This is a genomic window from Brevibacillus sp. RS1.1, assembly GCF_013284365.1.
GTDB classification, from domain to species: Bacteria; Bacillota; Bacilli; order Brevibacillales; family Brevibacillaceae; genus Brevibacillus; species Brevibacillus brevis_D.
The window spans coordinates 286,372-343,889 of sequence record NZ_JABSVA010000005.1 but is presented as its reverse complement, the minus strand read 5'-3'; the positions used below and the strand labels follow the sequence as shown (position 1 = coordinate 343,889).

Sequence of the window (57,518 nt, the reverse complement as noted above, 5' to 3'; positions counted from 1 at the left end):
TCTCTTTGAGAAGGAAACCACTCATCTTCGTATGGGGAAGGACAAGGAGCGCATGGATCTGGAAGCCAGGAGACCTACCTAGTAGCCACACCCACAGAACCTTCGCGGAAAGGAGCGGTGAATACGAGGCAATGAGGCTGTCTAGTCAGTCTGTTGTTTTGTGTGCACATCTCGTCCACTGATGGATGGGATTTTTTTGTTTGGAGGAAAGAATGAAAGTCAGTGAAGGAGGATAAACATGAATCGATCTCGTCTCGTATCTACTTGTTTGATGATCGCGGGCTTTGTCTTGTATTTTTTGCTCAATGAACCTGAGACAGGACATGCAATGCACATCATGGAAGGGTATTTGCCATTATCCTGGGCCTTATTTTGGTGGGCTGTGTTCTTGCCATTCTTTATTCTTGGGATTCGCTCGATTAACAAGATTGTAAAAGAACATCCCGAGATGAAGCTCCTTATTGGCGTTGCAGGAGCATTTGCATTTGTTTTATCTGCATTGAAAATCCCTTCGGTTACAGGCAGCAGCTCTCACCCGACTGGAACGGGCCTTGGCGCCATTATGTTTGGGCCTTTTGCGATGTCTGTGTTAGGGAGTATGGTGCTCTTGTTTCAAGCCTTGCTTTTGGCGCATGGAGGTTTGACTACGCTAGGGGCAAATGCTGTATCTATGGCAGTAGTAGGACCCATGGTGGCATACGGAATCTATCGGTTGATCATGAAAGTGGCCGGAAGTCAGCGTCTGGCGGTTTTTGCGGCGGCGGCTTTGGCTGATCTCGCTACCTATGTGGTGACTTCGCTTCAACTGGCACTCGCATTTCCAGCTGAATCTGGCGGAGTGTTGGCTTCGTTTGCCAAATTCGCAGGAATTTTTGCGTTCACGCAAGTACCGCTCGCTATCAGTGAAGGTCTGTTGACCGTTCTTGTTTGGAACTGGTTGTTATCTTATAACGCAAAAGAGCTTACACAGCTTCGTTTGCTCAAACGGGAGGAATCGCTGTGAAAAAAGGATGGAACTGGCTTTTACTCTTGGGGGTAATCGTACTGGCTACTGTCCCGCTGTTACTGGTGCAGGACTCGGAATTTGGCGGCGCAGACGGCGTGGCGGAGGAAGCGATCAAGGAAATCGCTCCGAACTACGAACCATGGTTTCAACCGCTAATAGAACCGCCAGGGGGAGAGACGGAGAGTCTATTGTTTGCGGTGCAGGCGGCGTTGGGAGCGGGAGTGGTTGGCTACGCCGTGGGCTTGTACAAAGGTCGGTTGGATAAACGCAAAAAATGAACGGGTTGCAGCTTGATTCTCTCTCTTATCAAAACAGGCTAAAACATCTGCCGCCAGCTCATAAGCTATTGCTGGCGAGTGCAATGCTACTGCTCGTCCTGGTGGGACATGTATGGATGCAGATGGCGGTCGTGGTTTGGATGACGGTATGGGTAGTGGTGTATGCCCGTATTCCTGTCCGAATCTACTGTGCCTTTATGATCGTGTCACTCTCGTTTTTCGCGGCGGGGCTCCCTGCTCTATTGATTGAAGGAGTGAGAGCAGGAGGAGTACAGGTACAGGTCGCGGCAGCATGGGAATTCGGTACGTATGTGCTCTATGTGCCGATGTCCTCCTTCAGTAAAGTTTGGATTTTATTTTGGCGGACCATGGCGAGCTTATCTTGCTTTGCTTTCCTTTTGTTTACCGTGCCGTTTGCCGAAATCTTGCAGGTGCTTCGCCGGCTTCATATGCCTGTTCTTGTGACTGATTTATTAATGATCATGTATCGGTTTATTTTTGTGTTGGTAACGATTTCTCACCAGCTCTGGATTGCCCAACGTTCGCGCGGAGGTCATCGCGGCTTCCGGGCGACACTTCGGGATGCAGGGGTTCTCGTTGCGCAATTGTTTGTCAGAGCGATGCGCAAATACGAAGCCCTGCACAAAGGAATGGCGGCAAGAGGTTTCGGGGAGAGCATGCAGGTGCTCTCGTTTCATTCCCATGCCCGCTCGCGCCGCTATGAGTGGGAATCAATCGCAGGCTGTATGCTGCTGGTGCTGCTTGAGTGGTGGACAGGAGGTTGGCGGTTATGACATCACGGTTGTTGGAGTTCATCGATTTGCAGTACACGTATCCAGGAGGGCGGGGACCAGTCCTGTCAGGGCTGTCCTTATGGATTCCAGAGGGGAAAAAATGTGTTCTTTTGGGGCGGAATGGCTGTGGGAAGTCGACCCTGTTCTTGCATGGAAACGGGATCATCGAGCCTCAGAAGGGACAGGTGCTGTGGAAGGGGAAACCCATTGTCTACAAACGAGCCGCATTGCAAGAGATGACGCAAAAGGTAGGCTTGGTCTTTCAAGATCCCGAGCATCAGTTGATCGCAAGCACAGTCGCGGAAGATATATCCTACGGTTTATGCAATCAGAAGCTGCCTGTGGACGTAATCCGGGCAAAGGTAGAAAAGGTGCTGGATGCATTCGGGTTAAGAGAGCTGGCAGAAGCTCCAATTCATCATTTGAGCCTGGGACAAAAACGGAGACTGGCACTCGCGGGGGTCATGGTCATGGAGCCCGAGCTTTTGCTGTTGGACGAGCCAACTGCGTATCTGGATCGCTACCAGACCAAAAATTTGCTGCGGGAGCTCGATGCTATTCACCGGCAAGGAACGACTGTTTTGATGGCAACACACGATATGGATATTGCGTTTGAATGGGCCGAGTGGATTTGCATCATGGATGAAGGCAGGCTTGTGTTCGCGGGAGATCCGCAGGAGGCATTGGAAAACAGAGACATGCTGGAAAGCCTTCATCTGGGTATGCCGTTGCTCGTGGATGTGTGGGAGGCACTGCCTGAGCAGTGGAAGCGAGAGTTGGGCGGAAGTATTCCACGTTCGGTCGACGAGCTGCGAAAAATGCTAAGTGTTCAGCGGGTATGGTGAATGGAGTGGGCGCTTTCGGGTAAGCTAACCCCAAAAAGCCATGGAGGTACGCAGTATGGAACATGACTCTGTCTCGAGTTCATCTGTCCCGAATCATCAGGAAAAAGGAATCCCTCGCCAAGTGAAGGATGAACTGATGTATCAAGTGTTGGAGAAAGACATGACTACCGCTGAACAGGAAAAGAAGATAAAGGATGATTACCTAAAAGGAAAGGCGTAAATTTGCGCCAAGAAGCCCTTCTCGCCACATAAAGGCGTGAAGGGCTTTTTTACATGGAATGATCCCCGTACCCACCCTCGTCTGTCAGACAAAATCAACACACGGTAGTTACAATACCAAGTACGCATTACTCATGTCACATTACTGGGCTTCTTATGTGAGAGAGGGATTTGAACCCTCAGGGTTGCCCCTCGACCCGACCAATGAGTTTTCAACATTAACCCTGTTGAATGGGGACGTGTTCGCCTTTTGCAGACAGACTACCGACTTCCATGTCTCTTACGTCAGGTTTCTTGCAACTCCGTTAACCAGTTGAATTGTTGAATGCTTGCATCCAGTTCCCGGTACTGCTTGGACAGCTCGTCGACTTGCTTTTGCAACTGGGCAATATTAACAGTCGAGCAAACCTTGACCTCCGAACGGCTGTAGCGATCATGCTTGACAGTAGCTGCTTTGATCAGGTCGGCCAGCTCATTGCGTTTTGAACCGAGAACATCACGTTTGGTTAACGCATCGGAGAGCGTCATTGTTTCGTTAAAGCGGCAAGACGCATTGGTTCGATTGATTTGCTGAACAATACGCTCGAGCTGGTCAAACAACTGATACAGCTCAGATAAGAGATCGTCAGGATTTTCTGGAGGCTGTTCACCTTCCTGGACCTTTGCGCTGCGGTGCAAGCGGTCCCCCAACTGTTCGATTCGCTTTTGATAATCGGCACGAATGATTAACGCTTCCGCGAGTTTCACAACCGTAACCCCCTAAACCAATCTGATAGTTTATACGCTTGTTTGCTTGATTGGTTGTGGTAAAAAAAATAAAATATGGGAAAACTTATATTCCGCTGAAAAGGTAAGAAGATTTGTACGAATTTTGTAGGGATATGTCCATTCATCACGAATAACGTAAAGAAGGCACTTACTTACAATGGGAGAAGTGATGAGGTTGTGATTTCAACTTTGAATAAGACGCTATGCGTTCAGCAACTCGTAGAAAAATTAAGAGACAAGCAGCTTCTTCATGTACCAATCGCTGATCTTCGAGAATCCAATAAAGTGTTGTATGAATACGTCAATCAGCTCAATGACTCGATTGCGATCATTCCGACTACGATTAATTCGGTCATTACAGGCGTGATCCGCTTCCAGGAAGGGTACTTTATTACCTTAGGCATGCTCATTTGGAAAGACGCCAACAAAAAAGGAGCGTTCAAAGAAGGGACGTTTCTTTTTTACAAGCATGACGCTCAGGATTTGATTGAGGAGTGCGTTCATATTACCAATTCCATCGAAAATCACAATCTGATGGAAAGCCTGTTCTTTGCTTGCTGCGAGAGCAAGGATGGCGATTCCGTGCTTTCCTATTCGCATATCGAGCATGCGATTACATACGGGGAGCTGTATCGTGACATAAAGTCCAAAATCAAAAAAGGATTTGCATAGTTAGAGAAACTTTACACGCCAAGTTTTGGGTGATATACTACTGAAAATTTATAAAATATTCCAATTGAAGAGGAGTTTTCCTACTTGATGATTAAGAAGTAACGTCTTGCCATTCACCAGTTGGCCCGACCCCCTCCACGTAAATGGTTTTGTTTACCCATAAATAAAAACCACTTACAACCAAATGGAGGAATATCACAATGAGTAAACCTGAAATGAATGTTGCCCTAGTAGTCGGTCCGGATACGGACCAGGATAGCCAAGCAATCCGAAATACACTTGAGTATTTTGGAGCTCGAGTCTTTACGTACTGGATTGGTCGACCAAGCGATTTGATCGATGTATTGAATGGCAGCGACCTCTACCCAAATACCGACATGATTATTCTGAATTTCCATGGCGATGAGGGAAGTCTCATCATGCCAGAGCTGGGCGAGGACGTTTACGAGGAAGGAGAACCAAAGGATAATTTTGGTCCTGACGAGGTTAGACGGTTTGCCAAGCTGGATGGAAAAATCGTGTTAGGTAACGGATGCTCGCTTGGTGATCCCGAATTAGCGAAGGCCTTTCTGGACAGTGGTTGCCATATGTATATCGGGCCAGATGATTACCCGGACGGAAGTTCTGCGCTGATGTTCGCCCTGCGCTTTTTCTACGAGGTAATTCAAAACAAGAAAAGCGTGGAAGAAGCTTTTCGAATCGCAAAAGCAACTGATGAAGAAACCGAGATGTACCAGCTTTATGTAAAAGAGTAATAACAACGCAAAGGGAGCCTTGTACGAGGCTCTTTTTGTGTCGAGAATTGTCAGCTATTATTCTTGTTGGTACTCATATTTTGGATTAGGGCGGAATTCTGCAAGTAAAGTCGCAAATCGGACTGCAATAGGATGAAAAAGGGCGCAGGCAAATGCTTGCGTCCTTTTGCTATTAGGTGAGGGTACAGGCAAATCATGAGAAAAGCGCATAGAGTAGTGTGTCTAAGGAAAGGGGGAGACAGAATGGGTTTCTTTGATGGCTTCGATGACTTTGCTCTGATCCTGGTCCTTTTCATTTTGTTGGTAATTGTCGGTTGTGATTGTTAGGGTAACAAAGTAATGCAAAGGGACATACAATCCCTTTGCATTATTCATTTACGAATGGAGGTGAGGAGGAAAATTGGCTAGAAAAATCAATGGTTTTACCCCTGAGTTCTCTGACTGGCTCAAGTCAAATAAGGTTTCGGTCAGAAAGCTGCAAAAAAATCCTGAATCCCTTGGTCAGTATTATCAAGAGTGGGCAAAAACAAGCCGTAGGACGAGAAAAGAGTCTCGACCGCCAAGGGTTTCCAATCTAAACCTTGATATGGGTACTATTTTAAATGGTGTACGTATAGCGAACGAGGTATTCAGAACGTTCCAAGGTGCAAATGGGCTTGGAAGTATGTTTAGAAGGTTTATGTAGTGATCATGAATCTTGTTGGGAGCTATTCCAGCAACCCCAGCTCTTGGTAAACCTTGATGGACACGACACCGTTTGGTTTTAATTTTCGATCCCGTTGAAATTTCTTTAGAGCCGCAGTTGTCGAGGATCGAAACTTGCCATCGCATATTCCGTGATAATAACCAGCGCTCTTCAACCGAGATTGAATGAGCTGTACATCTCCACCAACGTCACCCTCGGCTAAATCTCTAGGATCGTGGCTCGGGTCCCCTAATACATGACCATAAATCGTTACTTTTGTTCCGAGTGGAATCATCTTGAACAGTTCGATGACGTCGTTGTTTCGCATGCGGATACAACCATGGCTCAAATGCTGTCCGATGGAGTATGGTTTGTTTGTGCCGTGGATGCCATAAATTCCCCAAGGGACGTTTAAGCCTAACCATCGTGGACCGAATGAGGGTCCCCAATCTTTTCCTTTGTATATGACTTTGTATTCTCCAACTGGTGTAGGTGTAGAAGGATTACCAACGGCAACGGGATACGTTTTTACTGTTTTCCCATGCTTTTTGACAATTAACTTGTGTTTCCTGGGATAAACTTCAATCGTAAAAATCCCTTGGTCGCTAATGATTGGTAACGAATGCTCGGCGTAAACAATTTTTTGACCGATTTCAATTCCTACTGGAAAGCTAACAGTTAAGAGAAGAATGGCAGCAAAACAAATGAGCAAGAGGGTTATCGTTCGATTCACCATTGTCTATGTTCATCCGATCATCTGTTTTTTTCACAGTACAACTTTAATTTGTGAATGGAAACAGCATTTTATTCGGGACAAAGTGAAAGCCCTCCTCATCAGAGAAGGGCTGTTTCTTTGTTTATAGGTCGTAATACAGCTCATACTCTTTTGGATTCACTGTCCGCTCGACTTGTTCAATCTCACCACGTTTTTGTGCAATCCAGCCTTCTATTACTTCTTTTGTGAAAACATTCCCTTCGAGCAAGAAATCATGGTCTTGTTCCAATGCGACAAGTGCTTCTGCGAGAGAGGCGGGAGCGCTCTTGATCTCGTGCTTTTCCGCATCGGACAAGTCGTAGATGTTTTTATCCATTGGCCCAAAGCCCAGTTCACGCGGGTTGAGCTTGCGCTTGATGCCATCGAGGCCAGCCATCAGCATAGCGGCAAAAGCCAAGTACGGGTTAGCAGTAGAGTCCGGAGTGCGGAACTCAATGCGGGACGCTTTTGGCGTAACGGCAGCAATCGGAATCCGAACGGCAGCAGAGCGATTTCCTTTGGAGAAGACCAGATTCACTGGTGCTTCGTAGCCGGGAACCAGCCGCTTAAACGAGTTGGTGCTCGGGTTAGTCAGGGCGATTAACGCAGGGGCGTGGTGCAAAATACCACCAATGTAGTGCAGCGCAGTCTCACTTAGGTTTGCGTAGCCGCCTTGCTCATAAAACAATGGGGTATCGCCGTTAAACAAGCTTTGGTGAACGTGCATGCCAGATCCGTTGTCACCAACGATTGGTTTTGGCATGAAGGTAGCAGTTTTGCCGTGTTTGGCAGCTACGTTTCGCACGATGTATTTGAATAGCAATAGATTATCTGCTGTATGAGTCAGTGTATCGAAGCGGAAATTAATCTCACCTTGACCGGCTGTTGCCACCTCATGGTGATGGCGCTCGACATGCAAGCCGCATTTTGTCATCAGCGTGCACATTTCATTTCGGATATCCATTTGGGAATCGGTCGGTTGAACAGGGAAGTATCCGCCCTTGTTGCGTACCTTGTAGCCGAGGTTTTGTCCTTCTTTACCTGTGTTCCAGAAAGCTTCTTCTGAATCGATGTGGAAGAAGGAACCAGACGGACCAGAGGCATAGCGTACGTTGTCAAAGAGGAAGAATTCGGATTCAGGGCCAAAGTAAGCAGCGGTAGCGAGGCCGGATTGTTGCAGATAGGTTTCAGCCTTGAGGGCAATGCCGCGAGGATCGCGTGTGTAGACGGTGTTGTCTGGGTTGACGATGTTGCAGATGATATTCATGGTTTTGGCTTCTACGAAAGGATCGATGAAGGCGGTTGCTGGATCGGGCATTGCCACCATGTCGCTTTCTTCAATGGACTTGTAGCCGATTAGACTGGAGCCGTCAAATGCGACGCCGTTGCGGAATGTTCCTTCATCTACCGCGTAGGCAGGAACGGTGACATGGTGCTGGCGGCCGAGCAGGTCAACGATTCGAAAATCTACATATTCCACTTTTTCCGCGTCAATTGTGGACAGGACTGTTTTCATATCCAACAAGATTCACTCCATTCACGAATTAAAGTTATGAATTTACTATCAACGTTCGGTTTTTGCTTGGTTTTTATATTTTGAATTATATCGACAATTATTATTGTTCGTCAAGAGGTTTTCTTACTTTGTTTGTTAGGTTTTCTAACATTATATTGTGGGGTTTAGAAAATGGTTACTTTCTAATAAAATGTAGACAAACCAAGACTTATAAACGCGGAGGCGGTATAGATGAAGGTTCTCGTACTGGGAGCAGGGGGCATTGGCGGTTATTTTGGTGGCAGGCTGGTTGAATCGGGAGTAGATGTAACGTTTCTTGTGCGTGAGCGTAGATACAAACAGTTGCAGGAGCGAGGCTTGCGCATTCAGAGCGTTCATGGAGATTTGCTTTTGGAGCAGCCACAACTGATTCAAGCAGGGGAGGAAGCAGGACCATTTGATGTTGTGCTGTTATCCAACAAAGCCTACACGCTGGAAGATAGCGTGGATGCCATCGCTCCGTACGTAGGCGAGGACACAGTCGTCATTCCGCTGCTGAACGGAATTGCGCATATGGAAGTGTTGTGGGATCGTTTTGGGCGGGAGCGCGTGCTCGGTGGTCTTTGTTTCATTGAGACGACTCTGAATGCTGGTGGCGATGTCGTGCAGACAAGTCCGATTCATGATGCAGTTTTCGGTGAGTGGGAAGGCGGCAAAAGTGAGCGTGTAGAGCGAATGGAGCAAGCCTTTTCCAAGATCAATGGAACGATGCGTGCCAGTACAAATATTCAACGAGAAGCCTGGCACAAATACTTGTTTATTGCGACGTTTTCCGGTATTACCACACTGATGAACTCCGCTGTTGGACCGATTCGGGAATCGGCTTGGGGTGTAGAGCTGACACGTCAGCTCGCAGACGAAATCGCTTCTGTCATGAACGCTTTGGAGGCACCAATCAAGCCGGATATCGTCGACAAACAAATGGAGACTTTCCAAAATCAGCGTCCTCAAACGAAATCGTCCATGCTGCGCGATATGGAAAAAGGTCTTCCGGTGGAAGCAGATCATCTTCAAGGCTACCTCTTGGAGCGAGCAGAACAAAAAGGCGTGTCCACACCGCTTTTAAAAGTTGTCTACAATAATCTGAAGGTTTACGAACAGAAGCGTGCAGGAGACAAATAAGGTATAATATTGGGTGAAATGTCTTTCGCTTACGCATTATAAAAAGTAGGAGGGGTAAAGATGGAAGTCATCAAGATTTCCCCCCGTGGATATTGCTACGGTGTGGTAGATGCCATGGTATTGGCACTGCGAACAGCGCAAAACTTTGACTTGCCCCGCCCGATTCATATTTTGGGCATGATCGTACACAATGCTCACGTCGTCGAGGCGTTTGAAAAACAAGGGATAAAAACATTGGATGGAGAGGATCGGCTCGCTCTCTTGGATCAGGTTCAGGAGGGAACGATCATCTTCACGGCCCATGGTGTGTCTCCTGAGGTGCGCAAGAAAGCCCGCGATAAAGGCTTGACCGTTGTCGACGCGACTTGCCCAGATGTAACGAAGACACATGATTTGATCCGTGAAAAAGTAGCGGAAGGCTATCATGTGCTCTACATTGGAAAAAAAGGACATCCTGAGCCAGAGGGCGCTATGGGGATCGCGCCGGATCACGTACATCTGGTTCAAAAGCTGGAAGAGCTGGACGCACTCGATCTGCCAACAGACAAGCTGATCGTTACGAACCAGACGACGATGAGTCAGTGGGATGTCAAACATCTGATGGACGCCATTCTTAAGCGTTTTCCTGGCGTGGAAGTGCATAATGAGATTTGTCTCGCTACGCAGGTTCGTCAGGAAGCTGTAGCGGAGCAAGTAGGAGAGGCAGATTTGTGTATCGTCGTAGGCGATCCGCGCAGCAACAACTCCAATCGTTTGGCACAGGTCTCAGAAGAAATCGCGGATGTTCCGTCGTATCGAATCGCTGATTTGTCTGAGCTAGACATTGAATGGTTACGTGGAAAGAAAAATGTGGCGGTTACTTCTGGCGCTTCGACGCCGACTCCATTGACGAAGGAAGTCATCTCCTTCCTGGAGCAGTTCGATGAGTTCAACCCGGCTACATGGGAGAAAAAACGGACCGTTAACATGGCGAAAATATTGCCAACGGTAAAATAAATCATGTAGGCATGCTCTGTGTTATGTTTCCTTACACGGTTAATTAACCTCAAAATAGGAGAGTTATATGCCAGAATCACTTTCCGGTTTCGGGCTGGGGGGCGCAAAAGGCAGATACGTAAGTCTTTGCGCCCTTTATCTTTTTATTTACTACGGGTTTGGCGCTTTTGCTCCGCTTATTACGCAATACTACGAATCCATTCATCTAACTGGGACCCAAATCGGTCTCATCAGTGCAGTCGCGCCGATCGTTTCCATCGTGGCACAGCCGATGTGGGGTATGATCTGTGATCGCTATCAAATTCGCAAAACTGTGCTGATTCTGACATTGACCATCACCGGATTGGTGGGACTTCTCTTTACGGGTGTCTCCACCTTTGTCTACGTCTTCTTGCTCTACATATTGTTGTCGTTTTTTCAAAGTGCCGTCGTTCCTATCTCAGATAGCTTGGCTCTCGGTTATGCCAAGGGACATGGCATGCAGTTCGGCGACATTCGCTTGTGGGGAGCAATCGGCTTTGCACTGGCGGCATTCATCACAGGTCTTCTCGTTGAGCGGTGGGGGCCACATTTTCTTTTTTACTCGTTTTGCTTGGCGTTTCTAATTGCTATTCTGTTTCTTCGGAAGGTTCCGGAAGAAGTGACAGAGGCATCGCGGTTTCGCGTCAGTATGCTGGCGGGGATAAGGGATTTGGCACGAATTCCGCGATTTGCGTTGTTTTTGATTTCATCGTTCTGCATGATGGGTTCTGTAAACGCCAATAATATTTGGTTTTCCCTGTTTTATCAGGATATCGGAGGGACCATTGCCGGGATCGGTCTTGCCTTCTTATTGTTTGCAGGCAGTGAGGCTCCTTTTATGAAGCTGGCCGGTTATATTGTTCGCAGGTGGGGACTAGAGTTGACGCTCTTGCTATCAGCGATTTTTTGCACGATGCGCTGGTTTTGGTATAGCTCCGCTCCAAGTACGACTGCCGTGATTACGATGTTCTTTGTGCAGGGGATTTCAGTAGGCTTTTATTTGGCAACGGCAGCCCAATTTGTGCGCGAAAATACACCCGCATCCCTTCAGGTGACGGCGCTGGCCATCTTCTTTTCAGTGGGAGGCGGGCTTGGATCGATGTTTTGTAATTTGGTAGCAGGGTGGATCAAAGATTCATTTTCGGTGCTCGCCATTTATTTGTTTTTTGGAATCATCACCGCGATCGGGATCATTCCTCTGCTCATGATAAAATTCGGACGGTGGAAGCAAATCTCACCAGACGAAGAAGTGCAAGCTAGTCAATGACGAGCATGCCTTGGAAGCCTGTTTCCGGATAGCCAGGTGCGTCTGATACGAAATGATACCGACCACGTTTGGCGGCTGAAAACTGCAAGAGAGTCGATTGAGTCGGCTTCAATTCTGTGGATGTAAGGTTCAGATCACGAATGGATAGATTGTGAGGGCGCGTATCGGTGTTGACGATCATCAACGAGACTCGCTCTCCTTCGTGTGCAGTCAATTGATTGGGCAAAAAGCCAGCGCTAGAAATCGTAACGGTATGTGTCCGCGTCGCGATAGCGTACGAAGCGGGTAGGCGATGGGAATGATGCGTCCAAAGTAGCGTTAATGTCACAGCCAGAGCGATGATTGGATAACGAAGCTGCCGATACCAGTGACGAGACATTTTGCTTTCAACTCCTTTGAGGACAATAGCATGGGAAGTTACTATTATCCTGTCCCCGGAGTGAGGGGGATAAACACTTTTTCCCTATTCGATTGAAGAAGGGGTGGAAAAACGTATCTTTCCCTGTCATGCAAAATAAAAAGACTGTTGATAATTGATTTGATTCAACAGCCTTTTTATTTTGTATTTTTTGTAACCTTTTGCCACTTATTGCGATTAATTAACATTGAAAAAATACGGGAGGATGTAAATGATGAAAAAGCTGAATAAAGTGATTTTTTCGGTAACAACTGCAACTCTACTTGCTACTACGCCAATCTATCTGACGAATAATGGTCAAGTGCTGGCGGAGGAGAGCAAGGCAAAGGAGCTCGCACCTGAATGGAAAGTGAAGGTAGAGCTTGCAATCCAAAAGGTAAAGGAAAGGTTGCCATATTTATCCGATTTTTCTTACAGTACGCTTGAGATTTTAGAAAAAGATGATGGAACGAATGATATAACCATCATCTTGCAAACGTCCAAGGAGAAGAAGAAACCGTCTTTTGCATTTGGTTTGGATAAACAAGGGAATCCCGATAGGTTTAGCTACGACGAGGAATTTCCCGAAGAAGGAAGGCCGAAGATTGAGCATGAGAAGGTAGTCAGCAAAGCAACAGATTTTATGAAGCAATGGTATGGTCCAGATATGGGCGGCTTTGCCTATAACCCTAACTATTCAAAGGACAACGAGGCCCATTTTACAAAACTGGTAAACGGACTTCCGTATCTGAATATCAATGTTCGTCTAACCGTAAACAGCAAAGGAGAAATTATTTCGAAAGGATCAGGTTTACATAAATATAATCTTGGAGACGATGCACCCGCCTTGGAAAATATGAAGTTTGCTGATCCAAAGGAAGCCATATCCAAGGAGCAGGCTGAAAAAGCCTTCGCCAAACACCTGAAGCTCTTTTATTTGAAACAGCCAGTAGAGAGATGGGACGAGAAAACGAAGAAATACTTGTATGGCTCTCCTACATTACGCTACAAATCGGAATTCTCGGAATTTATCGATGCCAAAACAGGCAAGGAAGTTCCTGCTTATGACGGTTCGGGGAGTGCATATAATCCCATTGTCAAAGTGAATCCTGTCGGTAAGGAAGTAACCGTAAAGACGACAGAGGAAGCAGCAGCTATGTTCGCTGCTTTTGGGATCGAGAGCAAAGCTGAAAAAATAAATGAAGGCATTTCTGAAGATACGAAAGGTAAGAAATATACACATGAAATCAATAAAGACTTTGATGCTGAAATTGAAACGGAGGAAGAAACAGGACGATTCATGAGCTACCGTGTGGTTGATAAGAGAAAGAAAGAAATAAAATTCCCTAAAGAAGATCCGAATGGAAAGAAATGGCTAACACCAGAAGAATCGATGAAACTAGCTATTGCTGCGTTGGAAAAGTACGGACCAAAGCATTTAAAAGAAGTGATGCCGATTGGGACAGCAGAGTTTCAACAGAGAGGCGCTGCGCTGGGCTTCAAGTTTGTAAATGTGCACGAAGGGATTCCCGTTCTGGATGATGAGATTTTTATCAGAATAGACCGTATCACGGGAGAGGTGGTAGGTCTGCATATGGGGGATGTATCTTGGGAACCACTCATTCTGCCTGACCCCAAAAAGGCTGTATCACATGAGCAGGCGCTAAAGGAATACTTGAAAGTGCGTCCACTGGAGCTGCAATATTTCACATCAAATGTCGATATTGAGTCGGATAACCGAAACTATCAACCCATTCTAGTGTACAGAACAGCCATATCTCTAGACCACCGAGAAATTGATGCCCTAACCGGTAAATTTACTACTACAGGTGAAATTCATTACAGTCCGTACTAAGACAGGAGGCTAACCCGTGCAGGAGGATATCGAGCAGCGGATCAGCGCGATCTATCATGCTCACTATCAGGACGTTTACTACTTTCTGCTCCATTTTACGGGCAACCAGAATGATGCCGAGGATTTGACGCGATTGACCAGCATCGCAAGCAGAAGGTCAAGTTCTTTTTCTCAGAAAACTGGCTGATGAAGCTGGCGACCAAGGAAGGGAGTCCGGAAAACGTCCTGACCAAGAGGGAACACGTTCGTGAGCTGAAGCCCTGTCATGCAAAATAAAAAAGACTGTTGATGATTGATTCAACAGCCTTTTTTTATTTTGTATTTTTTTGTAACCTTTTGCTATTTCTTACGATTAATTAATGTTGAAAAAAATACGGGAGGATGTAAATGATGAAAAAGCTGAATAAAGTGATTTTTTCGTTAACAATTGCAACTCTACTTGCTACTACGCCAATCTATCTGACGAATAATGGTCAAGTGCTGGCCGAGGAGAGCAAGGCAAAGGAGCTTGCACCTGAATGGAAAGGGAAGGTAGAGCTTGCAATCCAAAAGGTAAAGGAAAGGCTGCCGTATTTAGCCAACTTTTCTTACAGTACGCTTGAGATTTTAGAAAAAAATGATGGAACGAATCGTATAACCATCATCTTGCAAACGTCCAAGGAGAAGAAGAAGCCGTCTTTTGAATTCAGTTTGGATAAACAAGGGAATCCCAATACTTTTCGCTACAACGAGGAATTTCCCGAAGAAGGCAGACCGAAGATTGAGCATGACAAGGTAGTCAGCAAAGCAACAGATTTTATGAAGCAATGGTACGGAGCAGATATGGGTGGCTTCAAATATAACCCTAATTATTCGGATCAAAATGAAGCTTTGTTTACGAAACAGGTAAACGGTCTTCCATATTTGAATGTGAATGTTAATCTAACCGTAAACAGCAAGGGGGAAGTTATATCAAAAGGGGAAGGCTTATACGGGCTCGGGGGCGATGATGCACCAGCCCTCGAAGATTTGAAGTTTGCTGATCCTAAGGAAGCCATATCCAAGGATCAGGCTGAAAAAGCTTTCGCCAAACACCTGAAGCTCTTTTATTTGAAACAGCCAGTAGAGAGATGGGACGAGAAAACGAAGGAATACTTGTATGGCTCTCCTACCTTACGCTACAAATCGGAATTCTCGCAATTTATCGATGCCAAAACAGGCGAGGAAGTTCCTGATTATGATGGTTCGGGGAGTGCATATAACCCCATTGTCAGAGTGAATCCTGTCGGTAAGGAAGTAACCGTAAAGACGACAGAGGAAGCAGCAGCTTTGTTCGCTGCTTTTGGGATCGAGAGCAAAGCTGAAAAAATAAAAGAAGGCATTTCTGAAGATACGAAAGGTAAGGAATATACACATGAAATCAATAAAGACTTGGAGGCTATAATTGTAACGGAGGAAGAAACAGGACGATTCATGAGCTACGGTGTGGTTGACAAGAAAAAGAAAGAAAGAGAATACCCTGAAGAAGATCCAAACGGAAAGAAATGGCTAACGCCAGAAGAATCGATGAAACTAGCTATTACTGCGCTGGAAAAGTACGGACCAAAGCATGTAAAAGAAGTGATGCCGATTGGGACAGCAGAGTTTCGACAGAGAGGCGCTGAGCAGGGTTTCAAGTTTGTAAATGTGCACGAAGGGATTCCCGTTCTGGATGATGAGATTTCTATCAGAATAGACCGTATCACGGGAGAGGTGAAAGGTCTGCATATGTATGATGTATCTTGGGAACCACTCATTCTGCCTGACCCCAAAAAGGCTGTATCACATGAGCAGGCGCTAAAGGAATACTTGAAAGTGCGTCCACTGGAGCTGCAATATTTCACATCGGATGCCGATATTTTGTCGGATAACCCAAGTTATCAACCCATTCTGGTGTACAGAACAGCCATATCTCTAGACCACCAAGAAATGGATGCCCTAACCGGCAAATTTACTACTGCAGCTGAATTTCATAAAAGTCCGTACTAAGACAGGAGGCTAACCCGTGCAGGAGGATATCGAGCAGAGGATCAGCGCGATCTATCATGCTCACTATCAGGACGTTTACTACTTTCTGCTCCATTTTACGGGCAACCAGAATGATGCCGAGGATTTGACGCAGGAGGTTTTTACGAGAGTGTTAAAGGGGCTCGCCGGATTTGATGGCAGAGTCACTCTGAAAACATGGCTCTTCTCCATTGCCAAGCATGCGGCGATTGACCAGCATCGCAAGCAGAAGGTCAAGTCCTTTTTCTCAGAAAACTGGCTGATGAAGCTGGCGACCAAGGAAGGGAGTCCGGAAAATGTCCTGACCAAGCGGGAAAACGTTCGTGAGCTGAAGCAAGCGATCCAAAAGCTAGCGCCCCATTATCGTCTGGTTCTGATTTTGCGTTGCATCGAGGAATACAGCGTCAAGGAGACGGCAGAAATCCTGGGTGTATCGGAATCCAAGGTGAAAGTAAACACCCATCGGGCATTAAAGCTGGTCAAAGAAATGATGGATGATACGGAGGAAGGGGGCTTTCTAAATGAGTGGGCTAGAGGATGAGAAGCTGACGGTCCAGCTGCGAGAGTTAAGAAGGCAGGACCCACCCCCACGTCAGGAATTTGTCACCTATTTGGATCAGACGCTGGTTAAACAGGCAAGGCAGATGAAGCAGAGGAAAAAAGTGGGCCGTATCTTGTCGATGACAGGAGGTGCAGCTGCAACTGTCGTACTGGCTCTCTTGGTAGCTGTGCCTGACGGAAAAGAAGCACCAAATGGGACTAGCAGTGTACGTACGGAGCAGCCTGCAGAGAATGCGCCTTCACTGGCAAAAGAGAAGGACATACCGGAGCAAAGGAGTATTCCTCCTGTTGCCGAGCAGCGGAAAATAAGCCAGGTGAAAGAACAGCCCAAACAGAAAGAACAGAGTGTCATTACGCAATCACAATCGCTCCCCAAAAGCCAAGCACTGCCAAAAACGGCAGCCACGGCAAGCAATACGCCAACGCTGTCTGTCGAGCAATATATGAAGCAGAAATTAGGCGATAAAAGTAAGCAATATCAACTCGCTTCTAACCATCTGGAAAAAGATACGGCTGTTTTTCTACGCGTCATTAACGGTATACCGTTCGCCGACAGTGTCGTGAAGGTTCACTTGAAGTCAGATGGAACACCAGCGGGTATGGTCATGGAAGAGAATCTCGATGGAGAAGCAGACCTCTCGCTATTTCCCAATCCAGAAAAAGCAATTTCCAAAGAGGAAGCAGTACAAAGGCTGACAGCCAGTTTGAAGCAAGAAGAAGTAGCGGCTTTTGCAGGCTATATCAACGCATTGAACGGGGAAGTCCTCGATCATCGCTTTCAGAGCGTGGCAGCAACTGGAAGCTATAGCCTCATCCCGATTCAGGCACAAGGTAAGCTGCTCATGGCCAACTCAGATGAGGAGATAGCCACTCTGATCCAGAAAGAGTTCGGTGTACGTATCGAAGGGGATAACCGTCCATTATCAAGAGAAGAACACGAATCGTACATGGAATATACGTGGAAAATGACAGATGCTACTTATCTCACTGCGAGGTTTGCCAAGAAATCTGGTCAACTGCTGGCGTATCAGATGAAAACAAATACGGAGTCACATACTTCCCCGAAGCTGTCTCAAGCAGAAGCAGCCCAAATCGGTGTCAAAAAACTGGCGTACTATTTGCCAAGACAAATCACGCAGCTTGCAATGGAGGGCGCGGTGGTGGAAGACTCAGCAATCAGGATAGACTTCATTGCCATTACACAAGGAGCAAGAGCGGAGAGTCACAAGTATAAGGTTTGGGTGGATAGCACCAGTAGACAGGTAGTAGGCCTGGAAGGGAATTTTTCAGAAATAGGGAAAGCGTCTACAGAGCCTAACAAGGGGAATAGTCCCTCACTGGAACTGCTTTATGTTTGGCCAGAATTAAACGGAAAACGGACGCCAGCACCCTATCTGGTGTACCAGATGAAACAATAAAACGACCGGGCTGCCTATTTGCGCTACTTCGAATCTGGTCATGTTCAATCATCTACCGTTAAGTGATCGTAAGCACACCTTTCAGCTCCACCCGAAGAAGTTTACGATTGAGATTCATTACGAGGACGAGACGACCGACATCTTTTCGGTGAGGATTTTGCATCGTTGTTGACGAAGACAGTACCAACGGGACCGGCGCGGAAAGACGTAAGTATTTGGACGATGTGCGATTATCTATACAAAATGAAAAGTCTTACTTGGGCTTTTCATTCGGATAACAGAAAAAAGGGGCGAGCCTGTTACTCGTCCCTTTTGCTTTTAGATAAATACATGTAACAACAAATAAATGGCCGCTGCGAGCAAGGCAGAAATCGGCAGCGTAATAAACCAGGTGATCACGATGCGTTTGGCAACGCCCCAATTGACGCTTTTTAGCCGTTTGGCTGCACCGACCCCCATGATCCCGGAAGAGATGACATGGGTAGAGCTCACAGGCAAGCCTAACTGCGTAAAGGTAAAAATGATCGAAGACGAAGTGAGATCGGCAGTGGCTCCATTAATCGGTTCAATCTTGGTGATTTTGCCTCCGACCGTCTTGATGATTTTCCAGCCTCCGATAGAGGTTCCCAAGCCCATCGCGAGGGCACAAATGAACTGCACCCAGAAAGGAATCGTGCTGGTATCTGCATGCAGGTCAGCGGCAACGAGAGCGAACACGATAATGCCCATCGCTTTTTGTGCGTCATTCGTTCCATGTGTAAAGGATTGCAGGGCCGCCGTGAAAATCTGAAAGAAGCGAAATCCCCGGTTGACCTTGGAAGGAGGAACCATGATCCGACTAAAAATGAAATAAACCAAATTCATCATGAGGTAAGCGGCAACGAGCGCAATAACCGGTGACACAATAAGTGCCTCGAATATTTTTGAAAAACCAATCCAGTTGATTTGCGCACTCCCGGCGGAAGCGAGGACTGCCCCTACGAGTGAGCCGATGAGAGCGTGAGACGAACTGCTGGGGATACCGTACCACCACGTAATCAAATTCCAAAGAATCGCAGCCAAGAGAGCAGCCATGACCACAAGCACACCGAATTCCAGCTTGGTTGGATCGGCGATATCTCCACCAATAGTTTTGGCGACCCCGGTAAATGTCAGGGCACCGATAAAGTTCATGATAGCCGCTAGGCAAATGGCAATCTTAGGCGGGAGAGCCTTGGTGGATACGGTGGTTGCGATGGCATTGGCAGTGTCGTGAAACCCGTTGATGAAATCAAAGAAAACAGCCAAAATGATAACGGCAATCACAAGAGGAAGGCTCGTATACATGAAAGTAGGTCTCCTTGTTTAAGAGTTGCCCATGATCACGGATTCCATCGCATCCGCGACATCCTCGCAATGATCCATGACATCTTCGAGCACTTCGTAAACCTCTTTGAGCTGCATAATGTGAATGGGATCGCTTGAGTTTTTGAACAATTGCCGAATGCTGCTCCGCACCAATTCATCCCCTTCGCTTTCCAAATCGTTAATGCGGATGATGTACTCCTTCATAGCAGACAACTTTTGCTTTTGAAGCAGTTCGATGGCGAGAAGAATTTGCTTGGTAGCTTCTTCGATGAGTTGTCCGAATTGCACCATCGTTTGATCTGGTTCCATGATATCGTACATATAGAGTCGCGAAGCGCAAAACTCCAATCCGTCCAGCACATCATCCAGCTTGACGGCAAGGTCCAGAACGTCCTCACGCTCGATTGCGGTAATAAATGTCTTGTTGATTTGCACGATGATTTCATGGATGAGTTTGTCGCCCTTTGTTTCGTACTCCTTCATCTCTGTAGCAAAGGTTTTGACTGTCTCTAATGAAGTGATTTTGTATTCATTAAAATAGATCGCCGTCTGATGCACATTTTTCGCAATCTCATACAAGTCATCCAAGAGTGCATCCGATTTGGTAAAAAGCATTAAACAAACCTCCACTTCGAAAACCCGAATAGGAGTATTTTGAGTGGAGGGGATGGGGATTATTCACTTTTTCATGAACTCTTTACGAGATGAGTAATTGGGCCGCCATATAGAAGGCCACTCCCCACATAATCACAGCCGAAACCATATTCAGGCCACGCTGCAATTTTCCGGACCGGTCCAATCGTCCTGCTGTACGTCCAGCTACAGAAAGGCTGAAAAACCAGAAGCAGGATACGAGGATGCAGGCAACAGTAAAGCCCCACTTTTCTGTTCCCGAATAGCTGAGTGAGCTGGTGCCGATGACCCCGATCGTGTCGAGAATCGCATGCGGGTTCAACAAAGAGACAGAGGCAGCAAACATGATTTGCTTTTTGGCCGAAAAGCGCTCTTTCTCTCCAGCCTCAGTATCTGGACGGCTACGCCACGTTAAATATCCCATGTACACCAAAAAGAAGAAGCCGACGACATACAGCACCGTTTTCAGCCATGTGACTGTCAATACAACCAAAGAGACTCCCAATACTGCCAATAAAATGAGCAGGGTATCGCAGAGTGCCGCAGTCAGTACGACGGGCATGGCGCGAAGTAATGTAGGTTGTAGAGCCCCCTGATTAAAAACGAAAACATTTTGTGCGCCGAGCGGTAAAATAAGTCCAAAAGCAAGCACAAAACCGTGCAAAATCGCTTCCAGCATGATCGTTTCCTCCCCGTTTCTCTCTCGATGCAAAGGCCATTTGCATTACTGTCATTATTCACGGTTGTGAATCTGTTGTCTCCAGCCAATTGGTTTACATCCAAACCAACCAATTTGTACAATGATCAGACGAGGAGGAATGTGCCTGTGCTAACGATAGACTGGAAGCCTGACAAATCATCTGACATACCGATCTACGCGCAGATCGTAGCTTATATGAAGGGGAAAATTGCAGGTGGAGAATGGCCGATCAATAGTAAATTGCCAACACAACGAGCGTTGGCGCAAGCCTTTGAGGTAAACCGCAGTACGGTGGTGACGGCGTTGGAAGAGCTAAAAGCGGATGGTTTCATTGAAGCAACCGTAGGCAGTGGCTCCGTCGTTAGTAACAACACGTGGTCCTTATTGACGACCGCGCCACCACCCAATTGGCTGGGCTACGTGCAAGCAGGTGCGCATCTCCCCAATTCGCCGACGATTCAGGATATCAATCGTTATGAGCCAGACCCGAGGTACATTCGTTTAGGGACTGGTGAGCTGTCGCCGAGCTTGATTCCTGTTGCGGAGATGGAAGCGGTCATGGCTAGCTTGCAGGGCAAAATGACTCATCTCGGATATTCGGAGCCAAAAGGGCTGTTATCTTTGCGCCAAGCGATCAGCGATCATTTGCGGAGCAGGGGGATCGAGGCTTCACCAGCGTCTATTTTGGTCGTTTCGGGAGCCCTTCAAGCCCTGCAGTTGATATCGATTGGCATCCTTCACCGTGGATCTGCCATCTTGCTCGAGCAGCCTTCGTATTTATTCTCTCTACCTTTGTTTCCATCATCGGGAATGCGTCTGGTTGGTGTACCGATGGATGCGGAAGGAATCTCTCCCCAAGTGTTAACAAGACAAAAGCAGGCGCATAACGCGGCACTACTCTATACGATTTCGGCTTACCACAATCCGACTGGAATTAGTATGTCAGAGAACCGAAGGGATCAAGTGCTGGCTGCATGTGAGCGGGAGAGGCTGCCTGTATTGGAAGACGATGTTTATGGAGAATTGTGGTTAGACGAACCGGGGCCATTGCCGTTAAAGGCGAGGGATCAGAGCGGGTTAGTCTTATATTTGGGCAGCTTGTCCAAAACGCTCAGTCCAGGGCTGCGGATCGGCTGGATTGTAGGTCCTGAGCCTGTCATAGAACGCCTCGCGGATGTAAAAATGCAGACGGACTACGGAGCGAGTGCGATTTCCCAATGGGTGGCGAGAGAATGGCTCACAAGCGATAGATATTCCCGGCATCTGGATCAGCTTAGAGCAGCTCTGCGACATAGAAGGGACAGGATGTGCGAATGCCTTGCTCGCTGGTTTGACGATTTGGCAGATTGGCATATTCCGCATGGCGGTTTTTACATTTGGCTGCGTCTGCATCAGGCGGTCTCGATGCGCAAGCTTTTTACGGAAGCACTGGCAAAAGGGGTTCTGTTAAATCCGGGCTTTGTTTATGATCAGACGGATAGTCATCATCTTCGTTTGTCCTACGTGTACGCAGAAGAAGCCGACATGGAAAAGGCGTTATATGTAATAGCGCAGCTCCTGCGTGGTAGGGGGTAACGAAAAGAAGACACCTGCTAGGGTCAGGTGTCTTCTGCTATATCAATGATAAGGGAACTGTGTGGAGTACCCGCTAAACTGCTGATAAGCTTGCTGGAGTTTTTGTTGCTCGGCAGCCTCCAGCTTGTACCATCCCTTTTGGAACATGAGATTGAAAGCATCGCGGGCTGATTGATGGGTTTCATTCAAAATTTGCAGCATGTCATCATAAAGCTGCTGGTGGCTGGCTTCACGAACAGCGATGTTAAAGTTATCTGTCAAGTATTTGCAGGTAGCTAAACAATCGTTGAGATAATCACGATCGTTCATTTGCGGACCTTTTACTTGTGGCAGCTGACCGGATTGTGGATTGGCGATCTGGTTTTGGTTTGGCATCCCGATTCCTCCCTTACTGCATTTGTTGTTGCTGTTGTGATTGCTGTTGCTGGGACTGCATCTGCGGAATGGTCGCCATCACTGCGGTGTTGTTGTTTTGCAGGTGACTCAGCAGTTTTTGGTAGTGTCGCTGGTGCATTTGTCCTTGTTGTTCCAGACATTGCTTAACCTGGGGATCAGTAGCTTGCTGTGCAAAAGCATGCAGCTTTTTGAAAGCGATCAGTTCCCATGACAAAGCATCCTTGAGATAGCTCAAGTCCTTTGTCGAAATGACCTTAGGCGGTTCGGGAATCGGAGCTTGAGCAAAGGGATTGGAAGACAGGATGGAGGGCATAAGGTTGCTCCTTTCAGATGGAATCATGTATAGGATGAGCAACAAGTTAGGATGTAACCCCTGAGGATTGCAGCCAAAAAAAATCCGGTCGCAAAGGACCGGATTAGGTTAGCTCCAGCGATGAAACGACGATGTCGATGCTGGCAGGAGCGATATTGAGACAATAGTGAGCTTCTTTGTACAACGTAGATTGAAGGGCATAGATAAGTGCTGGAATATTTGTCATGTAAGGCAGTTGAAGAGCAATCGAAACCTGAAACCGGGGTAAATCCTCAAAGCTGGAGACGATCTTGACAACATGCTGGACCTCGTCAAACTGGTTGCAGGCCGCTTCCACGATTTTTCGCAATACATGAGGATGAATCATGATGCGTCCACCGGAAAATGGAGGATGAACCACGGTTGTTTCCCCAATGACTTCTTTTTTCGAGCTAAAAATCTGTTGGGCTGAAGAAATGAGACGCTGGAGAAAATCTTTTTCTACCTCCACACGCGGAATCGGTATCGTGTGCTTGCCCATTGTTTCCCGCACGTAGCGGGCAGCCTCGATTTCCTGCGGAGGCTTGATGGATTCAATCGGGATGAAGTCCACCTGAAAAGGCAAATGGAGCGCTTCAACGATACGACCAATCATCCGTTGCGAAGTACCTAACACGAGTAGTCGGCTTGGTTGAATCTCGCCAAGACTTCGCCGTACTTCTTCAGCGTGCTCCTTATAATGAAAAATAGCTCGTTTTACCGCCTGAATTTTTGTCTTCTCATATTTGGCAGAGGTTCCAGCCACCTTGCGTCCCTGGTAAATCAGGATGCCATCATCAATAATGGCGTCGATGTTCATTCGGTGAGCAAGTTCTAATGCACTGGTGCTTTTTCCTGTTCCACTGGTGCCGTACAAGGCGTAAATTTCCATGGGACCTCCTTCGTCATTTTTCTCGACTATGCTTGATCATTTTTATTATACATGACAAGAAGGAGGGACAAAACGACTTTACTGGTATTGTGCCCCCATCTCCCTCGATCTTTCGGCAGCACGCAGAATGGCTACCGTGACAGCCTCCTGAAACTGATAGGCTTCCAATACTTCCAGCCCTGCCTGGGTCGTTCCGCCCGGACTCGTTACTTTTTGGCGGAGAATCGAAGGCTCTTCGCGTGTATCGAGCAGCATATGTGCCGCGCCAATCACGGTTTGCAGCGTTAATTGGCGCGCCATTTCCCGATCCAGTCCCGCTTTGGCACCTGCCCCCATCATAGCCTCCACCAAATAGTAAATATAAGCAGGGCCGCTTCCAGACAATCCAGTAATGATGTCCAGCTCTTCCTCGGCGACTTCATATACAGTGCCAATTGCTTCGAAAAGCTTGGTAGCCAACTCGCGGTGCTCTTTCTGGACAAACGGATTTGCGCATAGTCCGGTAGCAGACAAACCAACCGCAGACGATGTATTGGGCATCGTGCGGATAATCGGGCACTCTGCGCCGAGCCACTCGCCGATTAAGCTGGTGGAGACGCCAGCGATTACCGAAATAATCAATTGGTCGGAACGAACGACCCCACGCAAATCCAGCAAAGCCTCTGCGGCATCCTTCGGCTTGATAGCCAAAATCAAAATATCGGAAGAACGGACTACGTCAAATTTGTCCTGAGTAACAGTTACTCCGTAGTCATTTGCCAACTGCTCCAAACGCTCCATATTGTTACGGTTCGTGACGGAAATACGCTCAGAAGGGAGTAACCCTTTCTTTCCGATACCGGAAAGCATGGCCTCCACGATCGAGCCTGCACCGAGAAAACCGATCCGCCCTTCTGTAATCGCTGTTGCTTGGTTGCTCATGATGATTCCCTCCCCTTGGACTATCGGATTTGGCCGTTTCCGCGTACGACATACTTGTAAGAAGTGAGCGCTGGCAAGCCCATTGGCCCACGAGCATGTAATTTTTGCGTGCTGATGCCGATCTCAGCACCGAAGCCGAATTCTCCACCATCGGTAAAGCGGGTAGAGGCGTTGTGATAAACCGCTGTGGCATCGATCGCAGTCAAAAACTGACGGGCTGCGATTTCATCTTCCGTTACGATTGCCTCGGAATGGCCGGAAGTATGCGCTGTAATATGTTCAATGGCCTCGCTCAGGCTATCGACAGTGCGAACCGCCATAATCAGCGCAGAGTATTCTGTATCCCAATCTTCTGATGCTGCTTGGTGCAGTTGTGCGGCGAGGTCAGTATGAAGCTCTATAGTACGCTCACAAGCGCGGAGCTCAACGCCCATCGCCAAGAGCTTTTGAAGCAAGGTACGTTGATTTTCCTGTGGCCAACTGCGGTGCACGAGTAGTGTTTCGGCAGCATTGCATACGGCAGGACGACTTGTTTTGGCATTGATCACGATGCTTTCAGCCATGTCATAGTGAGCCGCTTCATCCACATAAATGTGGCAATTGCCAACGCCTGTTTCGAGTACAGGAACGCTTGCGATTTGCAGAACGCGCTGGATCAGTCCTGCGCCACCCCGTGGGATGATGACATCGACGAGACCATTGGCGGTGCACAAGTAATCGACAGAAGCATGTTCGGCAAAAGGCAAGTACTGCACCGCTTCCGCGTCAAGTCCGGTCGCATTGAGCGCTTGACGAATGCTAGTCACCAGCGCGAGATTGCTATGAACAGCGCTGTGGCTGCCACGAAGAACGATCGCATTGCCCGTTTTGATGGCGATTGCTGCTGCGTCAACGGTGACGTTCGGTCTGGCTTCGTACACCATTCCAATGACGCCGAGAGGGACGCGGATTTGTTCGATGAAAAGTCCGTTTGGTCGTGTCCACGAGTCGATCCGTTCCCCGACAGGATCATCGAGGGATACCAGCTGCGCCAGACTATCCACGAGTTGTGTTATTCGCTCCGGCGTCAACAAGAGACGATCTAGATAGGAGGCAGGCTGACCGTCTGCTCTCGCGATGGCGATGTCTTTGGCGTTTTCGGAGAGAATAACAGCCTCATCTGCCAGCAGCTGGTTGCCGATTGCGACGAGCACCTCGTCTTTTTGTTTGCGAGAGAGTATAGCCATTTTTCGTGAAGCCTGTTTGGCCAGGCTCAATTGTGTATGCACTTTTTCCTTCAAGCTTTCCATGGTTTCTCCAGCTCCTTTTTCTATCTACATGGATTCGTTTAGATGACAGGCGCCCATTCATCTCGATGTATAACGGTACCGCTGTGTCGCGTTACGTTATCAGGGGAAAGAAAATCACTTAACTGTGCTGCGGTAAATCTGCTGATACCACGACCGATCAACGTCCCCTCACAGTAAACCTCAATAACCTCACCTTGCTCGAACATGCCGGATACATCGCGGACACCTGCTAGGAGCAAGCTTTTGCTGTTTTCCAAAATCGCTTCCGCTGCACCGCTATCAACCATTATTTTTCCACGGATAGGGGAGTGAAGCGCAATCCATTGCTTGCGAGTAGGAACGCTGTTTGTTGCAGATGCTTCTGGATGATAGCTGACGTAGGTGCCATTCCCGTTGCCAGTAAGGACATCGAGCAAATCAGTGGGATTCGTCAATTTTCCGATAAAGCTGGGAATTCCTAATGATTGGGCGGTTTTTGCTGCGATCAGCTTGGAGCGCATACCACCTGTTCCCAGTTGGGAAGCTCCGCCTGCAAGTGCCTCGATTTCGTCCGTCACACATTCGAGCCAGCCCATGTGTTTGGCATCAGCATGGTAACGCGGGTCCTTGTCATACAGGCCATTCGTATCAGTCAGGATCATGTACAAATCGGCATGGATGAGACCAGCAACGAGTGCGCCCAGCATATCATTGTCTCCGAAGGTCAATTCCGCTACGGATACTGTGTCGTTTTCATTGATGATTGGCAAAATGTTTTTATCTAAAAGCAGTGACAGCGTAGAAAATGCGTGTTGATATCGTTCCTTGTGAGAAAAGTCTCCGCGTGTGAGCAAGATTTGCGCCACGCTGAAGTTATGAGCGCCGAACATTTGCGTATAGGTTTGCATCAACAGGCTTTGCCCGATGGCTGCCGCTGCTTGCTTGGCTGTCAAGGATCGGGGGCGCTGCTGATAGCCGAGACTTTGATACCCGCTGGCGACAGCTCCTGAGGAGACTAGGACAACCTGATGACCCGCTTCGCGCAATTGGCTGATAGCGGAGACGAGCAGCGACATTTTCGCCGGATCAACACCGCCTGTAGCTGCTGCAATCGAACTGCTCCCCACCTTTACTACCAAACGCAATTTACCCTTTTTCATGTTCAAAACCCCCTTCTTGCATACAAAACGGTCATGACCGTTTTGTTGACCGCAAGCGGTCGCATCCACCTTTATGAAAAACGTCGAGACGTTTTTCACAGAAAAAAGCCCTCTCGTCTCTTTGATAAGGACGAAAGGGCTTGAAAACCTCACGCGGTACCACCTTATTTGACGTTTTGGACTGAAGGCATACTTCAGCCAAGAAACGCCCGGCTCTCTTTCTTTGATAACAGGTGAAAGAAACCTGTCCAGGTCTTCCCTGGATGCTCTGGGGTGGGTTCAAACCGATTCAAGGACGAAACCTCTCAGCCGGTGGATTTCGCTCTCTGGACCTGAAGGGCGGTTTTACTATTCCCCGTCATTGCCGCTCACTATGTGCTTATTAATTCACTATTATTCGCTGGATCCGCAAGAAATGTCAAGAGGCTTATTGAAATTGTTCATTCCCATAAGCGCCCATCCGTGATTTGATTTCGAACCGTTTCGTCTTTTGATCGCGCACGAGTCGGTAGCGCAGCGTGCGGTCAGAAGCAAAGGAGGAATCGGTTACATCTTCCACGGTCACATTGAGTTCCCCATTGTTTTTTTGAACAGTCGTGTTTCGAACCGAGATCAAAGTCGGATAGTCGACGCGTGGGATTGCTACGTATACCTTTTCCTTCACCAGCTTGGTTGTCATGTTGTCGTACATGGCTTCTGCCAGTGGACGGCTCCAAAAACGACTGAAGTACCCCGTTATCTTGTCTTTACTGTCGAAGCGCTTAGGCAATTCCCGAAAGACGAGACCATCCTCAACTACAGATTTGCCCTTGGCATTGTCCGCGGCAGCGTAATATACATTTTCCAGTTGATGCTCAGCTTGTTTCAAAAAGAGGACGACATCCATTTTGTTATCCCCAAGCTTTTGGATGGCAGACTGCGCGGCAGGCTTACTCTGTGTTTTGGCCTTGTTTTTTGCATGCTCCTGCTTTACTTGCGTCATGCATCCTGTGACGAGCAAAGAGAGAACGAGAATAAACATCCAGTTTTTCCAGTTAACTTTCATGGCGCACCTCACTTGAGAGCAGTCGTTTAACGTTAGCGTTTGTGTCAAAAAAGACAAATAGCCCAGTTAATATATGGATAGGGGTTGTCTGACTCTCGGATTATGTCTATCATGGAGAGAGTTGGACAGATCGAACGATTGAGGTGGAATATATGTTTGGGTTTGGCAAAAAAGCAAAAAAACCAGACGGGATTGATGTGTTGATTATCAAAACCGATGAAGCGAAAAATCGCAACTTTTATCAGGTTGCTTTCCCTAGCGTGGTAGCGAATGATATTTTGTCCATGCTGCAAAAATTGGAGAAATCAAAAATGAACAAGCCGGAGTTACTGGGGGAAATCGGCGGTTTTCGTATCGTGACCCACTTGGAGGCCTTGACTGGTTTTGACATTTTGGATGATGCCGATACGGAGGGACATCCGGTACAGATTCAAGACTTTGCCAACATGCTTCTGCGTCGTTTGGAAGCTTTGGAGGAAAGTGGAAAGTTTGACGAAAACGAAGATTTAGCATTCATGATGGGCGAGTTGACGATGCTTCGTGATGGCAGCTTTGTACCACAAAACTAATCATGAGAGCCGTTGGGATAACCGACGGCTCTTTTTCTATTCCCGCTGGTTATAGGCCTTATGGCAGGAGGCCTAGTCGTCCTCGCCAGTTTTTCGCTGGAGACATCCATGTTGGGGACCGCTCTTGGGATTATCGTCCTGTTCACCCTCATCAACATTTTCTTATATGGACCCCTTGTGACCAGGGGACCAGGCTGGTCAGAGCAGATTGAAGGATAGTCAGCGCATAGAGAAAAAGAATATAATTGGGCCGCTCATACAAAGTGCGGCTCTTTTTCATTTCTTCTGAAAAAGTATAACAAAGTTCCGTTTTCATCCCGATACAAGAAAGGGAGAGATCAGACCCAGGAAAATAGACCAATATGGCAGGAATGGATGCTACCGGGGGAGAATTACCAAAAAAAGGGAGTAAGGAAACGATCATGAAAAGAAAGGAGTTATCGTAAGTCATGGTAAAGCGTTTTGCTATCGTTTTTCTCTTGGCACTGCTAGTGGTGCAAAGCGTTTTTTCAGGGAATGCGAATGCGTCTGCGCCTGGCATGTATACGGACATACAGGGACATTGGGCAAGTGAGCAGATCGAAAAAATGGCAGATCTCGGCATCGTAAAAAGAACGGGATATCAGCCTTTTTACCCAAACAAGCCAGTTACTCGAGGCGAAGCTCTGGTTATGCTGAATCGCGTATTTGAGACAATATACGGACCGATAGAAAAGCCAGAACGCAAGCCAAACCTGGATCAGCGCTATCTACTCCGGGGGGAAGTAGATCAACTGCTGAGCAACCTAAAGACCATGATGAAAATTGAAACAGACGATCTGGGCAAGTTTGATCCAGGGGACCGGATGCTGTACTATCTATATTTGGCTGAAACCGGGCACTTGATGAAAAAGCAAGAGAAGGAAAATCCGAAGTGGTGGATGTCCAGTGCCGGGATGCAGTGGCCATTGACGAGAGAAGAGGCCAGCTTGATATTGTTTCATATGATGGCCCCACAAAAATTCCGTACGGCCAATATTAAACCACAAGATACAGTCTCTTTCTTTAACAGCTATTACGAATGGAAGCGCGACCGATTCTATCGAGATACATATTCACCATATCCACTGGCGATCCGGGAATTCAATCTGTTTCGCACAGAGAAGACCTTTTCTCCGAACAAGATCCTGACGCGTGCAGAATACATCGTTGTGATGGATCGACTGATTGATTATTACCGGATGGATGTAGCTTCGCAGTTCCGGGGTTCACCTGCGAATCAGAAGCACATCGCGCAGGTGTATTTACGAGCAGCGAATTTGGCGTACGAAACAAAAAATCAGAAGCAACTGTCTGCACTCTTTACAGACGATGCGATAAAAAGCATGGCAAAGCTGGAGCAAGTGCCTACGTACAACGGGCCGGTAAAAGTATCAGTCAAGGCAGACGAAAACAATTCGAAAATCCTTTGGGTGATTGCTCATTATCTAGACCCGAAAAACGGAGACTTCCAGATTGAATACCGATTGGAAGAAGACACGTCCAACGCATACGGACGCAAGATCACTGCGCTGATTTACACACAAAAATAGCTCAGAAAAGGGGGACCGGACAACAGTGTGCCCCTTTTCTTTTCTTTCATGAAGTGACGATTGCAACTGACAGAATTTTCGATTACAATAAAAACTGAACGGTGATTCAGTTGGTGGGAGCGTAGCATCTCCGGGCGTGTAAAACAGCCAAAACGTGGGATGTCATTTTTTAACCCACATACTGAATGAGCATTCATTCAATACGAGACATGTGCTGACGCACACAGGAATATCTATGGAGAAAGTAGAAGTTTTAAAAATACTCTGCTAGTCTGAATATTAGGTATTCACTGTTGCGAGGCCATTCTTTTTGACCATGAATCAGTCATGACTAGGTTTTTTAAAAAGGAGGATTTGGAGATGGAACGCAAAATTCGCAAGGCGGCAGTTCTCGGTTCAGGCGTCATGGGCGCCGGGATCGCAGCACATTTAGCCAACGTCGGTATTCCCACTTATTTACTGGACATCGTGCCGCGTGAATTGACAGCAGATGAGAGTAATAAAGGACTTTCTTTGTCTGATAGCGTGGTGAAAAACCGGATAGCACAAGCGGGCCGAGACCGACTTTTGAAGGAGAAGCCGGCGCCGCTCTACGATAAAAAGAACATCGACTTGATTACAGTTGGTAACTTCGAGGATCATCTCTCTTGCTTGAGCGAGGTCGATTGGATTATTGAGGTAGTTGTCGAGAACATCGAAGTGAAGAAAAGCGTCTTCGCTATGGTAGAAGCGCATCGCAAGCCAGGGACCATCGTGTCTTCCAATACGTCTGGGGTTTCTATCAATGAAATGGCAGAGGGACGCTCGGATGACTTCCGCAAGCATTTCCTCGGCACGCACTTTTTTAACCCACCGCGCTACTTGAAGCTGTTGGAGCTGATTCCAGGTCTTGATACAGATCCGCAGGTCATCTCTTTCATGAAGCATTTTGGTGAGCATGTGCTCGGAAAAGGAATGGTCGTTTGCAAGGATACACCGAACTTCATCGCCAATCGGATCGGTACATATGGATTGCAGGTGTCGATCCACGAAATGGTGCGACTGGGGCTTGGGGTAGATGAGGTAGATGCGTTGACAGGTCCGGTCATCGGCCGTCCGAAGAGCGCGACGTTCCGCACACTCGATGTCGTGGGACTGGATACGTACGTGCATGTGGCGGGTAACGTCAGGAATAAAAGCACGGATGAGCAGGAGCGCTCTGTTTTTGAAGTGCCGGAGTTCGTTCTGCAAATGGTGGAGAAAAGATGGATCGGGCAAAAAGCTGGGCAAGGCTTTTTCAAGCAGGTGAAGACGGAGAAAGGCAAAGAGATTTTGGCACTGTCGGTTGACACGCTGGAATACCGTCCAAGTGTGAGGCCGAAGTTTGCTTCCCTCGAAGCAGCCAAAACAGCCAAGACACTGCCTGAGAAGTTGAGAGCGCTCGCATACGGCAAGGACAAGGGCAGTGAGTTCGTCTGGAGTGTCTTCAAAAAGGTATTGCTGTACTCTGCTGAAAAGGCATATGAGATCGCTGACGATATCGTCTCTGTTGACCAGGCTATGAAGTGGGGCTTCGGCTGGGAGATGGGGCCATTCGAAACGTGGGATGCCATCGGTCTCGAAAAGTCAGTGGCAAAAATGCGTGAGGAAAACGAGAAGATTCCGGCCCTCGTCGAAGAGCTACTTGCGAGTGGGAAAACCTCCTTTTATCAAAAAGAGCAAGGGAAGCGCAGCGTGTTTTCCATCGGAGGCACATACAAGGACGTCGAAGAGAGCAAGGAAAACATCAACCTGGCAGCCCTTAAGGAACAAGGCAAGCTAATCAAGAAAAATGCGGGTGCCGCCTTGATTGATTTGGGCGATGGAGTCGCATGTCTGGAATTCACCTCTCCGCACAATGCACTCGGGATGGATGTCTTGCACATGGCAAGTCAGGCCGCAGAGGAAGTGCAGAAGAACTTCGCAGGTCTGGTCATCGGTAATCAAGGCAAAAACTTCTGCGTCGGGATGAATCTCGCAATGGCATTGATGGAAGCGCAGGATGAGAACTGGCTGGAGCTCGACATGCTCGTCACGAACTTCCACAAAACAGCACGGGCACTGCGCTACATGCATCGTCCAGTGGTAGCAGCACCATTCGGCATGACGCTGGGTGGCGGTGTCGAGGTGGTCTATCTCGCGGATCGCGTGCAGGTATCGGCAGAGACGTACCTCGGACTGGTAGAGGTGGGGGTAGGACTTCTGCCAGGTGGCGGAGGAACGAAGGAGATGCTGTTCCGAGCAATGGAAAACGTTCCAGAGGGAGGAAGCGTGCCAGTTGATCCGTTCCCATTCGTTGCGAAGGCGTTTGAAGCCATTGCCATGGCAAAGGTATCTACGAGTGGTCAGGAAGCCATCAATCTGGGGTACCTGCGGTCGACTGACCGGATCAGCGTGAATGCTGATCATCAGCTATACGATGCCAAGCAGCTCGTGCTTACGATGGATAAAGAAGGCTACACGCCGCCAGCGCCGCGCAAAATTCGCGTCATCGGTGAAACGGGTTATGCGAACCTCCGCCAAAATATTTATGCCATGAAGAAGAGTGGATATATTTCCGAGCATGATGAGCTGATCGCAAGCAAAGTTGCCTATGTTATGTCCGGTGGTAACGTGCCAGCGGGTACAGAAGTGACAGAGAACTACATTCTGGAGCTGGAAAAGCAAGCGTTCCTCGAACTGATCAAGACGCCGAAAAGCCAGCAACGGATGCAGCACATGCTGACCAAGAACAAGCCTTTGCGTAACTAGGGAGAGGGAGGGATAACGATGAGAGAAGCAGTTATTGTCGCGGGCGCCCGCACCGCTATCGGTAAATCGAAAAAAGGAAGTCTCAAGGATTTTCACCCAGTCGATATGGGAGCTGCAGTTGTAAGCGACCTGTTGCGCCGCGTACCACAGCTCGATCCGGCTGATATCGAGGATATCATCATAGGGACGGCTGTACCGGAAGCTGAGCAAGGCATGAATATGGCTCGCTTGATCGGCCTGCGCGCCGGATTGCCGACAAATGTATCGGGGATCACGATCAATCGCTTTTGCTCCTCCGGTTTGCAGACGATTGCTTACGCTGCTCAGCAAATCATGGTCGGCAGCTCCGATGTAGTAGTCGCTGGCGGGGTGGAAAGCATGAGTCTGGTGCCAATGCTCGGTCACAAAATCGCACTCAATCCGACTCTGGTAGAAACGAAGCCGGAAGCGTACATGAGCATGGGGCATACGGCTGAGGAAGTGGCGAAGAGGTACAACATTTCTCGTGAGGATCAGGATGCTTTTGCTTTGCAAAGCCATCAGCGTGCGACGGCCGCAATTGCTTCAGGGAAATTTCAGGATGAAATCGTACCTTTGACAGTCAAGCAGCATTTTGTCGATGAAGCTGGCAAGGTTCACGTCCAGGAACGTGTTTTCGACAAGGATGAAGGGGCGCGCTCGGACACGACGATGGAGGCACTCGCCAAGCTCAGACCAGTCTTTCATGTGCAAGGCAGCGTAACGGCAGGAAACTCCTCGCAAACGAGCGATGGCGCGGCGGCAGTTCTCGTGATGTCTGCCGAAAAGGCAGCCGAGCTGGGTGTCGAGCCGATTGCCAAGTTCCGCTCCTTTACGGTTGGCGGCGTAGACCCTGATGTCATGGGGATTGGTCCGGTTGTTGCGATTCCAAAAGCATTGAAGCTGGCAGGAATCAGCTTGGAGGATGTCGATCTGTTTGAGTTAAACGAAGCGTTTGCCTCCCAATCGATTGCCGTCATTCGCGAGCTGGGACTCGATCCAGAAAAGGTCAATGTAAATGGTGGGGCAATCGCATTAGGGCATCCACTCGGTTGCAGTGGTGCCAAGCTGACAGTCCAGCTTTTGAATGAAATGAAGCGCAGAGGCGGCAAATACGGAGTCGTTACGATGTGTATCGGTGGTGGAATGGGAGCCGCTGGCGTTTTTGAAATGATCTAATTTTAAAATAAGGAGAGGGATAATAATGGCAGAAACAAAAGATTTGATCCGCGGTGGAAGCTTTTTGATCGATGCAGGTTCAGCTGATGATGTATTCGTGCCAGAAGAGTACACCGAAGAGCAAAAGATGATTGCCAAGACGACAGAGGATTTCGTCAACAATGAAGTTCGTCCTCATCTGGAAGAGCTTGAAAACCATCAATTTGATATTTCGGTTCGTCTGTTGAAGGAAGCAGGGGAGCTCGGTCTGTTGGCTGGAGACGTTCCTGAAAAGTACGAGGGACTGGGGCTGGATAAAGTCAGCACTGCACTCGTAACAGAGAAGTTCTCGCTGGCTCGCGGCTTTGCGCTCAGCTACGGCGCCCATGTCGGTATCGGTTCACTGCCGATTGTGTACTTTGGAAACGAGGAGCAAAAACAGCGCTACCTGCCTGATCTGGCGTCTGGAAAACGAATCGCAGCTTACTGCCTGACTGAGCCAGGCTCTGGCTCAGATGCGCTGGGTGCGAAAACGACAGCGACTCTCTCCGCAGATGGCACGCACTATATTCTCAACGGAGAGAAGCAATGGATCACGAATGCTGGCTTTGCTGATGTATTTATCGTATACGCGAAAATTGATGGCGAGAAATTTACTGCCTTTATCGTTGAGCGCACATTCCCAGGTGTTTCGTTTGGACCGGAAGAGAAGAAGATGGGGATCAAATGCTCCTCGACACGCACGGTCATTTTGCAAGATGTACCTGTGCCGGTAAATAATCTGCTCGGTGAGCCTGGAAGAGGTCACGTGATCGCGTTCAACATCTTGAACGTAGGTCGTTACAAGCTCGCGGTGGGCGCAGTTGGCTCCTCGAAAAAAGCGGTGGAACTCGCGACCAACTACGCAAAAGAGCGCAAGCAGTTTAAAACGCCAATTGCCAACTTTCCTTTAATCAAAAACAAACTGGCAAACATGGCAGTGAAAACGTATGCGGCTGAAAGCTCCGTCTATCGCACAGTGGGTCTGTTCGATACAGCGCTCACTCGCTTGGGTGAAAAAGCGGATGATGGCGCGGAGGTTGCGAAGGCAATTGCGGATTATGCGATCGAATGCTCGATCAATAAAGTATTTGCCACTGAGGTTTTGGATTACTGCGTGGACGAAGGCGTGCAAATCCACGGTGGATACGGCTTTATGTCCGAGTATGAGATCGAGAACATGTACCGTGACTCGCGGATTAACCGCATTTTCGAAGGAACGAACGAAATCAATCGCATGCTCATCCCGGATACGCTCGTGAAAAAGGCGATGAAAGGTGAATTGCCGCTCTTGCAAGCAGCAAGCAGTCTGCAAGCAGATCTGATGAGCTATTATCCAGAAGAGATTGAGGATGCACCCCTGGCTATGGAGAAGCATCTGATCAACATCACGCGCAAAATCATTTTGATGGTGGCTGGCTCTGCGTTGATGAAATACCAACAGGAAATGTCCAAAGAACAGGAGCTCTTGGCATTCGCGGCTGACATGCTGATCGAGCTGTACGCAATGGATAGCATCGTGAAGCGGACAGAGAAAGCAGTGTCGGCAAAAGGCATCGAAGCCGAGCAGCAAAAGCTGGAAATGACCGCTGTCTATGTACATGAGGCATTCGATCGTATCGAAGGCTGGGCCAAGGAAGCATTGGCGGCGATGGAAGAGGGCGACGAGCTTCGTCTGCGCCTGTCGATCTTGAAAAAGCTGACCCGCCGCACGCCGATCAACACAGTGGCACTCAAACGGTCAATTGCAGACCGCGTGATCGAAGCGGGGGCATATGTGGTGTAGTTCCAAACAGTAGATAGGAAAAGGAGCAAAGCATTGAGCTTTGCTCCTTTTGCATTTTACGCACGTTTCCATTCTTGTTCGATTCAGCGGCAGAATGTGCCAAGTTGCATGCATATTTTGGGAAGCTCTCACGAACGCTAATGGAACATACTTCGTAAAAGGGCGGGAGCTGTAGAAGATGGCGATGAGAGGGTGGCTGAGAAGAAAAAAGACATCTGTCAAAGACAGGATGAGCCACTCGAGTGAGCCCATCCATGTCCGTGAGATCAGTGAACGATTAAGTGATAACCTTGCGGAGCTGAATGCAATATTTACGCTGACACCCGATTTGGTCATTCGGACGTTTGCGTGCCAGCATATAGAGGGCATGGTTACCCTCGTCTACCTGAATGGCTTGGTTGACAAAAACTCGATTAACAACAATGTGCTTCGTCCACTTTTGTCACAACCGGATGGTGAGACATCGAGTATTTTGGATCTGTTATCTGTCGGAAAGGTATCCGTTGCCTACGACTTTCGGAAAGTAGAAACCGAGATTTTGCTTGGAAGCAGCCTTTTGTTTATCGAGGGTCGAAAAGAAGTGCTTGTGATTCAAACGAATGGATGGCCACAGCGGGCGATAGAAGACCCGCAATTGGAGGCTGCGTTAAAGGGAGCACACCAAGGGTTTGTCGAAACGGACTCGATGAACATTGCTCTCATTCGCCGCTATATTCCCAACCGCGAATTAAAAATAAAGGAAATGTGGTTGGGAGAACGAGGCCTTGCAAAGCTCTCGATCATCTATTTGGCTGATGTGGCGAATCCGGAAGTATTACAGGAGCTGGAGGATCGGCTCAAGATGGTCAAGGTTGATTCGATTCTCAATGCGTCTGAACTGGAGGAGTATATCGAGGATAATCCTTACTCTATGTTTCCACAGTTTTTGTTTTCGGAACGTCCGGATACAGTCTCCTCTCACATCTTGCAAGGGAAGATTGCTGTCGTTGTTGATCGCTCTCCAAGTGTATTGATCGGTCCAGCTACTTTCGCTTCCTTTTTTCAAAATGTTGACGATTATGGTACTCGCTGGCCTGTTGCCACGTTTATTCGCTTGCTTCGCTATTTAGCATTTTTGATTGCTACTTTTTTACCTGCAATCTATATCGCTTTGATTTCTTTCAATTATGAAGTCATCCCGCTGGATTTGATTTTATCGGTAGGGGAATCCCGGGAGAAGGTTCCCTTTCCTCCCTTGCTAGAAGCATTCATTATGGAGCTCACACTGGAAATGCTGCGGGAATCGGGAATTCGCTTGCCGGCTCCTATTGGACAAACAGTTGGTATCGTAGGGGGTATCGTGATTGGTCAAGCGGTCGTGCAAGCGGGGATTGTGAGCAATATTATGGTGATTGTCGTTGCATTTACAGCGATCTCATCCTTTATTATCCCGAACTACGATATGGCCTCGGCAGTTAGGCTTATTCGATTTCTCATGATGATCCTCGCAGCGATGTTTGGTTTTGTTGGCATTATTGTCGGGTTGATGGCATTGATCGGCCATCTGATTACGCTGGAATCATTAGGTGTTCCTTATGGAAGTCCTCTTGCCCCTGTGCGCTTCGGGGACTGGAAAGATTTATTTATCCGCCTGCCACTGTGGAAAATGAAAGATCGTCCCCTGTCAGCCCACACGATTGAGGACCAAAGACAAGGAAATAATCGGCCGAGGGAGGATGGGTGATGCAAAAGTATACGTACAACCAATTGAGCGTCCTCCAGTACATTCTCCTCATCCATGGGGCACAAGTAGGGATCGGAGTATTGACGATTCCCAGAGAATTGGCGGAGAAGGCGAGCACTGACGGGTGGATATCGCTTTTGATCGGATGGCTTGCGGCAACGCTAATTAGTCTCGTCATCACGAACATGATGAAGCAGTACCCGGAGAAGACGATCATTGATATATTTCCATTGATCCTGGGCAAGTGGTTCGGGCGTGCGGCTATTGCTTTGATGTCCATTTATTGTGGGATGTCGGCGTTCGTTTTGCTGATAAACGCCACGGCAATCATTAATGTGTGGCTACTGTCTCAGACACCCGCATATGTCGTGGTGTTCCTTTTTGCGCTGCCGACCTATCTCGTCCTCCAGGGAGGGGTTCGCGCTATTGGAAGGTACGCCGAGCTCGTGTTCTATCTTACACTTTGGATACCTTTTGTTCTCACGACGGCTTATCGAGAGGTTCATTGGTTAAACTTACTGCCAGTAATCAAGGATGGCTGGCACCCGATATGGGAAGCGAGTAAAACAACGGTACTCTCCTTTCTTGGATTTGAGTTTGGTTATTTCGCTTACCCTTTTCTTCAAAAAAAGCAATATGCGTCCATCGGCATTGTCATTGCGAATACAATGACGTTACTTGTGTATTTGTCTGTCACCATCGTTTCCTTCGCTTACTTTAGTCCCGATGAAATTACGCAGTATACATGGCCTACGCTCAATTTATGGAAAGCCATTGAGTTCCGCTTTTTGGAACGCGTCGATATTCTTTTTCTCTCTTCTTATTTGTTTATATTGTCAACGACTGCAATGCCGTACACCTATTTCTGTGTCTTTTCATCCAGTCAGTTATTCGGCATGAAGGATCACCGTAAGCATTTGCGTCTGTTCCTTCTTCTGGTTCCAGGGGTGCTATGGTTTTATACGCCATCCTTTGTTGATCTGAAGAAATCGACAGAAATTTGGAGCTACGCAGGCTTGGGATTTGCTTATGCGCTTCCTTTACTGGCTTGGGGGCCGATCAGGCTATCGAAACGAGCAGAAGGGGGGAAAAAAGCATGAGGGCATTTGCTCAGGTCCTGTTATTGAGCTTGCTAGTAACCGTGTTGGCAGGTTGCAGGGATCAAATCAATTTGGAAGATACCACTTTATCGCTGATGATCGGAATGGATTTGAATGAAAAAAACGAGCTTCTCATGTATATTTCAAGCCCGGTGTTCAGTCGGGAGGCAAAGGAAAAGTCTGAGGAATATGGTATCCGGTCATCTACCATTAGAGAGTCGAGAATGGGCTTTGATGAGCGAGTGACAGGCTTGACCCAAGCAGGCAAAATTCAGGTGTTTGTGATAGGGAAAAAGCTGCTGGCTCACCCAGACTGGTTTCGGTTGCTAGATGTCGTTTTTCGGGATGCAAAGTTCAGTGTCAACGCACGTATGGCTGTGCTTGATGGTCCATTGCATGAGTTGTTTGATTATAAACCAAAGGACAAGCCTCGTCTGTCCATGCATGTAACAACGCTGATCGACACAGCCAATGCCAGAAATCTGACGGTAAAGACGAGGGTGCAGGAGCTCCATCGGCAAATGTTTGAAAAAGGGATGACACCTAGCTTGACTGGGTTGAAGAAAGAAAAGCGGGCAGTCAAGGTAACAGGGACGACTTTGTTAAAAGAAAATGGAACGTACGCAGGCTCGATAGAACCGCGGGATTCGATTCTTTTGCAAACGCTGCTCTATGGAAAACAAGGGGAACTGTCCGTCACCATCCCGATTAAAGAACCGAACGATCACAAACAAATTTCGAAAGACAGGATCAGTTTTTTTATCAAGGGCGTCCAAAAAAAAGTAAAAACAACCTATCAGAACGGTCGATTTCATTTTGACGTTCATTTCAAGTTGCGAGTGTCCATATCGGAGCGAATATTTCCGTTCAACATGGAAAAGGACTACAAAAAGATGGAGCGAATGATCAGTGACGAGTTACAGAAGGATTACATGAAGTTAATCAAGAAATGCCAGGAAACCGGTATAGACCCGTTTGGGTTTGGTCTCTATGCGCGTGCCTATGAATATAAGGAATATAAAAAGGTAGAGGATGATTGGACGAAGGCTTTTTCCAATGCCATAGTTGAAATCAAGCCAGACGTATCAATCAAGGGAAATGGCGTCATAAAGTGAAGGGTGAAAGACAAAACCCCCTGGCAATCAGTAAATGCCAAGGGGGTTCGTTATTTAATAGATAGCTTCCCAGCCTGCAGGAGTGACGAACAGGCGAATCGCCTTGATTTTGCGGTCGTCCATCAGGGTGAAGTAGTGGCGGTAGTTCGGTGGTACGGAGATTAGATCGCCTGGCTCCAGCTCAACGTCGAAGTAGCGACCATCTTTCCCTTTGATGGCGAAGATACCGTGACCATCAACGCAGAAGCGGCACTCATCGTCTGTGTGGTGATGTTCGCCCTTGAATTTTACCAACAGCTCGTCGAGGTTAGGCGTTTTGTCAGAAAGAACGATAATGTCCGCTGTCAAGTAACCGCGACGTTGGCTGATTGCATCGATTTCTGGTTTAAAGGTGTCGAGAATCTCTTGTTTTTCCTCGTCTGTCGGGCTGTAGTTATCACGGTGCTTGGGATCAAGGCGATCCACGCCCCATTTTTCGTAAATGATCTCTTGGGTATCCAGGAAGGAGACAACTTCCTCGGGTGCGGAGATGTACTCATTGTTGTCGTGAAAACGAATTTGTGCCATCGTTTATTCCTCCTTAATTGGTGGTTGTAGTGGACACGACTGCTTGGCGCAATTGCAGCCAGCGGGCGTGATACTCGAATAGGAATTCAAAAGCTTCCAGATGGCGCTTGGCCTCGAAGTCATTGCCGCCCCACGTGTAGATACCGTGGTTACGGATGAGTACGCCGGGAACTTCTGGTGTGATTACTTTTTCAATGGCGGCAGCCAAGGTCGGAATATCGGCAAAGTTCTCAACAATCGGAACAGTAATGCGCGCGTTTTCTTCCCAGATTCCGAGTCCCTTAATCAGCTCTTGTCCTTGAATGGAGAAAGCTCGTTGTCCAAAGTACAGCTCGGAAATGAGATTATTCCATACGGTATGGACGTGGAAGCAAGCCCCTGCCTTCGGAAACGTTTTGTAGACGACGGCGTGGATGAGCGTTTCTGCGGACGGCTTGAGAGCAGTTTCATCCACCGGACGAGAGTCTTGATCCACAACCAGGTAATCTTCGGGGGACAGCTTGGTTTTGTCTTTGCCGCTTGCCGTTACAGCAAATTGCAAGGGATCGTTTTGTATTTTAATAGAGAGATTGCCACTGGTGCCGGGAAACCAGTCCCGGCGGGCAAATGTCAGCTTGGCGTCATCCAGACGGCGAAAGGCATCCAGACGTTGTTCGAGTGTTGCAGTCATGAATTAGACGACCTCCTGTTGGACTTGCTGTAAAATGCGAATCACATCGTGGAACGTGGCAAACTTGCTATGCGGCAATTGCAGCTCTTCTGCCTTGTCAGCAAGGAAGGAACGGGCAATCACATAATCAGCGATTTTGGCTCCAGCCAAATCAGTGATGGAGTCGCCGATGACGATGCGGAAATGGGTTGCTGGATCGTAACGGCGGATGATGGTCGTCTTGCACATGCCGCAGCCGTTCGTGCAATGTTCATCGCAAGCGTTTGGCCACGTAATGGTGATGCGTTCTCCGCTGAAATCACTGCCATTGCAGTAGATCGGAACATCGGCAAGATCGAAGGGTGCTAGGATAGGCTCCAGGAAAAAGTCGATGCCGCCACTCGTGATCAACAGCTCGATGCCTTCTGCGCGGCAATAGCTCACGAATTCAGCAAATCCCGGGCGAATGGTCGCTTCATGGACAATAAAATCAATAATGTCCTGGCGCAAGGAGGAGGGCAAGAGCTGAAACAGCTTGCCAACCCCTTCCTGAACGCTTATTTTTTGCGAAAGGATTTGCTCCGTCAAGGCTTCCCACTCAGGGGGAGCGAACTTGCGGACAATCGCTACAATGTTGTCTTTTTCGGTAATCGTACCGTCGAAATCGCAGAACAGGACGAGCTTCTTACTCATCGTGCGCCACCCCACTTTTCCAGGGCGATCGCCAGTTCTTGTGATTCTGAGGAGGCTTCTTCCAATGTTCGGCCTGCGGTGACTGCATCAATCGCAGCAACGAATGCTTTCGCTCCTGCGGTTGCTCCACCGGGATGACCGTGGATTCCGCCTCCTGCATTGACGATTTGATCGAGTCCGAAGTCTTGATACAGCTGTGGAACCAGCCCCGGATGAATGCCGGCAGACGGAACCGGGAAAGAACGGCGTACACCATTCAGTGGGTCTGTCAAATGCTTCGCGAGCTGCAACGCTTCTGTTTTGTCCAGAGCGACATTGCCATATGGGGATGGGAAAAGCACCAAATCCGCCCCAGCTACACGCATCAACGTACCGAGTAAAAGCGGGGTGGCGATGCCGTAGTCAGGTGATGGATAGTATGCGCCTGCCAATGCTGGATGCGCCATGATCGGTACGTGTACATCAGGATCGGCTGCCAAACGGTGCAGGGCATCGAAGCCAAAGGCCAGCACGTTGAACAAAAGGCAGTCAGCCCCCGCCTCTACCGCACGCTTCGCTTTTTCGTTCAGCTCATGCACAGGTCCAGTCAGGTTGGCTGCATAGAGGACGGGCTTGCCAGTTTCGGCTTCGGTCTCCTGTGCGATCTGCTTGAACGCTTTGATCCGTTCGATAAAAGGAGCGCGGTCATCTGCAAAGAAGATTTCGTCATCTTTCACGAGATCGACTCCGCCCAAGGCTTGTGCTCGGAATTGCGTCTTCAGATCGTCGAAAGGGAGACCCAGGCACGATTTGAAAATGCTCATCAAGAGCGGACGGTTATGTGCCCCTAAACGTTCGCGCAGACCATCAATGCCGAACTTCGGTCCAGGGAAAGCCTGTAGGAATGATTCAGGGAAAACGATGTCGATGAGCTTGATTTTGCCATCCATCGATAGTTTGCCGAATATTCCGGTTAACAAGGATGGAATGTCCGCTGTAAAATTGCGAGTCGGATAGCTAACGGTAATCAGACCACGTGTTTCACCGTTTTCCAGTGTCGCAAGCGGTGTCGCGCTCACAGCTTCACCGAGATACGGCGCTAGCTCAGCTTGCTTGGCAAGCGGCAGGTCTGTCCAGGAACCGACTGTCATGCCGACAGCAATGGCTTGCGCTTTTTTGTTCAAGTCTTTTGCTTGGGTGAGATAGGTGACGAGGATACGTTGTTCACTCATGGTACGCCTAATCCTCCTTGAATTAATAAAAAAAGCCTCCCCATTGAGCGGGGAGGCGGTTGTCGACTATGAAAGCGTCTCGTCTCCTCTCATCTCTCGGGTCAGTAGCCGAAACGAGCCAAAATTGCTCGATCTCGACTCTTATCCGTTGGAATTAGCACCGTTTCGCTATCCAAGGTACGCATGATGAGCGTACGATTCATGGTATAGCGCCGGTTGCCGGGCATCATAGGGCCAGTCCCTCAGCCAGCTCGCGATAAGAGTTATTCGTTTCCCCCATGATATGACGTTCATTGTCAGGAGTCAATCCTTGTTTTTGCAGAGAATGTGCAGCAGATTATTAGAAAAATGAGACGAAGATGAAACTTTTTTACAATTCCTTCGTGGTAAGGGGTGAAAGGGTGTGAACGGCTTGGGAAAGTAGGTCTGGAGGATGTGTACCAGCTGCATGTAAACGATATTTACCGCTATCTTTTCCGGCTGACACGAGATTAGAGGCTGGCAGAGGATTTGACACAGGAAACCTTTTGTCGCGCCTTCTCTTCCTTGGACGACTACCGTGGGGAAAAAGTACGGCCCTGGCTGTTCAAGGTGGCCTATCACGCTTTCGTGGATGTTTATCGCAAGAAGACAAAACAACGCTTTGCGTTTGTGGAAGCCCTGCCGGAGCGATGTGATCAATCGGCGGTTGATCCGGCAGAGCATGTCGTGAACAAAGAGCTGTGGGAAGTGGCCCATGACTACTTGGAGCAACTTCCGGAAAAGCAGAGACAGGTCATTTTATTGTCCGCCATGCAGTTTTCCTACGCGGAAATGGCAGAGGTACTCGGAATCGAGCTGGCAGACGTCAAGCGCTCCTTGTTTCGGGGACGACAAAAGATGCGGCAGTTGTGGAGGGAGGAAAGCAAGTGATGAACACGGACGAGAATCAACGTGAGCAAAGGCTGCTTGCTTATTTGCGTGGAGAAATGACGGCAGAGGATTCGAAACAATTCGAGGAAGAAATAGCCGCTGACGAAGAGTACGCACAGCGATTGGAAAGGCTTTTGTTGGGGGAAGAAACAGAAGAGGACAACGCGAAAACCAAACAGTCTGAAACACTGTCAGCTGAAAAACAGCGTGCCATTGTTCGCCGGGGGAAATGGAAAAATCGGTTGTCCAACGCAGGATTCACCATAGGGCTTCCCTTTCTGGCCGGTGTTGTGTTGCTGATTCTGAATGGCTGGGTGGGGTCGCTGATGCATGAAGATCTGTTCCGCGTTGCAAAGTCGATGGTCAATTTTACTCAACCAGGTGTGAGAGTGGGGGGGAGTGGTTCACAGGTCGGATTGCTGTACGGAAACATCAGCATGGAACTAAGCGAGCGGGTTGGGGGAGAGGAAAAGAATGCGGGTCGTTTTGAGAGTACGAATGTGCTGTGGAATGTGAATGCCAAGCCGCAATGGACGAACGGGGTCAGGGAGCAAAAGTTGTTTTTCCGTTATCCGGCAGAGGAGGAAACGGAGGATACCATGTCTCTCACCTCAGCTGCCTGGACGACAATGGAGAAGCTGCCCGAAGGAACGGTTTCGCAGCTTGCGATATCTTTTGACCACTTTCTGACGTACCAGGAGTATTATAAGCTGGTTACCCGCCATGTTACCTCTTCAGGTCAAGATACAGTCTGGCTTGCAATAGATACAGGGGTAGAGCTCAAGCAAGCTGAAAGCGGAGATGTGCTTTTTGGTTCCGGGGAAGTGTGGGGATTTGCCCAGCGAGAAATGGATTACGGTGGTGTATATAAAAAAGGGGCTGGGGACAGAGTAATCGCAAACTATCTGGAGGAGATGAGTTATTTGTCAGAGCAAGAGGAACTGGCTCGTGATATCGGAAAATCCTTACTCCCTGGCAGAGATATACAGATTGCAGAGCGATACAGTCACATACAGAAATACGGGGTTCGCATTTACGGAGCCGTCCTCACCGGACCTACGAAAGAACTGCTGAAGCTCAAGGCAGAAAAGTCGATAACAGCAGCGTTTTTAGGCAAGGTAGACTGGTGGAATTGGGAGCGACCTGCGGCATCCGGAACACAATACAGCTATTGATAGCAAGGTGCGAATTTTTGCACAAAAGGGTGTTGACATCGTGGAAGCGTTGGTTGTATGATTCAAACTAAATCAAAAACCGAATACGTTTTGGATACCTTATCCAGAGAAGGTGGAGGGACTGGCCCGATGATACCCGGCAACCGACATGACGCCATTCAGACGCGAGAAAGCGACTGATTAACAGGCGACATGCACGGTGCTAATTCCTGCAGAAACAAAAGTGGTCTGGAAGATAAGGGGGACATCAACACGGTTCTTACACGTGACGACAGCGACCTCTTTTCTTCGGGAAAAGAGGTCTTTTTTGCTCTCATGACACAAACAAAACAAGTAGAGATAGAGGAAAAATACGTAGAGGGGAGTTTTGGAATCATGGCATATCGCGCATTGACTGAACAGGAAGCAGTGGAGTACGTAAAAGAAATACCGGGTCTTTTTAGCGAAGGAGCAGAGCTGACCAGCCGAGAAATCGGGGATGGCAACCTCAATCTGGTTTTTGACATTCAAGAGCCAGCAACCGGTAAGAGCGTCATTGTCAAGCAAGCACTGCCTTTTGCCCGCGTTGTGGGGGAATCTTGGCCGCTTACGATTGATCGGGCTCGCATCGAGAGCGAGGCACTCCGGATTCAGCACAAATACGTTCCAGACCTGGTGCCACAGGTGTATCATTTCGATGGGGAACTTGCGTTGACCGTCATGGAAAACGTCGGGGACCACATCATCATGCGTAAAGGGTTGATCGAAGGAAAGCGGTATCCGCTATTTGCGAAGCAGATTGGCCGTTTTCTCGCGCAAACGTTATTCTTCACATCCGATCTGGGCGCACATCCATACGATAAAAAAACGCTAGTCGGAACATTCATAAATCCAGAATTATGCAAAATCACAGAAGATCTCGTCTTTACCGATCCGTATGAAAATGCGCCTACCAACGACTTCAACCCGTTGATCCGCCGCGAAGTCGAGGCGATCTGGAACAATAGGCCGCTGAAGCTGGAAATCGCCAAGCTGAAATACGATTTCCTTACGCGATCGGAGGCGCTGCTGCATGGTGACTTGCATACTGGAAGTATTTTCATCACGGAAAACAGCCTAAAAGCAATCGATCCAGAGTTCGCTTACTATGGCCCAATCGGCTTTGACATTGGGGCGATTATTGCCAATTTGCTGCTCAACTACGCAGGACAGCACGGTCTGCAAAAAGATCAAGGAGAACGGGAAGCGTACCGCGAATACTTACTGGAAACAGTCGAGGATGTCTGGAATGAATTCGTTTCACAATTCGTTCAACTCTGGCACAAGCACGCCAAAGAGCGCAGCGCCCATGTCGAAGGACTGTGGCAAAGCTACGTGAAGCGCCTGATTCAGGATACAGCAGGCTATGCCGGATGCAAAATCTTGCGTCGTGTCATTGGCTTGGCAGGCGTAGCGGACCTGAATGCCATCGAAGACGACCAGACTCGCGCAGAAGCAGAGCGTCTGGCTCTCTCGATTGGAGAAGCGCTGATTCTCGGTCGCGGCGGCATCGAGGAATCGACAGATATCACGGACATCGTACGCACAATAACTGAACGCTACTACCAGGAGGCTACAGCAGTATGACAACCAGCACTCAATTGGCACCTGTAAAGTGGGAGAATGACGCATTGGTCCTGCTTGACCAGACGCGTCTGCCAGTAGAAACAATCTATTTGAACTTGACCACCTCCGAGCAAGTATGGGGTTCCATCCGACGCTTGGAAGTGCGTGGCGCACCAGCCATTGGCATGGCGGCAGCTTACGGGCTCTACCTGGGCATTCGTGGCAGTGAAGCGAGTAACTACGACGAGTTTTGGCAGGAATTGAACCAGCAGGCAGACTACCTGGGCTCGTCCCGTCCGACAGCAGTGAATCTGTTCTGGGCATTGGATCGCATTAAGGCTCGTGTTGAAAAAGCAAGCGGTGCGTCGATTGCCGAGTTGAAGGCGGCAGTACTCGATGAAGCATTGGCGATTCAAAAGGAAGACGCAGAAGTATGCCGGACCATCGGGGAGCATCTGCTCACTCTGTTGCATGACGGTATGGGAATTCTCACGCACTGTAACCCAGGGGCATTGGCTACAGCAGCGTACGGTACGGCTACTGCTCCCTTTTATTTGGCAAAGGAACGCGGTTGGAACCTGAAGGTGTACGCGGATGAAACCCGTCCTGTTCTACAAGGCGCTCGTCTTACTGCATTCGAATTGCAGCAAGCAGGGATTGATGTGACGCTGATCTGCGACAACATGGCGGCGATGGTCATGTCCCAAGGAAAAGTAGAGGCTGTCATCGTGGGGACAGACCGCGTAGCAGCGAACGGCGATGTCGCCAACAAAATCGGTACGTATGGGGTAGCGGTATTGGCAAAAGCTCACGGCATTCCTTTTTACGTGGCAGCTCCTTTGTCCTCCGTCGATTTGGACACACCGACAGGCGCAGATATTCCGATTGAAGAGCGTCCAGCTGAGGAAATTACCCATGGCTTGGGCAAACAGGTAGCTCCAGACGATATCAAGGTGTACAATCCTGCGTTCGATGTAACGCCAGCGAAGTACATTACTGCGATCGTTACCGAGACAGGCATTTTCAAGCCGGAAGAGATCGGCAATAGCAAAAAATAAAAGACATTTTTATATGCGTTCGCCTATTGTTGCTGGCGGGCGCTTTTTGCTCATTTTGGCGTTTTCCAGTAAAATATCCAAGAAAAGGGGAGATTCGTATGCAAACGATCCAACAGATAGCCATCAATGAAGATACGTACTTGAAACAATTAGAATTAGCTGATGCTGAGCAGTTATTTTTGCTTACGGATTCGAACCGGGAGAATCTTATGGAATGGCTGCCGTGGCTGAATTATACGAAGAAGGTAGAGGATTCTCGCCAATTCATCCAAGCGACGATTCATCAGTACAACGATAATCGCGGCATCCACTACGGTATTTGGTACCAAGGACGTCTGGCTGGTACAGTCGGCGTACATACAGTGGATTGGATCAACAAAAAGACGTCCATTGGCTATTGGCTGGGTGCGCAATTTCAGGGAAAGGGCCTGATGACAGAAGCAGTGGCGACCTACTTGGACGTGTTAATCTTTGGATCATGGGATTTGGAAAAAGTAACGATTCAGGCTGCTACGGAAAACCACAAGAGCAGATCGATCCCGGAACGATTAGGGTTTCAACTGGAAGGGATACTTCGCCGGAATGAATTCCTTTACGATCATTACGTGGATCATGCCACTTACAGCCTGCTAAAAGAGGAATGGCTTGACTGGAAAACCGATAAAAAATCTTAGATTGAACTTTATGCATTGATTGACAATGAAAATTCTGTAAATTACGATGGTGAAGACAGATCAAGAGGGCTGCGCGTGATTCGCAAGCCCTTTTTTAGTCGTGCTGTTAGGTCTAAATAAATAGAGGTGATTTACATGCAGACACTTCGGCAATTATCTTGGTTTTTTCGTGCCTATTGGAAGCGATACGTCATTGGAATCTCTGTGCTGTTTGTCATCGATGTCCTCATGCTATGGCCGCCGAAATTAATCGGGGATACGGTGGATTCGATTCGCAACAGCTCCCTGACGGACGCTGACTTGACGCAAACAGTGGTCATCTTGCTCGTATTGGGTGTGAGCTTGTATGGGTTGCGGTTTCTTTGGCGGTACTTGTTAAATGGGGGAGCCTTGATTCTGGAAAGAACGCTACGTGAGCGATTGTTTGCCCATTTGACCAGAATGACCCCGTCGTTTTTTCATCGCAAACGCAGTGGTGATCTGATGGCCGTGGCTACCAACGACATTCCTGCCATTGAACAAACGGCGAGTACAGGGGTGCTTACGCTTGTTGATGCGTTGTTCATGACCGTGTTAACGCTAGGCGTCATGGTGACCGCGATTGATTGGAAGCTGACACTGGCTGCGCTGATCCCGATGCCGTTTTTGGCTTGGTCAACGGCGTACTATGGAAAGCTGTTGCATGATCGCTTTTATTTGGCACAGGAAGCTTTCGGAGAGATGAATGATCATGTTCAACAATCCGTATCGGGCGTTCGGGTATTGAGAGCATTTGTTCAGGAAAAGGCCGATATCGAGGCATATCGCCGGGTCAGTGAAAAAACGTTGGAGCGAAATGTGAGCGTTTCACGGATTGACGCGCTGTTTGAGCCGACGATCGCGATTATTATTGGCTTCAGCTTTTTGATCGGGCTGGGCTATGGCACGTATTTGGTGTTCACTAGTGCTATCTCCTTAGGGGATTTGGTTGCGTTCAATTTGTACCTGGGACTTTTAATTTGGCCGATGTTCGCTTTTGGTTGGCTGGTTAATGTGTTGCAACGCGGTGGCGCATCCCACAAACGCTTTACAGAGCTAATGGTGGAGCAGCCAGATGTGACGGAAGCAGCGAATCCAGTCACGAGCCAAATCGCCAATACCCTAGAAGCACGCCATTTTTCTTTTACGTATCCGGGCACTGACAAGCCAGCACTCACCGACATCTCGTTTCGTTTGGGTGAAGGAGAGACGCTTGGGATTGTCGGGAGGACGGGAAGCGGCAAGTCGACGTTGTGTCGTGCCTTGTTGCATCAATATCAGATGAAGGAACAAGTCCTGTTTATCGGGGGCATCCCGATCGAAGGACTCGCTTTTGATACGCTGCGGGAAAAAATCGGCTATGTGCCTCAGGAGCATTTGCTGTTCTCGCGGACGATTGCCGAAAATGTTGCATTCGGGAAACCACAAGTGACGACCGAGGAAGTGATGCATGCGCTGGAGCTTGCGGAGATGAAGAGAGATTTGGCCCAATTCAGAGAGCGCTTGCAAACCATGGTTGGGGAGAAGGGGGTCACCCTCTCTGGGGGGCAAAAACAGCGCATTTCCATTGCACGCGCTCTCTTAATGGATGCGGGTATTTTGATTCTCGACGATTCACTATCGGCTGTGGACGCGCGGACAGAGGAGAGTATCCTTCGTCATCTGCGACAGGAGCGCGCGGATAAAACGACCATTATTACTGCTCATCGTCTGTCTGCCGTACAGCACGCACAGCTGATTCTCGTGCTGGATGAGGGGCGGATTGTCGAGCAGGGGACACATGACGAGCTGATGCACCGCAACGGCTGGTATGCAGAGCAGTACCGTCGTCAGCAAATGGAGCAGGATGTGGCTGGTTGAGAGAGGGGGAAAACGTTTCATGAGCAAACAAAATGTATGGGGGCGTTTGACCGAGTACGCCAGGCCATTTCAGAAGCAAATACTAGGCGCATTGTTCCTGCTCTTGCTGGGAACGAGTGCAGAGCTGGCGGGGCCTTTTTTAGCCAAGGTCATGATTGATAATCACATCCTGGCGATCCAAAAGCCTTGGTATCAGCTGGACGAAGTGCCACCACAAACAGCGGGGCAAGTCGCCTCAGTGAACGGTACGAACTATATTCGTGAAGATGTCGCTGCAAAGACAGGACTTGCTTTGGACAGGAGCAATCAAAAAGAAGTAACTGTGCTGACAGAAGGTACGACTTATTACTTGGTTTCTGGCAAGGTGAATCCAAATACGGAGAAGAAATTTACCCCGATTGCGCCAGAAAACGGCAGGGAACGCTGCGAGGTAACAACGAAGGATCAATCAGGTCAAAAGATGTCCTCCACAGGGATTCGGCTAACCGCAGAGGAAGTCAAGGCGATGTACCAAGGGGATGTTCTGCCTATTGTCTGGCTGTCCGTAGGTTATGGGGCACTGATCTTGCTCTCCGCTGGATTCAATTACGTCCAGATTTTGTGGCTACAAAAAATCGCACAGCGCATCATTCAGCAAATGCGGATGAAGCTGTTTATCCATTTGCAAAAGCTCCCGGTTGCCTTTTTTGACAAAACGCCAGTAGGTGCGCTTGTCTCCCGTGTGAGCAATGATACAGAAGCCATCCGTGAGCTGTATGTAAGTGTGCTCGCCACATTTGTACAGAACGGTCTTTATTTGATTGGAATCTTGATCGCACTCTACCTCTTGCAGCCTGAGCTCGCCCTCTTCTGCTTTTTGACGGTGCCAGTGCTCGTACTGTTAGTCTACGTGTATCAAAGGTACAGCTCTCGCTACTATGCAGTGATTCGCGCGAAGCTTGGTGATATGAACACAACGATCAATGAAATGATCCAGAACATGACGATTGTGCAGGCTTTTCGTCGGGAGAAAGGTGTACAAAAGGAGTTTGCTGATGTAAACGAAGACTACTTCAAGGTGCGGATGAAAGAAATCAATCTGGAATCCTTGCTTTTGCGCCCAGCGGTAGATTTGATCTGGAAAATTTCCTTGACCCTGATCGTCTGGTATTACGGCTCTACATCTTTCCACAGTGCGATTTCCTTCGGTGCGCTTTTTGCATTTGTCGATTATATGGGGCGTTTTTTCGAACCGATCAACATGATCATGAATCGGTTGTCGCAAATGCAGCAGGCGACTATTTCGGCGGGACGCGTCTTTGAAATTATGGATGAGCTGCCGGAGAAAAAAGAAGCTGGTGCGCAAATTGAGCGCCCGCGTGGTGAGGTTGTCTTTGATAACGTTTCGTTTGCTTATCAGGGTGACGATTACGTTTTGAAAAACGTCTCCTTTACGGCGCAGCCTGGTCAAACGATTGCGCTGGTTGGACACACCGGATCGGGAAAAAGCTCTTTGATGAATTTACTGCTCGGGTTCTATCCGGTGACGAAAGGGAGCATTTTAATCGACGGACAAGATATGAGACAGATTGATACGCACTCATTGCGCAGTCATGTCGGCCTCGTTTTGCAGGACCCGTTCTTGTTTACGGGAAGCATTGGATTCAATATTCGTATGTACAAGAATTCGATTACGGATGAAGAAGTGAAGCGGGCTGCAAAAGCGGTACGTGCTGACGAATTCATCTCCAAGCTGCCGGGCGCATATGACGAACCGGTCGTCGAGCGAGGCATGACACTATCCGCAGGTCAACGTCAATTGATCTCTTTTGCACGTGCATTGGCGGCTGATCCTGCAATGCTGATCTTGGATGAAGCAACGGCAAGCATTGACAGTGAAACAGAGCTAGCCATTCAGGAAGCGTTGCATGTACTATCAAAAGGTAGGACGACATTCATCATTGCACACCGCTTGTCGACGATTCAACACGCGGACCAGATTCTTGTCTTGTCCCGAGGTGAAATCATGGAAAGAGGTACCCATGATGAACTCATGGCGCAAAATGGTCTTTATCAAAAAATGTATCAGCTTCAGCAGGGGAGTGCTTCCGTAGAGAGTGCTTAATAGGAGGCTAGGGAGGAGAAACAACACCATGTCACAGTCACGTTACACCTTTTGGGTGTTGATTTTGGCTGTCGGTATTGCGGGGGTAAGCCAAGGCTTGACGATCCCGATGCTGACGGTTTTATTGGAAAAACAAGGGGTTTCATCCGTGATGAACGGGCTCAATGCTGCTGCCTTGTATATTGGGATGGTCATGGTCAATCCATTTTTGGAAATCCCACTGCGGCGCATTGGATACCGATCCACGATATTATGGGGATTGCTGTTGGTGACGATCGCAACAGCGCTCATCCCGATGTTCAGTCATTTGGCAGTCTGGTTCGTATTACGCTTACTGATGGGTGTGGGCGATAGTGGTTTACATTATGCAAGCCAAATGTGGGTGACGAAGATTGCAGCTCCTGAGAATCGTGGACGTGATCTTTCCATTTACGGGTTGGCTTATGGAGTGGGCTTTAGTGTTGGTCCACTAGGCTTAAGCGTGCTGCATTTGGGGATTTGGGTACCTTTTGGCAGCTTGCTCGTTCTGTATCTGATTGCCTTCTTATTATTATCCCGGATCAAAAATGAATTCCCCGCACAGATTGAACAAACGGAAAAGAAGCAAAACAAATATGCATTTGTATTGCGACTTGCCTGGCTGGCGCTGATTCCTTCGTTTTTGTACGGATTCATGGAGACGTCACTCAACGGCAGTTTTCCCGTTTACGCCTTGCGTACCGGCTTGTCCGTTGAATGGGTTTCCTTGATCCTTCCGTCGTTTGTCGTGGGAAGTATTATCTTGCAGATGCCGCTGGGGGCATTGAGTGACCGAGTCGGACGCAAGCAGGTCATGCTTGTGTGTGCGCTTGTAGGGGGATTGGCCTTCTTCCTGTTCCCGTTTGCAGGCGAAAACGTATGGCTGATGATGCTGTTGTTGGCCATAGCAGGAGCGGCTGTCGGTTCCTTTTACTCGCTGGGCTTGGCTTTTTCGGCAGATATATTACCAGCCTCGATGGTTCCTACCGCAGGAATTATCGCAGGCGTCAATTTTGGTGTCGCCAGTATTTTGGCTCCCAATGTGAATGGTCTGCTGATGGACGTGTGGGAGCCGTGGACGATCTTTTGGCTGATGGGATCACTGCTCATTGTGTTCGCGGCAGCTTGCCTGTTTTTCAAGCAAAAAGCAACCCAGGAACAGACGTATTCAATGCCGTTGCAAAAACAGGGGTAAAAACAAGGAGGATAAGCTTCGCCAAGTTTTTGGCGAGGCTTTTATTTTTTGCCCAAAAAAGCATAAACGGGCATCAAGGAGGGAAGCGTATGAATAGTAAGTAGAACAGCATGATTGGAAGGGGTTACCCGATGCTGACACCATGCATTTTCAGAAGAGGCATTGCCTGGATCTTATTTTTCGTGCTCAGTCTGGTAATCATCCCGTTTTTCTCAGATGACGGCCAGGCTCCGAAACCGTCTGCACCTGCACCTGCCACTACAAATGCAACTTCGCAGCCATAGCAACTGACAAAGAGGCTACAAAAAAAGACCGGTTGATCTGAGAAAGGTACAGTCACTCACAAAAGATGAGGAGACTGTACCTTTTTCTTTACAAAAAATGCGATTGAGCTTATTTGGTATTCGATAAGCCTTTTTTCCAAAACTCCTATAGATTTGAAGAGCATGCAGGTGCACATATTTACGAATTTTCACATACGCCTATGATCTCTTTAGGTATTGACTCAAAAACCAACACTTCTGGTTTTAGATAAGGTTTTTTTAACAAGTACTCTTCAAGTGTCATCATACTATTCCAATACAATTTGATCCAATGCTCAAGAGATTCACCAGTATCAAAATCCAACGCCTCTTCAAAGGTGAATTTATTATCTTCATAGAATGATTGGTCATATATATTCATTGTAATATTCCCATCAAAAACTAAAATTTTATCAGTAAAGATAGGAAAGTAAAACGATTTCGGCTTGTGAGGCTCTAAGTTTACTCCTATAGCCGTCTGAAAGTTCACCCAGATAGGAGCATTAAGAGGTTTTAACATATCAGCTATCTGTGACTTAATCTCCCCACCATTCCCATACCAGTTATTAGATTTTGTTAAATAGTTTATTCCTCGACCCATAATTTCTTCGATTGAAACATGGTGATCATGATCTTCAGGCAATATTGCATGATATAGAAACATAGTCATTTGTGTACCTGCTTTCTATTCTTTATCTCTAGGAACATGAGGAAAATGGGAACTATTTTTCGGATTATCTAAATTTTCGAAGACCCTGTGACTTCCTGTCGGTGTGTCAGGCGTGCTTATATTCCCGTCAAATTCCTTATAATATTTCGTTATTTTATTTGGATTTGGATTATTAGGATTGGGCCAATTTGTATAAGCTTTATCTGGATTGGTCATGGTTTCCCTTCTCAACTCTTTTACATCAACATCCTTACCATACTGGGATCTATTCTTTGTGGAAGGTTTACTAGGATCGTATATATGTTTTTTCGCATGCTCATTTACAAAATTATTTGGATCGCTCCCCCCACCGGTTTTTGTAGGAACTGGAGGTTTACCCGTTGCCTTCTTTCCCTTCCTCAAAGCACTCACTAAATCCTTAATGGATTTACTTCTTCCCAAAGTCAGAGCTTGCATGGCAAGCCCACTGATTGCAAGCGCATCCTCAAGGTTGATGTCCTCATCCTGCAGCGTATCTAAATCTTCCTGTATTGGTTCTATGAAGCCTTCTTGGACAAACAGATTGACGCCCTTGGGCAAATCCTCTGCCGCCTTTTGCAAACCCTTCGGCAAATCATTTGCGGCTTTCTCCAAAGCCCCCGGCAGCTCACTTGTCGCCTTTTGCATCGCAGCAGGAACGTCTCCCAACTTGGAGATTCCTTTCACGAAGTTATCCCACATAGTTGGCTTTTCCTGTGGCTTCTCGCAAGCTGGTCCTTGTCCAAAACCGGATTCTGTCGACCCGCTTTGTGCTAGCGACTGAACTCCTATCGTCACCCCACCCAAATCCTGCCCATCATCTTCAATCTTGATCAGTCCACAATGGAAGCACATATTGGTTGATTTGTTCAGCAATGCCGGATAGTCTCCCCGACCACTTTGTCCGCTTTGCCATCGATCCATGGCATTGTCGTCAGAGGTGTGCACGGCATAGGTGTAAGTACACCATTGTTGGCTGCTGTGGCAGAAGCGACTACGGGATTTTTTAAGCTACTGCATTTTCCGAAAGGCATGATGTTTACATTGGGAACAAAATCCATGATGTTCATTTGGGGCTTCCCTTTTACAAAAACACCATGACTGAACGGCATTTTTAACCGACTTACCTTACTGCCGTTGCTACATGATAGAATGGCACCAACAACCACGTAACTCTTGCGTTCCGCATTCGATTTTTGGACGGTGATATCTTCAATATTGGGCATGCAGTCTCCTCCTCTCAGGCAGATTCCTATACAGATGGAAGATGCTTGTGTTGAAAGATGAATGACTGATATCCAATCTATATAAATAAAGGGAAAAATACCCACACATTGAGATATCGGATGTGAAGTAGTGACAAACAATAGATAGAAAGTCTCGAATGCACCGTGCATCTATAGGTACTTGGATAGGAGTATTGAATGGAACATACAAAAGACGACCCTATCCCCAAAAATTTGAGGATAGGGTCGTCTTTTGAAGCAGTCACGCAAAACTTAGCGAGTAACAAAATTTTGCGTGAAATACGGGCGGCCATCTTTCATAACGATACCGACACCGAGTTGCTTGAATTTTGGATTGAGCAAGTTTTGACGATGGCCTGCGGAGTTCATCCAGCTCATATGGGCTTCGACCCCATCTAGCTGTCCGTAGGCAATATTTTCACCAGCTGAGCTGTAGCGAATGCCAGCTTGCTTCAAACGATCAAACGGACTTCCCGTAGAAGGGGAGGTATGGTTGAAAAAGTTATGCTGGCCCATGTCTTGGCTGTGTGCTCTAGCTACTGCTGCCACTTGTTCATCCCAAGTGATAACAGGCAGTTTGGCACGTTGTCTCGCCACGTTGAGCAAGTCCAAATTTTGTTTCTCGTATGCGAGCGTTGCCTGCTTCATCTGTGCGTCTGTCAGTTTCGGCAGTTCCGGTAATTTCGTATAGGAAATGGGATACATCAAGCCAATCGCAATGGTGGCAAAATGCTCAGGAGTAGAGATGCGTACTCCTGCGACCTTGTTCCCACCCAGCTGATCGATAGAGAAGGTGATCGCTTGATTGTTCTGGATATAGGTCGGATGAGCAATGGTATTCTTTTGGATACGCAGACTCGGCATGATCGTCAGCGTGTCTTGCGGTGCACCCCAGCTATTTTGTAGGTCTTTAGTAGTAGATCCAATCGTGATGCCTTTCAAATTCAGCTTGGCTCCATTGGTAAACAATGTCACAACTTTGCCGTTTTGCATGCCGACTTGAATGTAGTTGTTCAAATCCTGATTGTAAATCCACCATTCCACATCCGTATGACTAGGATCAATGCGGGCAGGCTTGCCTAATGTTTGTTCGACTTGCGCTGTGCTCATTCCTAGTTGAAGATTATAGACGTTATTGGTTTTAACGGCTGCTGCTTGAGGGGCAGCCGTTGCAGCTGAAACAGGAAGGACAGGGGCAACGTGGCCGAGTAGAGCCAGCGAAAGGCTCAAGGCGAGGATGCTGGTTACTTTGTGTTTACGCATGTATCTTCCTCCTCGGTTGAGATAGAATCTGCCTTGTTGGTAATGGTATCGGCAGGAAGCCTCTACAAAAATAGGGACCAAGGAAGCAAAAATAAAACCCCCGCTATAGAGCGGAGGTTACGGGCGACGATCCCGGATGACATACGTTTTGGCGATCAGATCATGCCAGCCTTGCTTGCGTGGGTGCCAGG

57 protein-coding genes, 1 pseudogene and 3 riboswitches (2 of these 61 only partly in view) are annotated in these 57,518 nt (G+C 48.1%); of the genes and pseudogenes, 35 read left to right on the top strand and 23 right to left on the bottom strand.

The genetic code is table 11. The annotated features are described in order from the left end of the window. Positions 1 to 96, top strand: a riboswitch (cobalamin riboswitch) (it extends 98 nt beyond the left edge of the window). A gap of 142 nt (positions 97 to 238) precedes the next feature. The 5 genes from HP570_RS18870 to HP570_RS18850 are packed head-to-tail and all read left to right on the top strand — an operon-like array spanning position 239 to position 3,143. Continuing rightward, positions 239 to 1,003, top strand: a complete 765-nt coding sequence (locus tag HP570_RS18870) for an energy-coupling factor ABC transporter permease (protein WP_016742902.1) — start codon at positions 239 to 241, stop codon at positions 1,001 to 1,003. Next, positions 1,000 to 1,284 (top strand): energy-coupling factor ABC transporter substrate-binding protein, encoded by a 285-nt coding sequence (locus HP570_RS18865; protein ID WP_016742903.1) that lies wholly within the window; start codon positions 1,000 to 1,002, stop codon positions 1,282 to 1,284. Before HP570_RS18870 ends, HP570_RS18865 begins: the two co-directional genes overlap by 4 nt. After that, positions 1,281 to 2,078: a cobalt ECF transporter T component CbiQ gene (gene cbiQ, locus HP570_RS18860; RefSeq protein ID WP_173626735.1), complete on the top strand. Its 798-nt coding sequence runs from the start codon at positions 1,281 to 1,283 to the stop codon at positions 2,076 to 2,078. Before HP570_RS18865 ends, cbiQ begins: the two co-directional genes overlap by 4 nt. Next, a complete protein-coding gene (locus tag HP570_RS18855) occupies positions 2,075 to 2,923 on the top strand; it encodes an energy-coupling factor ABC transporter ATP-binding protein (protein ID WP_173626734.1) in 849 nt (282 codons plus the stop codon). The genes cbiQ and HP570_RS18855 overlap by 4 nt, the downstream gene beginning before the upstream one ends. Positions 2,924 to 2,978: 55 nt before the next feature. Further along, the gene (locus tag HP570_RS18850; RefSeq protein WP_172801895.1) at positions 2,979 to 3,143 is read left to right on the top strand and encodes a hypothetical protein; all 165 of its coding nucleotides are present in this window, start codon (positions 2,979 to 2,981) and stop codon (positions 3,141 to 3,143) included. 284 nt (positions 3,144 to 3,427) lie between these two features. Here the strand turns inward: HP570_RS18850 and HP570_RS18845 are convergent, their stop codons facing one another. Then, positions 3,428 to 3,889, bottom strand: a complete 462-nt coding sequence (locus tag HP570_RS18845; protein ID WP_142496998.1) for a DIP1984 family protein — start codon at positions 3,887 to 3,889, stop codon at positions 3,428 to 3,430. 198 nt (positions 3,890 to 4,087) lie between these two features. Between HP570_RS18845 and HP570_RS18840 the strand changes: the two genes are divergently transcribed. The 4 genes from HP570_RS18840 to HP570_RS18825 all read left to right on the top strand — a co-directional run bounded on the left by HP570_RS18840 (position 4,088) and on the right by HP570_RS18825 (position 6,022). Further along, positions 4,088 to 4,582, top strand: coding sequence for a hypothetical protein (locus HP570_RS18840; RefSeq protein WP_173626733.1), 495 nt, complete (start codon positions 4,088 to 4,090; stop codon positions 4,580 to 4,582). 200 nt (positions 4,583 to 4,782) lie between these two features. Then, entirely contained in the window at positions 4,783 to 5,337 is a 555-nt protein-coding gene (locus HP570_RS18835; protein WP_173626732.1) for a delta-aminolevulinic acid dehydratase, read from the top strand. 195 nt (positions 5,338 to 5,532) lie between these two features. Beyond that, entirely contained in the window at positions 5,533 to 5,664 is a 132-nt protein-coding gene (locus HP570_RS30075; protein ID WP_081437273.1) for a YjcZ family sporulation protein, read from the top strand. Positions 5,665 to 5,737: 73 nt separating this feature from the next. Further along, complete coding sequence (locus tag HP570_RS18825) at positions 5,738 to 6,022, top strand: hypothetical protein (protein WP_064201553.1); 285 nt, start codon at positions 5,738 to 5,740, stop codon at positions 6,020 to 6,022. 22 nt (positions 6,023 to 6,044) lie between these two features. Here the strand turns inward: HP570_RS18825 and HP570_RS18820 are convergent, their stop codons facing one another. Continuing rightward, positions 6,045 to 6,758: a L,D-transpeptidase family protein gene (locus tag HP570_RS18820; protein WP_173626731.1), complete on the bottom strand. Its 714-nt coding sequence runs from the start codon at positions 6,756 to 6,758 to the stop codon at positions 6,045 to 6,047. Between the two features lie 121 nt (positions 6,759 to 6,879). After that, complete coding sequence (gene glnA / locus HP570_RS18815; RefSeq protein WP_173626730.1) at positions 6,880 to 8,298, bottom strand: type I glutamate--ammonia ligase; 1,419 nt, start codon at positions 8,296 to 8,298, stop codon at positions 6,880 to 6,882. Positions 8,299 to 8,523: 225 nt separating this feature from the next. On the opposite strand from glnA, the gene HP570_RS18810 reads away from it, so the two are divergent. From HP570_RS18810 to HP570_RS18800, 3 genes are all read left to right on the top strand, one after another. Next, on the top strand, positions 8,524 to 9,453 hold the full coding sequence (locus tag HP570_RS18810) for a ketopantoate reductase family protein (RefSeq protein WP_173626729.1): 930 nt from the start codon (positions 8,524 to 8,526) through the stop codon (positions 9,451 to 9,453). Between the two features lie 60 nt (positions 9,454 to 9,513). Then, complete coding sequence (locus tag HP570_RS18805; RefSeq protein WP_173626728.1) at positions 9,514 to 10,449, top strand: 4-hydroxy-3-methylbut-2-enyl diphosphate reductase; 936 nt, start codon at positions 9,514 to 9,516, stop codon at positions 10,447 to 10,449. A gap of 67 nt (positions 10,450 to 10,516) precedes the next feature. After that, entirely contained in the window at positions 10,517 to 11,737 is a 1,221-nt protein-coding gene (locus HP570_RS18800; RefSeq protein ID WP_173626727.1) for an MFS transporter, read from the top strand. On the opposite strand, the gene HP570_RS18795 is transcribed toward HP570_RS18800, so the two are convergent. Further along, positions 11,727 to 12,116 (bottom strand): cupredoxin domain-containing protein, encoded by a 390-nt coding sequence (locus HP570_RS18795; protein WP_173626726.1) that lies wholly within the window; start codon positions 12,114 to 12,116, stop codon positions 11,727 to 11,729. The two genes, HP570_RS18800 and HP570_RS18795, sit on opposite strands and share 11 nt — an antisense overlap. A 250-nt stretch (positions 12,117 to 12,366) precedes the next feature. Between HP570_RS18795 and HP570_RS18790 the strand changes: the two genes are divergently transcribed. The 5 genes from HP570_RS18790 (at position 12,367) to HP570_RS18770 (ending at position 17,993) form a co-directional block, all read left to right on the top strand. Beyond that, on the top strand, positions 12,367 to 13,989 hold the full coding sequence (locus tag HP570_RS18790) for a YcdB/YcdC domain-containing protein (RefSeq protein WP_173626725.1): 1,623 nt from the start codon (positions 12,367 to 12,369) through the stop codon (positions 13,987 to 13,989). A gap of 16 nt (positions 13,990 to 14,005) precedes the next feature. Beyond that, on the top strand, positions 14,006 to 14,176 hold the full coding sequence (locus tag HP570_RS18785; RefSeq protein ID WP_254495365.1) for an RNA polymerase sigma factor: 171 nt from the start codon (positions 14,006 to 14,008) through the stop codon (positions 14,174 to 14,176). 200 nt (positions 14,177 to 14,376) lie between these two features. Continuing rightward, positions 14,377 to 15,996: a YcdB/YcdC domain-containing protein gene (locus tag HP570_RS18780; protein WP_173626724.1), complete on the top strand. Its 1,620-nt coding sequence runs from the start codon at positions 14,377 to 14,379 to the stop codon at positions 15,994 to 15,996. Between the two features lie 16 nt (positions 15,997 to 16,012). Continuing rightward, entirely contained in the window at positions 16,013 to 16,555 is a 543-nt protein-coding gene (locus HP570_RS18775) for an RNA polymerase sigma factor (protein ID WP_015893149.1), read from the top strand. Further along, on the top strand, positions 16,536 to 17,993 hold the full coding sequence (locus tag HP570_RS18770; protein ID WP_173626723.1) for a hypothetical protein: 1,458 nt from the start codon (positions 16,536 to 16,538) through the stop codon (positions 17,991 to 17,993). Before HP570_RS18775 ends, HP570_RS18770 begins: the two co-directional genes overlap by 20 nt. 318 nt (positions 17,994 to 18,311) lie before the next feature. Here HP570_RS18770 and HP570_RS18765 read toward each other — a convergent pair whose 3' ends face one another. From HP570_RS18765 to HP570_RS18755, 3 genes are all read right to left on the bottom strand, one after another. After that, complete coding sequence (locus tag HP570_RS18765; protein WP_173626722.1) at positions 18,312 to 19,319, bottom strand: inorganic phosphate transporter; 1,008 nt, start codon at positions 19,317 to 19,319, stop codon at positions 18,312 to 18,314. An 18-nt stretch (positions 19,320 to 19,337) separates the two neighbouring features. After that, positions 19,338 to 19,955: a DUF47 domain-containing protein gene (locus tag HP570_RS18760; protein ID WP_015893144.1), complete on the bottom strand. Its 618-nt coding sequence runs from the start codon at positions 19,953 to 19,955 to the stop codon at positions 19,338 to 19,340. Positions 19,956 to 20,037: 82 nt separating this feature from the next. Beyond that, a complete protein-coding gene (locus HP570_RS18755; RefSeq protein ID WP_173626721.1) occupies positions 20,038 to 20,652 on the bottom strand; it encodes a LysE/ArgO family amino acid transporter in 615 nt (204 codons plus the stop codon). A gap of 147 nt (positions 20,653 to 20,799) precedes the next feature. Here HP570_RS18755 and HP570_RS18750 point away from each other — a divergent pair, with 147 nt between their 5' ends. Continuing rightward, positions 20,800 to 22,248, top strand: a complete 1,449-nt coding sequence (locus tag HP570_RS18750; protein ID WP_173626720.1) for an aminotransferase-like domain-containing protein — start codon at positions 20,800 to 20,802, stop codon at positions 22,246 to 22,248. Positions 22,249 to 22,290: 42 nt separating this feature from the next. Here the strand turns inward: HP570_RS18750 and HP570_RS18745 are convergent, their stop codons facing one another. From HP570_RS18745 to HP570_RS18715, 7 genes are all read right to left on the bottom strand, one after another. Further along, a complete protein-coding gene (locus tag HP570_RS18745; RefSeq protein ID WP_015893141.1) occupies positions 22,291 to 22,623 on the bottom strand; it encodes a spore coat protein in 333 nt (110 codons plus the stop codon). A gap of 13 nt (positions 22,624 to 22,636) precedes the next feature. After that, positions 22,637 to 22,957, bottom strand: a complete 321-nt coding sequence (locus HP570_RS18740; protein ID WP_173626719.1) for a ferritin-like domain-containing protein — start codon at positions 22,955 to 22,957, stop codon at positions 22,637 to 22,639. Positions 22,958 to 23,060: 103 nt separating this feature from the next. Continuing rightward, complete coding sequence (locus HP570_RS18735) at positions 23,061 to 23,867, bottom strand: hypothetical protein (RefSeq protein WP_173626718.1); 807 nt, start codon at positions 23,865 to 23,867, stop codon at positions 23,061 to 23,063. Positions 23,868 to 23,945: 78 nt separating this feature from the next. Next, complete coding sequence (gene proC / locus HP570_RS18730) at positions 23,946 to 24,788, bottom strand: pyrroline-5-carboxylate reductase (RefSeq protein WP_173626717.1); 843 nt, start codon at positions 24,786 to 24,788, stop codon at positions 23,946 to 23,948. A 20-nt stretch (positions 24,789 to 24,808) separates the two neighbouring features. Then, positions 24,809 to 26,077 (bottom strand): glutamate-5-semialdehyde dehydrogenase, encoded by a 1,269-nt coding sequence (locus tag HP570_RS18725; RefSeq protein ID WP_173626716.1) that lies wholly within the window; start codon positions 26,075 to 26,077, stop codon positions 24,809 to 24,811. Between the two features lie 38 nt (positions 26,078 to 26,115). Further along, complete coding sequence (proB, locus tag HP570_RS18720) at positions 26,116 to 27,216, bottom strand: glutamate 5-kinase (RefSeq protein ID WP_173626715.1); 1,101 nt, start codon at positions 27,214 to 27,216, stop codon at positions 26,116 to 26,118. 427 nt (positions 27,217 to 27,643) lie between these two features. Continuing rightward, entirely contained in the window at positions 27,644 to 28,261 is a 618-nt protein-coding gene (locus HP570_RS18715; RefSeq protein WP_142497019.1) for a hypothetical protein, read from the bottom strand. A 152-nt stretch (positions 28,262 to 28,413) separates the two neighbouring features. Here HP570_RS18715 and HP570_RS18710 point away from each other — a divergent pair, with 152 nt between their 5' ends. The 8 genes from HP570_RS18710 (at position 28,414) to HP570_RS18675 (ending at position 40,109) form a co-directional block, all read left to right on the top strand. Continuing rightward, positions 28,414 to 28,830 (top strand): hypothetical protein, encoded by a 417-nt coding sequence (locus tag HP570_RS18710; protein ID WP_015893134.1) that lies wholly within the window; start codon positions 28,414 to 28,416, stop codon positions 28,828 to 28,830. 449 nt (positions 28,831 to 29,279) lie between these two features. Next, positions 29,280 to 30,401 (top strand): S-layer homology domain-containing protein, encoded by a 1,122-nt coding sequence (locus tag HP570_RS18705; RefSeq protein WP_173626714.1) that lies wholly within the window; start codon positions 29,280 to 29,282, stop codon positions 30,399 to 30,401. A 360-nt stretch (positions 30,402 to 30,761) separates the two neighbouring features. Continuing rightward, entirely contained in the window at positions 30,762 to 33,170 is a 2,409-nt protein-coding gene (locus tag HP570_RS18700) for a 3-hydroxyacyl-CoA dehydrogenase/enoyl-CoA hydratase family protein (RefSeq protein WP_173626713.1), read from the top strand. 18 nt (positions 33,171 to 33,188) lie between these two features. Next, positions 33,189 to 34,367 (top strand): acetyl-CoA C-acetyltransferase, encoded by a 1,179-nt coding sequence (locus HP570_RS18695; protein ID WP_172141276.1) that lies wholly within the window; start codon positions 33,189 to 33,191, stop codon positions 34,365 to 34,367. Between the two features lie 25 nt (positions 34,368 to 34,392). Further along, entirely contained in the window at positions 34,393 to 36,171 is a 1,779-nt protein-coding gene (locus tag HP570_RS18690; protein WP_173626712.1) for an acyl-CoA dehydrogenase family protein, read from the top strand. A 178-nt stretch (positions 36,172 to 36,349) separates the two neighbouring features. Then, the gene (locus tag HP570_RS18685) at positions 36,350 to 37,894 is read left to right on the top strand and encodes a spore germination protein (protein WP_173626711.1); all 1,545 of its coding nucleotides are present in this window, start codon (positions 36,350 to 36,352) and stop codon (positions 37,892 to 37,894) included. Beyond that, positions 37,894 to 38,994, top strand: a complete 1,101-nt coding sequence (locus HP570_RS18680; protein ID WP_173626710.1) for a GerAB/ArcD/ProY family transporter — start codon at positions 37,894 to 37,896, stop codon at positions 38,992 to 38,994. The genes HP570_RS18685 and HP570_RS18680 overlap by 1 nt, the downstream gene beginning before the upstream one ends. Further along, a complete protein-coding gene (locus HP570_RS18675; RefSeq protein WP_173626709.1) occupies positions 38,991 to 40,109 on the top strand; it encodes a Ger(x)C family spore germination protein in 1,119 nt (372 codons plus the stop codon). The genes HP570_RS18680 and HP570_RS18675 overlap by 4 nt, the downstream gene beginning before the upstream one ends. A 54-nt stretch (positions 40,110 to 40,163) precedes the next feature. On the opposite strand, the gene HP570_RS18670 is transcribed toward HP570_RS18675, so the two are convergent. From HP570_RS18670 to HP570_RS18655, 4 genes are read right to left on the bottom strand one after another with little or no spacing between them, the layout of a single operon-like run. After that, positions 40,164 to 40,676 carry a 1,2-dihydroxy-3-keto-5-methylthiopentene dioxygenase gene (locus HP570_RS18670; RefSeq protein ID WP_015893125.1) on the bottom strand — a complete coding sequence of 171 codons (513 nt, stop codon included), beginning with the start codon at positions 40,674 to 40,676 and terminating at the stop codon, positions 40,164 to 40,166. 13 nt (positions 40,677 to 40,689) lie between these two features. Further along, a complete protein-coding gene (locus tag HP570_RS18665; protein WP_047073140.1) occupies positions 40,690 to 41,346 on the bottom strand; it encodes a methylthioribulose 1-phosphate dehydratase in 657 nt (218 codons plus the stop codon). Positions 41,347 to 41,349: 3 nt separating this feature from the next. Next, complete coding sequence (locus HP570_RS18660) at positions 41,350 to 42,018, bottom strand: 2-hydroxy-3-keto-5-methylthiopentenyl-1-phosphate phosphatase (RefSeq protein WP_173626708.1); 669 nt, start codon at positions 42,016 to 42,018, stop codon at positions 41,350 to 41,352. After that, a complete protein-coding gene (locus HP570_RS18655) occupies positions 42,015 to 43,229 on the bottom strand; it encodes a 2,3-diketo-5-methylthiopentyl-1-phosphate enolase (protein WP_173626707.1) in 1,215 nt (404 codons plus the stop codon). Before HP570_RS18655 ends, HP570_RS18660 begins: the two co-directional genes overlap by 4 nt. 86 nt (positions 43,230 to 43,315) lie before the next feature. Further along, positions 43,316 to 43,492: riboswitch (SAM riboswitch) on the bottom strand. Between the two features lie 247 nt (positions 43,493 to 43,739). On the opposite strand from HP570_RS18655, the gene HP570_RS18650 reads away from it, so the two are divergent. The 9 genes from HP570_RS18650 to HP570_RS18610 all read left to right on the top strand — a co-directional run bounded on the left by HP570_RS18650 (position 43,740) and on the right by HP570_RS18610 (position 54,111). Continuing rightward, on the top strand, positions 43,740 to 44,141 hold the full coding sequence (locus HP570_RS18650) for a sigma-70 family RNA polymerase sigma factor (protein ID WP_254495363.1): 402 nt from the start codon (positions 43,740 to 43,742) through the stop codon (positions 44,139 to 44,141). Then, positions 44,141 to 45,316, top strand: coding sequence for an anti-sigma factor (locus tag HP570_RS18645; protein WP_173626706.1), 1,176 nt, complete (start codon positions 44,141 to 44,143; stop codon positions 45,314 to 45,316). Before HP570_RS18650 ends, HP570_RS18645 begins: the two co-directional genes overlap by 1 nt. Before the next feature lie 96 nt (positions 45,317 to 45,412). Further along, positions 45,413 to 45,558: riboswitch (SAM riboswitch) on the top strand. Positions 45,559 to 45,691: 133 nt separating this feature from the next. Further along, positions 45,692 to 46,921, top strand: coding sequence for an S-methyl-5-thioribose kinase (gene mtnK, locus HP570_RS18640; protein ID WP_173626705.1), 1,230 nt, complete (start codon positions 45,692 to 45,694; stop codon positions 46,919 to 46,921). After that, positions 46,918 to 47,958: an S-methyl-5-thioribose-1-phosphate isomerase gene (gene mtnA / locus HP570_RS18635; RefSeq protein WP_087343497.1), complete on the top strand. Its 1,041-nt coding sequence runs from the start codon at positions 46,918 to 46,920 to the stop codon at positions 47,956 to 47,958. Before mtnK ends, mtnA begins: the two co-directional genes overlap by 4 nt. A gap of 98 nt (positions 47,959 to 48,056) precedes the next feature. Next, on the top strand, positions 48,057 to 48,632 hold the full coding sequence (locus HP570_RS18630) for a GNAT family N-acetyltransferase (protein ID WP_015893117.1): 576 nt from the start codon (positions 48,057 to 48,059) through the stop codon (positions 48,630 to 48,632). A gap of 135 nt (positions 48,633 to 48,767) precedes the next feature. After that, positions 48,768 to 50,510: an ABC transporter ATP-binding protein gene (locus tag HP570_RS18625; RefSeq protein WP_173626704.1), complete on the top strand. Its 1,743-nt coding sequence runs from the start codon at positions 48,768 to 48,770 to the stop codon at positions 50,508 to 50,510. 19 nt (positions 50,511 to 50,529) lie between these two features. Then, positions 50,530 to 52,614: an ABC transporter ATP-binding protein gene (locus HP570_RS18620; RefSeq protein WP_173626703.1), complete on the top strand. Its 2,085-nt coding sequence runs from the start codon at positions 50,530 to 50,532 to the stop codon at positions 52,612 to 52,614. A 28-nt stretch (positions 52,615 to 52,642) separates the two neighbouring features. Continuing rightward, complete coding sequence (locus HP570_RS18615; RefSeq protein ID WP_087343485.1) at positions 52,643 to 53,827, top strand: MFS transporter; 1,185 nt, start codon at positions 52,643 to 52,645, stop codon at positions 53,825 to 53,827. A gap of 131 nt (positions 53,828 to 53,958) precedes the next feature. Next, positions 53,959 to 54,111 (top strand): hypothetical protein, encoded by a 153-nt coding sequence (locus HP570_RS18610; protein WP_173626702.1) that lies wholly within the window; start codon positions 53,959 to 53,961, stop codon positions 54,109 to 54,111. Positions 54,112 to 54,289: 178 nt separating this feature from the next. On the opposite strand, the gene HP570_RS18605 is transcribed toward HP570_RS18610, so the two are convergent. The 5 genes and pseudogenes from HP570_RS18605 to HP570_RS18585 all read right to left on the bottom strand — a co-directional run. After that, positions 54,290 to 54,799 carry a DNA polymerase III gene (locus HP570_RS18605; protein WP_173626701.1) on the bottom strand — a complete coding sequence of 170 codons (510 nt, stop codon included), beginning with the start codon at positions 54,797 to 54,799 and terminating at the stop codon, positions 54,290 to 54,292. Between the two features lie 15 nt (positions 54,800 to 54,814). Next, positions 54,815 to 55,465: a hypothetical protein gene (locus HP570_RS29680; RefSeq protein WP_254495377.1), complete on the bottom strand. Its 651-nt coding sequence runs from the start codon at positions 55,463 to 55,465 to the stop codon at positions 54,815 to 54,817. 159 nt (positions 55,466 to 55,624) lie between these two features. After that, positions 55,625 to 56,043, bottom strand: a pseudogene (locus HP570_RS18595) (DUF4280 domain-containing protein); the annotation flags it as partial. A 273-nt stretch (positions 56,044 to 56,316) separates the two neighbouring features. Next, positions 56,317 to 57,327, bottom strand: a complete 1,011-nt coding sequence (locus HP570_RS18590) for a CAP domain-containing protein (RefSeq protein ID WP_254495361.1) — start codon at positions 57,325 to 57,327, stop codon at positions 56,317 to 56,319. Positions 57,328 to 57,444: 117 nt separating this feature from the next. Continuing rightward, positions 57,445 to 57,518, bottom strand: the end of a protein-coding gene (locus HP570_RS18585; RefSeq protein ID WP_064201517.1) for an RDD family protein. Its footprint extends 418 nt past the window's final position; 74 of the gene's 492 nt are visible here — the last part of the coding sequence; its start codon lies off the right edge, out of view; its stop codon occupies positions 57,445 to 57,447.

Coding starts and splice junctions, on each gene's coding strand:
- HP570_RS18870 (WP_016742902.1), top strand. CDS start 239: ATGAATCGATCTCGTCTCGTATCTACTTGTTTGATGATCGCGGGCTTT.
- cbiQ (WP_173626735.1), top strand. CDS start 1,281: ATGAACGGGTTGCAGCTTGATTCTCTCTCTTATCAAAACAGGCTAAAA.
- HP570_RS18855 (WP_173626734.1), top strand. CDS start 2,075: ATGACATCACGGTTGTTGGAGTTCATCGATTTGCAGTACACGTATCCA.
- HP570_RS18850 (WP_172801895.1), top strand. CDS start 2,979: ATGGAACATGACTCTGTCTCGAGTTCATCTGTCCCGAATCATCAGGAA.
- HP570_RS18835 (WP_173626732.1), top strand. CDS start 4,783: ATGAGTAAACCTGAAATGAATGTTGCCCTAGTAGTCGGTCCGGATACG.
- HP570_RS30075 (WP_081437273.1), top strand. CDS start 5,533: ATGAGAAAAGCGCATAGAGTAGTGTGTCTAAGGAAAGGGGGAGACAGA.
- HP570_RS18820 (WP_173626731.1), bottom strand. CDS start 6,758: ATGGTGAATCGAACGATAACCCTCTTGCTCATTTGTTTTGCTGCCATT.
- HP570_RS18810 (WP_173626729.1), top strand. CDS start 8,524: ATGAAGGTTCTCGTACTGGGAGCAGGGGGCATTGGCGGTTATTTTGGT.
- HP570_RS18805 (WP_173626728.1), top strand. CDS start 9,514: ATGGAAGTCATCAAGATTTCCCCCCGTGGATATTGCTACGGTGTGGTA.
- HP570_RS18800 (WP_173626727.1), top strand. CDS start 10,517: ATGCCAGAATCACTTTCCGGTTTCGGGCTGGGGGGCGCAAAAGGCAGA.
- HP570_RS18795 (WP_173626726.1), bottom strand. CDS start 12,116: ATGTCTCGTCACTGGTATCGGCAGCTTCGTTATCCAATCATCGCTCTG.
- HP570_RS18790 (WP_173626725.1), top strand. CDS start 12,367: ATGATGAAAAAGCTGAATAAAGTGATTTTTTCGGTAACAACTGCAACT.
- HP570_RS18780 (WP_173626724.1), top strand. CDS start 14,377: ATGATGAAAAAGCTGAATAAAGTGATTTTTTCGTTAACAATTGCAACT.
- HP570_RS18770 (WP_173626723.1), top strand. CDS start 16,536: ATGAGTGGGCTAGAGGATGAGAAGCTGACGGTCCAGCTGCGAGAGTTA.
- HP570_RS18765 (WP_173626722.1), bottom strand. CDS start 19,319: ATGTATACGAGCCTTCCTCTTGTGATTGCCGTTATCATTTTGGCTGTT.
- HP570_RS18760 (WP_015893144.1), bottom strand. CDS start 19,955: ATGCTTTTTACCAAATCGGATGCACTCTTGGATGACTTGTATGAGATT.
- HP570_RS18755 (WP_173626721.1), bottom strand. CDS start 20,652: ATGCTGGAAGCGATTTTGCACGGTTTTGTGCTTGCTTTTGGACTTATT.
- HP570_RS18745 (WP_015893141.1), bottom strand. CDS start 22,623: ATGCCAAACCAAAACCAGATCGCCAATCCACAATCCGGTCAGCTGCCA.
- HP570_RS18740 (WP_173626719.1), bottom strand. CDS start 22,957: ATGCCCTCCATCCTGTCTTCCAATCCCTTTGCTCAAGCTCCGATTCCC.
- HP570_RS18735 (WP_173626718.1), bottom strand. CDS start 23,867: ATGGAAATTTACGCCTTGTACGGCACCAGTGGAACAGGAAAAAGCACC.
- proC (WP_173626717.1), bottom strand. CDS start 24,788: ATGAGCAACCAAGCAACAGCGATTACAGAAGGGCGGATCGGTTTTCTC.
- HP570_RS18725 (WP_173626716.1), bottom strand. CDS start 26,077: ATGGAAAGCTTGAAGGAAAAAGTGCATACACAATTGAGCCTGGCCAAA.
- proB (WP_173626715.1), bottom strand. CDS start 27,216: ATGAAAAAGGGTAAATTGCGTTTGGTAGTAAAGGTGGGGAGCAGTTCG.
- HP570_RS18715 (WP_142497019.1), bottom strand. CDS start 28,261: ATGAAAGTTAACTGGAAAAACTGGATGTTTATTCTCGTTCTCTCTTTG.
- HP570_RS18710 (WP_015893134.1), top strand. CDS start 28,414: ATGTTTGGGTTTGGCAAAAAAGCAAAAAAACCAGACGGGATTGATGTG.
- HP570_RS18705 (WP_173626714.1), top strand. CDS start 29,280: ATGGTAAAGCGTTTTGCTATCGTTTTTCTCTTGGCACTGCTAGTGGTG.
- HP570_RS18700 (WP_173626713.1), top strand. CDS start 30,762: ATGGAACGCAAAATTCGCAAGGCGGCAGTTCTCGGTTCAGGCGTCATG.
- HP570_RS18695 (WP_172141276.1), top strand. CDS start 33,189: ATGAGAGAAGCAGTTATTGTCGCGGGCGCCCGCACCGCTATCGGTAAA.
- HP570_RS18690 (WP_173626712.1), top strand. CDS start 34,393: ATGGCAGAAACAAAAGATTTGATCCGCGGTGGAAGCTTTTTGATCGAT.
- HP570_RS18685 (WP_173626711.1), top strand. CDS start 36,350: ATGGCGATGAGAGGGTGGCTGAGAAGAAAAAAGACATCTGTCAAAGAC.
- HP570_RS18680 (WP_173626710.1), top strand. CDS start 37,894: ATGCAAAAGTATACGTACAACCAATTGAGCGTCCTCCAGTACATTCTC.
- HP570_RS18675 (WP_173626709.1), top strand. CDS start 38,991: ATGAGGGCATTTGCTCAGGTCCTGTTATTGAGCTTGCTAGTAACCGTG.
- HP570_RS18670 (WP_015893125.1), bottom strand. CDS start 40,676: ATGGCACAAATTCGTTTTCACGACAACAATGAGTACATCTCCGCACCC.
- HP570_RS18665 (WP_047073140.1), bottom strand. CDS start 41,346: ATGACTGCAACACTCGAACAACGTCTGGATGCCTTTCGCCGTCTGGAT.
- HP570_RS18660 (WP_173626708.1), bottom strand. CDS start 42,018: ATGAGTAAGAAGCTCGTCCTGTTCTGCGATTTCGACGGTACGATTACC.
- HP570_RS18655 (WP_173626707.1), bottom strand. CDS start 43,229: ATGAGTGAACAACGTATCCTCGTCACCTATCTCACCCAAGCAAAAGAC.
- HP570_RS18645 (WP_173626706.1), top strand. CDS start 44,141: ATGAACACGGACGAGAATCAACGTGAGCAAAGGCTGCTTGCTTATTTG.
- mtnK (WP_173626705.1), top strand. CDS start 45,692: ATGGCATATCGCGCATTGACTGAACAGGAAGCAGTGGAGTACGTAAAA.
- mtnA (WP_087343497.1), top strand. CDS start 46,918: ATGACAACCAGCACTCAATTGGCACCTGTAAAGTGGGAGAATGACGCA.
- HP570_RS18630 (WP_015893117.1), top strand. CDS start 48,057: ATGCAAACGATCCAACAGATAGCCATCAATGAAGATACGTACTTGAAA.
- HP570_RS18625 (WP_173626704.1), top strand. CDS start 48,768: ATGCAGACACTTCGGCAATTATCTTGGTTTTTTCGTGCCTATTGGAAG.
- HP570_RS18620 (WP_173626703.1), top strand. CDS start 50,530: ATGAGCAAACAAAATGTATGGGGGCGTTTGACCGAGTACGCCAGGCCA.
- HP570_RS18615 (WP_087343485.1), top strand. CDS start 52,643: ATGTCACAGTCACGTTACACCTTTTGGGTGTTGATTTTGGCTGTCGGT.
- HP570_RS18610 (WP_173626702.1), top strand. CDS start 53,959: ATGCTGACACCATGCATTTTCAGAAGAGGCATTGCCTGGATCTTATTT.
- HP570_RS18605 (WP_173626701.1), bottom strand. CDS start 54,799: ATGACTATGTTTCTATATCATGCAATATTGCCTGAAGATCATGATCAC.
- HP570_RS29680 (WP_254495377.1), bottom strand. CDS start 55,465: ATGCAAAAGGCGACAAGTGAGCTGCCGGGGGCTTTGGAGAAAGCCGCA.
- HP570_RS18590 (WP_254495361.1), bottom strand. CDS start 57,327: ATGCGTAAACACAAAGTAACCAGCATCCTCGCCTTGAGCCTTTCGCTG.